The organism is Streptomyces sp. NPDC054796, from assembly GCF_053611545.1.
On sequence record NZ_JBSHAO010000011.1, the window covers coordinates 55,727 to 110,377 of the forward strand.

The 54,651-nt window shown below is 73.1% G+C and carries 57 protein-coding genes and 1 pseudogene (2 of these 58 only partly in view); 30 read left to right on the forward strand and 28 right to left on the reverse strand.

Translation table 11 applies throughout. The features are described 5' to 3' along the window. The 3 genes from scpA to ACWGJ2_RS11960 all read left to right on the forward strand — a co-directional run. Nucleotides 1–526: the 3' end of a methylmalonyl-CoA mutase gene (gene scpA / locus ACWGJ2_RS11950; RefSeq protein WP_453345911.1), read on the forward strand. Its footprint begins 1,742 nt before the window's first position; 526 of the gene's 2,268 nt are visible here — the last part of the coding sequence; the start codon falls outside the window, past its left edge; the stop codon is at nt 524–526. A 4-nt stretch (nt 527–530) separates the two neighbouring features. After that, a complete protein-coding gene (gene meaB, locus ACWGJ2_RS11955; protein ID WP_453345912.1) occupies nt 531–1,523 on the forward strand; it encodes a methylmalonyl Co-A mutase-associated GTPase MeaB in 993 nt (330 codons plus the stop codon). A 152-nt stretch (nt 1,524–1,675) separates the two neighbouring features. Continuing rightward, on the forward strand, nt 1,676–2,770 hold the full coding sequence (locus tag ACWGJ2_RS11960; RefSeq protein ID WP_453345913.1) for an enoyl-CoA hydratase/isomerase family protein: 1,095 nt from the start codon (nt 1,676–1,678) through the stop codon (nt 2,768–2,770). A 60-nt stretch (nt 2,771–2,830) separates the two neighbouring features. Here ACWGJ2_RS11960 and ACWGJ2_RS11965 read toward each other — a convergent pair whose 3' ends face one another. From ACWGJ2_RS11965 to ACWGJ2_RS11985, 5 genes are all read right to left on the reverse strand, one after another. Next, nucleotides 2,831–4,756, reverse strand: a complete 1,926-nt coding sequence (locus ACWGJ2_RS11965) for an ABC transporter ATP-binding protein (RefSeq protein WP_453345914.1) — start codon at nt 4,754–4,756, stop codon at nt 2,831–2,833. Then, the gene (locus ACWGJ2_RS11970) at nt 4,753–6,486 is read right to left on the reverse strand and encodes an ABC transporter ATP-binding protein (RefSeq protein WP_453345915.1); all 1,734 of its coding nucleotides are present in this window, start codon (nt 6,484–6,486) and stop codon (nt 4,753–4,755) included. The genes ACWGJ2_RS11965 and ACWGJ2_RS11970 overlap by 4 nt, the downstream gene beginning before the upstream one ends. Before the next feature lie 191 nt (nt 6,487–6,677). Beyond that, nucleotides 6,678–7,076: an Asp23/Gls24 family envelope stress response protein gene (locus ACWGJ2_RS11975; RefSeq protein WP_453345916.1), complete on the reverse strand. Its 399-nt coding sequence runs from the start codon at nt 7,074–7,076 to the stop codon at nt 6,678–6,680. Continuing rightward, nucleotides 7,076–7,846: a hypothetical protein gene (locus ACWGJ2_RS11980; protein ID WP_453345917.1), complete on the reverse strand. Its 771-nt coding sequence runs from the start codon at nt 7,844–7,846 to the stop codon at nt 7,076–7,078. The genes ACWGJ2_RS11975 and ACWGJ2_RS11980 overlap by 1 nt, the downstream gene beginning before the upstream one ends. Next, nucleotides 7,837–8,430, reverse strand: a complete 594-nt coding sequence (locus ACWGJ2_RS11985) for an RNA polymerase sigma factor (protein WP_453346031.1) — start codon at nt 8,428–8,430, stop codon at nt 7,837–7,839. Before ACWGJ2_RS11985 ends, ACWGJ2_RS11980 begins: the two co-directional genes overlap by 10 nt. A 374-nt stretch (nt 8,431–8,804) precedes the next feature. On the opposite strand from ACWGJ2_RS11985, the pseudogene ACWGJ2_RS11990 reads away from it, so the two are divergent. Continuing rightward, nucleotides 8,805–9,491 (forward strand): annotated as a pseudogene (locus ACWGJ2_RS11990) (lysophospholipid acyltransferase family protein); the annotation flags it as partial. A 271-nt stretch (nt 9,492–9,762) separates the two neighbouring features. Here the strand turns inward: ACWGJ2_RS11990 and ACWGJ2_RS11995 are convergent. The 8 genes from ACWGJ2_RS11995 to ACWGJ2_RS12030 all read right to left on the reverse strand — a co-directional run bounded on the left by ACWGJ2_RS11995 (nt 9,763) and on the right by ACWGJ2_RS12030 (nt 17,195). Further along, nucleotides 9,763–11,481, reverse strand: a complete 1,719-nt coding sequence (locus ACWGJ2_RS11995; RefSeq protein WP_453345918.1) for an alpha/beta hydrolase — start codon at nt 11,479–11,481, stop codon at nt 9,763–9,765. Between the two features lie 128 nt (nt 11,482–11,609). Continuing rightward, nucleotides 11,610–12,467: an urease accessory protein UreD gene (locus tag ACWGJ2_RS12000; protein WP_453345919.1), complete on the reverse strand. Its 858-nt coding sequence runs from the start codon at nt 12,465–12,467 to the stop codon at nt 11,610–11,612. Beyond that, nucleotides 12,464–13,162, reverse strand: a complete 699-nt coding sequence (gene ureG, locus ACWGJ2_RS12005) for an urease accessory protein UreG (protein WP_453345920.1) — start codon at nt 13,160–13,162, stop codon at nt 12,464–12,466. Before ureG ends, ACWGJ2_RS12000 begins: the two co-directional genes overlap by 4 nt. A 122-nt stretch (nt 13,163–13,284) precedes the next feature. Further along, nucleotides 13,285–13,953, reverse strand: coding sequence for an urease accessory protein UreF (locus ACWGJ2_RS12010; protein ID WP_453345921.1), 669 nt, complete (start codon nt 13,951–13,953; stop codon nt 13,285–13,287). 85 nt (nt 13,954–14,038) lie between these two features. Next, nucleotides 14,039–15,760, reverse strand: a complete 1,722-nt coding sequence (locus tag ACWGJ2_RS12015; protein ID WP_453345922.1) for an urease subunit alpha — start codon at nt 15,758–15,760, stop codon at nt 14,039–14,041. Then, nucleotides 15,753–16,064: an urease subunit beta gene (locus ACWGJ2_RS12020; protein ID WP_453345923.1), complete on the reverse strand. Its 312-nt coding sequence runs from the start codon at nt 16,062–16,064 to the stop codon at nt 15,753–15,755. Before ACWGJ2_RS12020 ends, ACWGJ2_RS12015 begins: the two co-directional genes overlap by 8 nt. A gap of 29 nt (nt 16,065–16,093) precedes the next feature. Continuing rightward, nucleotides 16,094–16,396: an urease subunit gamma gene (locus tag ACWGJ2_RS12025; RefSeq protein ID WP_453345924.1), complete on the reverse strand. Its 303-nt coding sequence runs from the start codon at nt 16,394–16,396 to the stop codon at nt 16,094–16,096. A 175-nt stretch (nt 16,397–16,571) separates the two neighbouring features. Next, complete coding sequence (locus tag ACWGJ2_RS12030) at nt 16,572–17,195, reverse strand: TetR/AcrR family transcriptional regulator (RefSeq protein ID WP_453345925.1); 624 nt, start codon at nt 17,193–17,195, stop codon at nt 16,572–16,574. A gap of 171 nt (nt 17,196–17,366) precedes the next feature. Here ACWGJ2_RS12030 and ACWGJ2_RS12035 point away from each other — a divergent pair, with 171 nt between their 5' ends. Then, complete coding sequence (locus tag ACWGJ2_RS12035; protein ID WP_453346032.1) at nt 17,367–18,386, forward strand: ABC transporter permease; 1,020 nt, start codon at nt 17,367–17,369, stop codon at nt 18,384–18,386. Nucleotides 18,387–18,438: 52 nt separating this feature from the next. Here ACWGJ2_RS12035 and ACWGJ2_RS12040 read toward each other — a convergent pair whose 3' ends face one another. Further along, nucleotides 18,439–19,302, reverse strand: coding sequence for a DUF1963 domain-containing protein (locus ACWGJ2_RS12040; protein WP_453345926.1), 864 nt, complete (start codon nt 19,300–19,302; stop codon nt 18,439–18,441). 143 nt (nt 19,303–19,445) lie between these two features. Then, nucleotides 19,446–19,748 (reverse strand): type II toxin-antitoxin system Phd/YefM family antitoxin, encoded by a 303-nt coding sequence (locus ACWGJ2_RS12045; RefSeq protein ID WP_453345927.1) that lies wholly within the window; start codon nt 19,746–19,748, stop codon nt 19,446–19,448. A 79-nt stretch (nt 19,749–19,827) separates the two neighbouring features. Between ACWGJ2_RS12045 and ACWGJ2_RS12050 the strand changes: the two genes are divergently transcribed. The 3 genes from ACWGJ2_RS12050 to ACWGJ2_RS12060 all read left to right on the forward strand — a co-directional run bounded on the left by ACWGJ2_RS12050 (nt 19,828) and on the right by ACWGJ2_RS12060 (nt 21,399). Then, nucleotides 19,828–20,466, forward strand: a complete 639-nt coding sequence (locus tag ACWGJ2_RS12050; RefSeq protein ID WP_453345928.1) for an ATP-dependent Clp protease proteolytic subunit — start codon at nt 19,828–19,830, stop codon at nt 20,464–20,466. Nucleotides 20,467–20,472: 6 nt separating this feature from the next. Next, the gene (locus ACWGJ2_RS12055) at nt 20,473–20,829 is read left to right on the forward strand and encodes a hypothetical protein (protein ID WP_453345929.1); all 357 of its coding nucleotides are present in this window, start codon (nt 20,473–20,475) and stop codon (nt 20,827–20,829) included. A 69-nt stretch (nt 20,830–20,898) separates the two neighbouring features. Beyond that, nucleotides 20,899–21,399, forward strand: coding sequence for a DUF6328 family protein (locus tag ACWGJ2_RS12060; protein WP_453345930.1), 501 nt, complete (start codon nt 20,899–20,901; stop codon nt 21,397–21,399). 31 nt (nt 21,400–21,430) lie between these two features. On the opposite strand, the gene ACWGJ2_RS12065 is transcribed toward ACWGJ2_RS12060, so the two are convergent. After that, a complete protein-coding gene (locus ACWGJ2_RS12065; RefSeq protein WP_453345931.1) occupies nt 21,431–22,084 on the reverse strand; it encodes a LysE family translocator in 654 nt (217 codons plus the stop codon). 114 nt (nt 22,085–22,198) lie between these two features. On the opposite strand from ACWGJ2_RS12065, the gene ACWGJ2_RS12070 reads away from it, so the two are divergent. After that, nucleotides 22,199–23,107, forward strand: a complete 909-nt coding sequence (locus tag ACWGJ2_RS12070; protein WP_453345932.1) for a LysR family transcriptional regulator — start codon at nt 22,199–22,201, stop codon at nt 23,105–23,107. A gap of 69 nt (nt 23,108–23,176) precedes the next feature. Here ACWGJ2_RS12070 and ACWGJ2_RS12075 read toward each other — a convergent pair whose 3' ends face one another. Further along, on the reverse strand, nt 23,177–23,608 hold the full coding sequence (locus ACWGJ2_RS12075) for an ATP-binding protein (protein WP_453345933.1): 432 nt from the start codon (nt 23,606–23,608) through the stop codon (nt 23,177–23,179). Between the two features lie 313 nt (nt 23,609–23,921). On the opposite strand from ACWGJ2_RS12075, the gene ACWGJ2_RS12080 reads away from it, so the two are divergent. Then, nucleotides 23,922–24,821 (forward strand): helix-turn-helix domain-containing protein, encoded by a 900-nt coding sequence (locus ACWGJ2_RS12080; protein WP_453345934.1) that lies wholly within the window; start codon nt 23,922–23,924, stop codon nt 24,819–24,821. Nucleotides 24,822–24,846: 25 nt separating this feature from the next. Continuing rightward, a complete protein-coding gene (locus ACWGJ2_RS12085; RefSeq protein ID WP_453345935.1) occupies nt 24,847–25,083 on the forward strand; it encodes a DUF397 domain-containing protein in 237 nt (78 codons plus the stop codon). Between the two features lie 4 nt (nt 25,084–25,087). On the opposite strand, the gene ACWGJ2_RS12090 is transcribed toward ACWGJ2_RS12085, so the two are convergent. Then, nucleotides 25,088–26,290 (reverse strand): 8-amino-7-oxononanoate synthase, encoded by a 1,203-nt coding sequence (locus ACWGJ2_RS12090; RefSeq protein WP_453346033.1) that lies wholly within the window; start codon nt 26,288–26,290, stop codon nt 25,088–25,090. Nucleotides 26,291–26,453: 163 nt separating this feature from the next. Between ACWGJ2_RS12090 and bioB the strand changes: the two genes are divergently transcribed. From bioB to ACWGJ2_RS12115, 5 genes are all read left to right on the forward strand, one after another. Next, nucleotides 26,454–27,518 carry a biotin synthase BioB gene (gene bioB, locus ACWGJ2_RS12095; RefSeq protein ID WP_453345936.1) on the forward strand — a complete coding sequence of 355 codons (1,065 nt, stop codon included), beginning with the start codon at nt 26,454–26,456 and terminating at the stop codon, nt 27,516–27,518. Further along, entirely contained in the window at nt 27,511–28,902 is a 1,392-nt protein-coding gene (locus tag ACWGJ2_RS12100) for an adenosylmethionine--8-amino-7-oxononanoate transaminase (protein ID WP_453345937.1), read from the forward strand. The genes bioB and ACWGJ2_RS12100 overlap by 8 nt, the downstream gene beginning before the upstream one ends. Before the next feature lie 47 nt (nt 28,903–28,949). Beyond that, on the forward strand, nt 28,950–29,693 hold the full coding sequence (bioD, locus tag ACWGJ2_RS12105; protein WP_453345938.1) for a dethiobiotin synthase: 744 nt from the start codon (nt 28,950–28,952) through the stop codon (nt 29,691–29,693). A 159-nt stretch (nt 29,694–29,852) separates the two neighbouring features. Beyond that, entirely contained in the window at nt 29,853–30,527 is a 675-nt protein-coding gene (locus tag ACWGJ2_RS12110; protein WP_453345939.1) for a class I SAM-dependent methyltransferase, read from the forward strand. Nucleotides 30,528–30,578: 51 nt separating this feature from the next. Then, nucleotides 30,579–30,947, forward strand: a complete 369-nt coding sequence (locus tag ACWGJ2_RS12115) for a VOC family protein (protein WP_453345940.1) — start codon at nt 30,579–30,581, stop codon at nt 30,945–30,947. Nucleotides 30,948–30,996: 49 nt separating this feature from the next. Here the strand turns inward: ACWGJ2_RS12115 and ACWGJ2_RS12120 are convergent, their stop codons facing one another. Further along, nucleotides 30,997–31,368 carry a fic family toxin-antitoxin system, toxin component gene (locus tag ACWGJ2_RS12120; protein WP_453345941.1) on the reverse strand — a complete coding sequence of 124 codons (372 nt, stop codon included), beginning with the start codon at nt 31,366–31,368 and terminating at the stop codon, nt 30,997–30,999. Further along, a complete protein-coding gene (locus ACWGJ2_RS12125) occupies nt 31,365–31,607 on the reverse strand; it encodes an antitoxin (protein WP_453345942.1) in 243 nt (80 codons plus the stop codon). Before ACWGJ2_RS12125 ends, ACWGJ2_RS12120 begins: the two co-directional genes overlap by 4 nt. Nucleotides 31,608–31,823: 216 nt before the next feature. On the opposite strand from ACWGJ2_RS12125, the gene ACWGJ2_RS12130 reads away from it, so the two are divergent. From ACWGJ2_RS12130 to ACWGJ2_RS12170, 9 genes are all read left to right on the forward strand, one after another. Further along, complete coding sequence (locus ACWGJ2_RS12130) at nt 31,824–32,621, forward strand: ABC transporter ATP-binding protein (protein WP_453345943.1); 798 nt, start codon at nt 31,824–31,826, stop codon at nt 32,619–32,621. Next, nucleotides 32,618–33,505, forward strand: a complete 888-nt coding sequence (locus ACWGJ2_RS12135; protein ID WP_453345944.1) for an LLM class F420-dependent oxidoreductase — start codon at nt 32,618–32,620, stop codon at nt 33,503–33,505. Before ACWGJ2_RS12130 ends, ACWGJ2_RS12135 begins: the two co-directional genes overlap by 4 nt. 109 nt (nt 33,506–33,614) lie before the next feature. Then, entirely contained in the window at nt 33,615–34,037 is a 423-nt protein-coding gene (locus tag ACWGJ2_RS12140; protein ID WP_453345945.1) for a GNAT family N-acetyltransferase, read from the forward strand. A gap of 222 nt (nt 34,038–34,259) precedes the next feature. Continuing rightward, nucleotides 34,260–35,654 (forward strand): hemolysin family protein, encoded by a 1,395-nt coding sequence (locus tag ACWGJ2_RS12145; protein WP_453345946.1) that lies wholly within the window; start codon nt 34,260–34,262, stop codon nt 35,652–35,654. Then, on the forward strand, nt 35,651–36,670 hold the full coding sequence (locus tag ACWGJ2_RS12150) for a hemolysin family protein (RefSeq protein ID WP_453345947.1): 1,020 nt from the start codon (nt 35,651–35,653) through the stop codon (nt 36,668–36,670). The genes ACWGJ2_RS12145 and ACWGJ2_RS12150 overlap by 4 nt, the downstream gene beginning before the upstream one ends. Before the next feature lie 226 nt (nt 36,671–36,896). Continuing rightward, nucleotides 36,897–37,694, forward strand: a complete 798-nt coding sequence (locus ACWGJ2_RS12155) for an SGNH/GDSL hydrolase family protein (RefSeq protein WP_453345948.1) — start codon at nt 36,897–36,899, stop codon at nt 37,692–37,694. 11 nt (nt 37,695–37,705) lie between these two features. Next, nucleotides 37,706–39,136, forward strand: coding sequence for an adenylosuccinate lyase (purB, locus tag ACWGJ2_RS12160; RefSeq protein WP_453345949.1), 1,431 nt, complete (start codon nt 37,706–37,708; stop codon nt 39,134–39,136). Nucleotides 39,137–39,201: 65 nt separating this feature from the next. Beyond that, nucleotides 39,202–39,696, forward strand: a complete 495-nt coding sequence (gene mug / locus ACWGJ2_RS12165) for a G/U mismatch-specific DNA glycosylase (protein WP_453345950.1) — start codon at nt 39,202–39,204, stop codon at nt 39,694–39,696. Nucleotides 39,697–39,902: 206 nt separating this feature from the next. Next, nucleotides 39,903–41,072 (forward strand): ROK family protein, encoded by a 1,170-nt coding sequence (locus ACWGJ2_RS12170; protein ID WP_453345951.1) that lies wholly within the window; start codon nt 39,903–39,905, stop codon nt 41,070–41,072. 11 nt (nt 41,073–41,083) lie between these two features. On the opposite strand, the gene ACWGJ2_RS12175 is transcribed toward ACWGJ2_RS12170, so the two are convergent. Beyond that, nucleotides 41,084–41,548, reverse strand: a complete 465-nt coding sequence (locus tag ACWGJ2_RS12175; RefSeq protein ID WP_453345952.1) for a DUF6194 family protein — start codon at nt 41,546–41,548, stop codon at nt 41,084–41,086. 86 nt (nt 41,549–41,634) lie between these two features. On the opposite strand from ACWGJ2_RS12175, the gene ACWGJ2_RS12180 reads away from it, so the two are divergent. After that, entirely contained in the window at nt 41,635–42,336 is a 702-nt protein-coding gene (locus ACWGJ2_RS12180; protein WP_453345953.1) for a MerR family transcriptional regulator, read from the forward strand. 367 nt (nt 42,337–42,703) lie between these two features. Here the strand turns inward: ACWGJ2_RS12180 and ACWGJ2_RS12185 are convergent, their stop codons facing one another. After that, on the reverse strand, nt 42,704–43,474 hold the full coding sequence (locus ACWGJ2_RS12185) for a GntR family transcriptional regulator (protein ID WP_453345954.1): 771 nt from the start codon (nt 43,472–43,474) through the stop codon (nt 42,704–42,706). 202 nt (nt 43,475–43,676) lie between these two features. Between ACWGJ2_RS12185 and ACWGJ2_RS12190 the strand changes: the two genes are divergently transcribed. After that, on the forward strand, nt 43,677–44,432 hold the full coding sequence (locus ACWGJ2_RS12190; protein WP_453345955.1) for an SDR family oxidoreductase: 756 nt from the start codon (nt 43,677–43,679) through the stop codon (nt 44,430–44,432). 136 nt (nt 44,433–44,568) lie between these two features. Here the strand turns inward: ACWGJ2_RS12190 and ACWGJ2_RS12195 are convergent, their stop codons facing one another. Together ACWGJ2_RS12195 and ACWGJ2_RS12200 are read right to left on the reverse strand one after the other, a co-directional pair. Continuing rightward, nucleotides 44,569–45,558 carry an aldo/keto reductase gene (locus ACWGJ2_RS12195; RefSeq protein ID WP_453345956.1) on the reverse strand — a complete coding sequence of 330 codons (990 nt, stop codon included), beginning with the start codon at nt 45,556–45,558 and terminating at the stop codon, nt 44,569–44,571. Nucleotides 45,559–45,624: 66 nt separating this feature from the next. Continuing rightward, nucleotides 45,625–46,212, reverse strand: a complete 588-nt coding sequence (locus ACWGJ2_RS12200; protein WP_453345957.1) for a flavodoxin family protein — start codon at nt 46,210–46,212, stop codon at nt 45,625–45,627. Between the two features lie 160 nt (nt 46,213–46,372). On the opposite strand from ACWGJ2_RS12200, the gene ACWGJ2_RS12205 reads away from it, so the two are divergent. Continuing rightward, the gene (locus tag ACWGJ2_RS12205; RefSeq protein WP_453345958.1) at nt 46,373–47,101 is read left to right on the forward strand and encodes a TetR/AcrR family transcriptional regulator; all 729 of its coding nucleotides are present in this window, start codon (nt 46,373–46,375) and stop codon (nt 47,099–47,101) included. A gap of 104 nt (nt 47,102–47,205) precedes the next feature. Here ACWGJ2_RS12205 and sigJ read toward each other — a convergent pair whose 3' ends face one another. After that, entirely contained in the window at nt 47,206–48,129 is a 924-nt protein-coding gene (gene sigJ, locus ACWGJ2_RS12210; RefSeq protein WP_453345959.1) for an RNA polymerase sigma factor SigJ, read from the reverse strand. 179 nt (nt 48,130–48,308) lie between these two features. Between sigJ and ACWGJ2_RS12215 the strand changes: the two genes are divergently transcribed. Then, nucleotides 48,309–49,181 carry an alpha/beta fold hydrolase gene (locus ACWGJ2_RS12215; protein ID WP_453346034.1) on the forward strand — a complete coding sequence of 291 codons (873 nt, stop codon included), beginning with the start codon at nt 48,309–48,311 and terminating at the stop codon, nt 49,179–49,181. A 204-nt stretch (nt 49,182–49,385) separates the two neighbouring features. Continuing rightward, the gene (locus ACWGJ2_RS12220; protein ID WP_453345960.1) at nt 49,386–50,219 is read left to right on the forward strand and encodes a class I SAM-dependent methyltransferase; all 834 of its coding nucleotides are present in this window, start codon (nt 49,386–49,388) and stop codon (nt 50,217–50,219) included. A gap of 39 nt (nt 50,220–50,258) precedes the next feature. Here ACWGJ2_RS12220 and ACWGJ2_RS12225 read toward each other — a convergent pair whose 3' ends face one another. The 3 genes from ACWGJ2_RS12225 to ACWGJ2_RS12235 form a co-directional block, all read right to left on the reverse strand. After that, entirely contained in the window at nt 50,259–50,687 is a 429-nt protein-coding gene (locus ACWGJ2_RS12225) for a VOC family protein (protein ID WP_453345961.1), read from the reverse strand. 245 nt (nt 50,688–50,932) lie between these two features. After that, a complete protein-coding gene (locus ACWGJ2_RS12230) occupies nt 50,933–54,064 on the reverse strand; it encodes a tetratricopeptide repeat protein (RefSeq protein WP_453345962.1) in 3,132 nt (1,043 codons plus the stop codon). Continuing rightward, nucleotides 54,061–54,651, reverse strand: partial view of an HSP90 family protein gene (locus ACWGJ2_RS12235; protein WP_453345963.1) — the end only. 1,329 nt of this gene lie beyond the right edge of the window; only the last 591 of its 1,920 coding nucleotides appear in the window; its start codon lies beyond the right edge, outside the window; the stop codon is at nt 54,061–54,063. Before ACWGJ2_RS12235 ends, ACWGJ2_RS12230 begins: the two co-directional genes overlap by 4 nt.

The window sequence follows — 54,651 nt, forward strand, 5'->3', positions numbered from 1 at the left end:
CGGAAGGCACGCGGGCCAGATCCGTACCATCTCCGGTGTGTACAGGAACGAGGCCGGGACGTCGCCCGGAGTGGAGCGCACCCGCGCGCTGGTGGAGGCGTTCGAGGAGGCGGAGGGACGGCGTCCCCGGCTGCTGGTGGCGAAGATGGGCCAGGACGGCCACGACCGGGGCCAGAAGGTGATCGCCACGGCGTTCGCCGACCTCGGCTTCGACGTGGACGTCGGCCCGCTGTTCCAGACCCCGGCCGAGGTGGCGCGGCAGGCCGTGGAGGCGGACGTGCACATCGTGGGCGTCTCCTCGCTCGCCGCAGGACACCTCACGCTCGTGCCCGCGCTGCGGGAGCAACTGGCCGAGGCCGGGCGGGAGGACATCATGATCGTCGTCGGCGGGGTGATCCCACCGCAGGACGTGGACGCGCTGCACGAGGCCGGGGCCGCCGCGGTCTTCCCGCCCGGCACGGTCATCCCGGACGCCGCGCACGACCTGGTGAACAAGCTGGCCGCCGCGCTCGGCCACGAGTGGTGAGGCCATGCCGCCGACGATCGACATCGACCGTTACGCCGAGGGCGTCCTCGCCGGTTCGCGGGCGCACGTCGCGCGCGCCATCACCCTCGTCGAGTCCACCCGCGCCGACCACCGCGCCCTCGCCCAGAAGCTGCTGACGGAGCTGCTGCCGCACGCGGGCACCGCGCGCCGGGTGGGCATCAGCGGCGTGCCCGGCGTGGGCAAGTCCACGTTCATCGACGCGCTGGGCACGCTGCTGACCGGGCGCGGGCACCGGGTCGCGGTGCTCGCCGTCGATCCGTCGTCCAGCCGTACGGGCGGCTCCATCCTGGGCGACAAGACCCGGATGGAGCGGCTGGCGGTCAACCCGGACGCGTTCGTCCGCCCCTCCCCCACCTCGGGCACGCTGGGCGGGGTCGCGAAGGCGACCCGCGAGACCATGATCGTCATGGAGGCGGCCGGCTACGACGTGGTGCTCGTGGAGACCGTGGGCGTCGGGCAGTCCGAGACGGCCGTCGCGCAGATGGTGGACTCCTTCCTGCTGCTGACCCTCGCGCGTACGGGCGACCAGCTCCAGGGCATCAAGAAGGGCGTGCTGGAACTGGCGGACGTGATCGCCGTGAACAAGGCGGACGGCCCCCACGAGCGCGACGCGCGCTCAGCCGCGCGTGAACTCGCGGGCGCGCTACGGCTGATGCAGTCCGCCGACGCGGCCTGGACGCCGCCCGTGCTCAGTTGCAGCGCCAGGGAGAGTGCGGGGCTCGACACGGTGTGGGAGCGCCTGGAGCAGCACCGGGGCGTGCTGGACTCCTCGGGGAAGCTCGCGCGCAAGCGGCGCGACCAGCAGGTGGACTGGGCATGGGCGATGGTGCGCGACCAGTTGCTGAGCCGTCTCCAGGAGCACCCGGAGGTGCGCAGGCTGGCGCCCGGGCTGGAGGAGCGGGTGCGGGAGGGGTCGCTGACGGCGACGCTGGCGGCCGAGCGCATCGTGGAGGCGTTCGGGCTGCCGCGTGCGTGAACGCGCGTGGGCGCGCGGGCCGCGCCGTGCTGCCCCGTGAGTGACGACAAAGACGAGACGACAGCCTGGGCGGACCGTAGGTCTGCCGGGCCGGAAGGGACGAAGGAGCACATGCGCCTGACCGTCAGCCGCCACCCGTCCGGGGCCGCCCGGTGAACCGCGAGACCCTCAGCGCTTCCGGTGTGCCCGCCGACGACGCGCCCGGCGCGCCCGTGCTGTGCCACAGGGACGGCCGCACGGGCCGCATCAGGCTCAACCGGCCCCGCGCCCTCAACGCCCTCGACCACACCATGGTGCGCCGTATCGACGCGGCGCTCACCGCGTGGGAGCGGGACGAGGACGTGTCGGCCGTCGTCCTCACCGGCGAGGGCGGGCGCGGGCTGTGCGCGGGCGGCGACATCCGCGGCATCCACGCGGACGTGAGCGGCGGCGGAGGTGAGGCGTCGGCCGCTTTCTGGCGCGACGAGTACCGGCTCAACGCGCGCATCGCCCACTACCCCAAGCCGTATGTCGCCGTCATGGACGGCATCGTCATGGGCGGCGGCGTGGGTGTGTCAGCGCACGGCGATGTGCGGGTGGTCACCGAGCGGTCGGCCGTCGCGATGCCCGAGACCGGGATCGGTTTCGTGCCCGACGTGGGCGGCACCTGGCTGCTCTCCCGCGCCCCCGGCGAGCTGGGCACCCATCTCGCCCTCACAGCGGGGCCCGTCGGCGCGGGCGACGCGCTGTTGTGCGGGCTCGCCGACCACTTCGTGCCCTCGGACCGGCTCGGAGCGTTCACCTCGGCGCTCGCCGAGGTGGATGTGACGGAGGCGCTGCGCCTGCACGCGGGGACGGCCCCGGCCGCCGGGCTGGCGGAACACCGCGAGTGGATCGACTCCTGCTACGCGGCCGACAGCGTCGAAGAGATCCTGCGGCGGCTGCGCGACCACGGCGCGACGGAGGCCAAGGAGGCGGCCGAGCGCGTCGAGTCCAAGTCGCCCACGGCGCTCAAGGTCACCCTGGCCGCGCTGCGCAGGGCCCGGGAGGCGGGGACGCTGGAGGAGGTGCTCGACCAGGAGTACCGCGTCTCGTGCGCCGCACTGCGCGACCCCGACTTCCTGGAGGGCGTCCGCGCCCAGGTCATCGACAAGGACCGGGCGCCGCGCTGGGCGCCCGCGCGGCTCGACGAGGTGAGCGAGGCGGAGGTGGAGCGCCACTTCGCCCCGCTCGGCGACGGCGAGCTGGGGCTCGCGCCCGTACGCTGACCGCGCCGGGCGGTCACGGTGGGGGGCGGGCCCCTTCGGGACCCGCCCCCCCGCGCCGTCTCAGTCGATCTCCGAGACCGCCTCGGCGAACTGCGCCTTGTAGAGCCGCGCGTAGGCGCCGCCCGCTTCCAGCAGCTCGGTGTGGGTGCCCTGTTCCACGATGGACCCGTTCTCCATCACCAGGATCACGTCGGCGTCGCGGATCGTGGACAGCCGGTGGGCGATGACGAAGCTGGTGCGGCCGTGCGCCAGCCGTGCCATCGCCCGCTGGATCAGCACCTCCGTACGGGTGTCGACGGAGCTGGTCGCCTCGTCGAGCACCAGGATCACGGGGTCGGCGAGGAAGGCACGCGCGATGGTGATGAGCTGCTTCTCGCCCGCGCTGACTCCGGTGCCCTCGTCGTCCAGCACCGTGTCGTAGCCGTCGGGCAGGGTGCGGATGAACCGGTCGGCGTGCGCCGTGCGCGCGGCCTCCTCGACCTGCTCGCGGGTGGCGTCCTGCTTGCCGTAGGCGATGTTCTCCGCGATCGTCCCGTGGAAGAGCCAGGTGTCCTGGAGCACCATCCCGATCCCGGAGCGCAGTTCCTCGCGGTTCATGGCCGCGACATCTGTGCCGTCCAGCAGGATGCGTCCGCCCCGCACCTCGTAGAACCGCAGCAGCAGGTTGACCAGCGTGGTCTTGCCCGCCCCCGTCGGGCCGACGATGGCCACCGTCTGGCCTGGCTCGACGGACAGCGACAGGTCCTCGATGAGCGGGCGTTCGGGGTCGTAGCGGAAGGAGACATGTTCCAGCGCGACGCGCCCGTCGAGCCGCTCCGGGCGTGCCGCCTCCTTCTCCGACGGCTCGGGCGACTGCTCCTCGGCGTCGAGCAGTTCGAAGACCCGCTCGGCCGAGGCCACCCCGGACTGCACGAGGTTGGCCATGGAGGCGACCTGGGTCAGCGGCTGGCTGAACTGGCGCGAATACTGCACGAACGCCTGCACGTCCCCGATCGACAGGGCCCCGGAGGCGACGCGGAGTCCGCCTACGACGGCGACGAGCACATAGTTGAGGTTGCCGACGAACATCATGGCGGGCTGCATGATCCCGCTGATGAACTGGGCCTTGAAGCCCGCCCGGTACAGCGCCTCGTTCTGCTCGCGGAACGCGGCGGCCGACTCCTTCTGGCGCCCGAAGACCTTCACCAGCGCGTGGCCCGTGTACATCTCCTCGATGTGCGCGTTCAGCTTCCCCGTGGACTTCCACTGCTGCACGAACTGGGGCTGCGCGCGCTTGCCGACGCGCGTGGCCACCAGGACCGACAGCGGCACCGTCAGCAGCGCCACGAGCGCCAGCAGCGGCGAGATCCACAGCATCATCACCAGCACGCCCACGATCGTCAGCGCCGAGTTGACGAGCTGGCCCATGGTCTGCTGGAGCGTCTGGCCGAGGTTGTCGATGTCGTTGGTGACCCGGCTCAGCACCTCGCCCCTGGTCTGCTTGTCGAAGTACGACAGCGGCAGCCGGGACAGCTTCTCCTCGACCTGCTCGCGCAGCCGGAAGACGGTGCCGTTGATGGCCCGTACGGACAGCCGGGTGGAGATCAGCATCAGCACGCCCGCCACCGCGAAGGCGGCGAGCGCGGTCAGCAGCACGGTGCCGACGGCCGTGAAGTCGATGCCCTTGCCCGGGGTGAAGTCCATCCCGGAGAGCATGTCGGCGACATCGCCCTCGCCCTTCGCGCGCATCCCCTCCAGCACCTGTTCGCGGCTCACGCCCCCGGGCATCGAGCGGCCGACGAAGCCCGAGAAGATCAGGTCCGTCGCGCGGCCGAGGATCTTCGGGCCGAGCACGCTCAGCCCGACGCTGGCCACCCCGGCCAGCAGCATCCCCCACAGCGCCGCGCGCTCGGGCCTGAACTGCCGCAGCAGCCGCTTGCCCGAGCCCTTGAAGTCCATCGAACGCTGGACGGGCCCGCCGCCCATCATGCGCGCCGGGCCACTCATGCCGCCTCCTGCTCGGTGAGCTGGGAGAGCACGATCTCCCGGTAGGTCTCGCTCGAAGCCATCAGTTCGTGGTGCCTGCCCTCGCCCGCCACCCGGCCCTCGTCCAGGACGAGGATGCGGTCCGCTTCACGTATCGTCGCCACCCGCTGGGCGACGATGAGGACGGTCGCCTCTGCGGTCTCCCTGGCCAGCGCGGCGCGCAGCGCGGCGTCCGTCGCGTAGTCGAGCGCGGAGAAGGAGTCGTCGAAGAGGTAGATCTCGGGCCGGTGCACCAGCACCCGCGCGATGGCCAGGCGCTGGCGCTGGCCGCCCGACACATTGCTGCCGCCCTGCGCGATCGGCGCGTCGAGTCCGCCCTCCATGCTCGCGACGAACTCGCGGGCCTGCGCCACCTCCAGCGCGTGCCACAGTTCCTCGTCCGTGGCGTCGGGCCGCCCGTAGCGCAGGTTCGACGCGACGGTCCCCGAGAACAGGTAAGGGCGCTGGGGCACCAGGCCCACCGTCCCGGCCAGCAGCTCGGGGTCCAGCGCGCGCACGTCCTCGCCGTCGACGAGCACGCTGCCCTCGGTGGCGTCGAACAGGCGCGGTACGAGCCCGAGCAGCGTCGACTTGCCGCTGCCCGTCGAACCGATCACCGCCGTCGTCTCGCCGGGGCGCGCCAGCAGGTCGATGCCCTGGAGGACGGGCGCTTCGGCGCCCGGGTAGCGGAACCCGGCGCCGCGCAGCTCCAGTTGGCCGTGCCTGCGCAGGGTGCGTACGGGTGCTGAGGGCGGGACCACGCTCGACGCGGTGCCCAGTACCTCCTCGATCCGCTCGGCGCAGACCTCGGCGCGGGGCATCATCATGAACATGAAGGTGGCCATCATCACGGACATGACGATCTGCATCAGATAGGCCAGGAACGCGGTCAGGGCGCCGATCTCCATGCCGCCGCTGTCGATGCGGTGCGCGCCGAACCAGACGACGGCGACGCCGGAGACGTTCACGACCGTCATGACCGTGGGGAACATCAGCGCCATCAGCCGGCCGGTGCGTATCTGGACGTCGGTCAGTGCGGTGTTGCCCTCGTGGAAGCGGCGCTGCTCGTAGTCGTCCTTGACGAAGGCGCGGATGACGCGGATGCCGGTGATCTGCTCGCGCAGCACGCGGTTCACCCCGTCGAGGCGCTCCTGCATGGTGCGGAACAGCGGGCGCATCCGGCGCACGATCATCATGACCGCCACCCCGAGCACCGGCACCACGGCCAGCAGCACGGAGGAGAGCGGCACGTCCTGGCCGAGGGCCATGAAGATGCCGCCGAAGCACATGATGGGCGCCGCGACCACGAGCGTGAACGCCATCAGGGTCAGCATCTGGACCTGCTGGACGTCGTTGGTCGTGCGGGTGATGAGGGAGGGGGCGCCGAAGTGCCCGACCTCGCGCGAGGAGAAGGACTGCACCCGGTCGAAGATGCCCGCGCGGATGTCCCTGCCGAGCGCCGCGGCGGTGCGGGCACCGTAGAAGACGGCGCCGATGTTGCAGACGACCTGGACGACGGAGACCGCGAGCATGAGGCCGCCGAAGCGGAGGATGTAGCCCGTGTCCCCGAGGACGACACCGTTGTCGATGATGTCGGCGTTGAGAGTGGGCAGATAGAGCATCGCCGACGTCTGGACGAGCTGGAGCAGGACGAGCAGAACGATGGGACGTTTGTACGGGATGAGATGAGAACGGAGCAGGCGTATCAGCACACCAATTACCTCAAAGAGGACGAGACCGGAGAAGAGCGGCCCCCATTTTCGGTGATGACCGCTCTCAGCACGCCCAACTCCGGGCAAAGAGCCCGGAGATCGCTGTTGGCTGAACCTCGTGGGGCGCTCAACCTTTTCGGTGTGTGGTGCGTCCGGGTGTCCTCCGAGGCGGGTGGGCTGGCGGGCGGGGCTCAGGCGGTGTCGGTGACAGTGACGCTGACCGCTGCCGCCGGGGCGGCGCCCGTATCCGTGCCCGTACCCGCCCTCGCCGTCTCGCGCACCGCCGCCTCCACGGCCGTGCGCACCGCGCGTGCCACGTCCACCGCGCGGTGGCCTCGGCGCACCGCGAGGTGCACCCGTACCCGCCAGCTTCCGTCGCCCTGCCGGTGCGCCTTGACGCCTGGCGCTCCGCGGTCGCCGAGGGCGCCGCGCGGGGCCAGGGTGCCCCGGCCGCCGCGCAGCAGCTCGGCGAAGCCGGGGCGCAGATAGGCCACGCCCGGAACCGCGTTCGCCGCACGCGCCGCGGCCTGCGCCACCTCAGCGTCGCCGCGCTCCCCTGAACCGGCGGCGGCCGGTACGTCGCCCGCCATCAGCGCTCGCCTCCCTCGCGCGTCGCGGCTCCGGGATCGGGGTCGGGATCGGGATCGGGATCGATGGGTGCGTCGTAGTCGTAGAGGTCCACGACGCGCACGTCCACCGCGCTGACGTCCATGCCCAGTTCCTCGTCCGCCGCGCCGAGGACGCGTGCGCGCACAGCCTCCGCCAGCTCGGGCACCGTCCAGGAGAAGGCGGCTGCGACCTCCAGCCTGACCCGTACCGGACCGCGCCGGGGACCGGCCTCCCCCGTCGCACCCTCCTCCGCCGGGGCCCAGGGCTCGACGCGGCAACTGCCCGCGCGGACGCCGGGCAGCGCCTCGGCGGCGCTCCGGAAGGTCCTGGCCGCGGCGGTCTCGATCATCCAGATGTCCTCCTCGTCCGTACCCAGCGGGAGGGTGCGCCCTGGGCGCAGCTCCGCGCGCACCATGTCCATCACCCGCGCGGTCACCGAGGCGGCGACGTCCGTGCCCCGCGCCTCCTCCTCCGCGTCCGCCGTCCGCAGCCTGCTCACATAGCCGTTCAGGAGCAGCAGCCGTTCGCGGGCAGCCTGGCAGTAGGGGCAGTCGCGCGGGTGCGGCGCCTCCGCCGGAGCGGAGGGGTCCGCCGCAGCCCCGCCGTCCCCGTCGTCCCCGCTCTCCTCTGCGTCCCACTCCGCCCAGACGCTGCTGAGGGGACGTCCACAGGCCAGCACCTCTTCGCTCCCGTCGCCCTCACCCCAGGGCCCCTCGTCGTCCGGCCCGCCCGGGTCCGCGTTCATCGCCATGCGCCCATCGCCTCCGTCAGATAGCGGCGTGCCCGGAAGATCCGGCCTCTCACGGACTGCGGGCTGACGCCGACGGCCTCCGCGATGTCCGCGTACGACAGTCCGTGCAGTTCCCTCAGCACCCAGCACGCGCGGGTCCGCGGGGTCAGCTCCCCCAGCGCACGGGACAGTTCCTCGACCGCGGCGGCGCCCTCGGCCGCCCGCGTGGGCGAGGACGCGTGGTCCGGGGCCACCGGTTCGGCGACCGCGTCCAGCGGGGCGCTGGGACGGTGCGAACGCAGCGCGCTGAGGCACTTGTTGGTGACGATCCGGTACATCCACGTCCGGAACGCGGCATCGCCACGGAACTCCGGCAGCCTGCGCCAGGCGTTCACGAACGCCTCCTGCACGGCGTCCTCCGCGTCCCCCTTGCCGCCCAGCAGACGGTGCGCCATCTGGACGAGCACCGGGGCATGGCGTCTGACGAGCACCTCGAACGCCTCCTCGTCCCCCTCACCCGCGCGCACGGCCAGCAGCGAGTCGTCGGCCTCGTCCAGCCGGGAGGGTGGCGGTGCCTCCCCGCGCGCCGGGGGCTGGTCCTCCACGGACACTCGGCGGCTCCCTTCCCGCTTTCCGCTTTCCGCTTCCTGTGCACTCGCCCTCGAACATGGGGGGGTGCACGCGCGGCCTCGGACTCATGTGCCGGCACGCGGCAACTTCTCATGGGATGGCAGGAAAAGGCGGCTGACACCCCGTATGCACCCCTATTGCCACGGTTGGCACCACGGTCGTGCCATGCCCCCGTCGGGTGTGAGAACGGTCGGCCGAGGAACACGGCTCGCGGGTACGGCGAAGGGCCGCCGCCGATCGTGAACGGTTACACGGGTCGGTGCTTGCACATACACTGCGTCCCCGGAGACGCCCAATGACCTGGTACGACGCGGCCCCGGAGCCGAGACAGTAGAGCGAGGAGCTCCCCGTGTTCTATTACCTGCTGAAGTACGTCGTCCTGGGACCGCTTCTGAGGCTGTGTTTCCGCCCCCGCATCGAAGGACTTGAGCACATCCCGGAGGAGGGCGCCGCCATCGTCGCCGGGAACCATCTGTCCTTCTCCGACCACTTCCTGATGCCCGCCATGCTCCGGCGCCGCATCACCTTCCTCGCGAAGTCCGAGTACTTCACGGGCCCTGGCATCAAGGGCAGGCTCACCGCCGCGTTCTTCCGCAGCATCGGCCAGATCCCCGTGGACCGCTCGGGGAAGGGCGCCGGGCAGGCGGCCATCAAGGAGGGGCTGGGCGTGCTGCGCAAGGACGAACTCCTCGGCATCTACCCGGAGGGCACCCGCTCGCACGACGGGCGGCTCTACAAGGGGCGGGTGGGCGTCGCGGCGATGGCGCTCAAGGCGGGGGTCCCCGTGATCCCCTGCGCCATGGTCGGCACCTTCGAACTCCAGCCGCCCGGGCGGCGGTTCCCGCGTCTCGGCCAGGTGACGATCCGGTTCGGGAAGCCGCTGGACTTCTCGCGCTACGACGGCATGGACGAGGAACGCGTGGCGCTGCGCGCGGTCACCGACGAGATCATGAGCGAGATCCTACGGCTGTCGGGCCAGGAGTACGTGGACCTGTACGCGCCCGACGCCAAGGCCCAGCAGGCGAAGGAACGCGAGCTGGAGAAGGAGCGCGAGAAGGAGCGGGACCGGGAGAAGGGCCTCGGCCGGGGTTGGGGGCGGCCGGGTCCTCGCTGGGCGTGCTGCCCGGCCGGCCCGCGGGTTTTCGGGTCTCGCCCCCCCGCGCGGGGGCCCCGGGGACCACCCCCGCGTGGGGGGCGGCGGGTTCCCCCGGCCCCCCCTCCGTCACGCCGACTCTTCTGTCACGCCGACGCGCCCTTCACACCGACGCGTCCATCGCACCGACGCGTCCGTCACACCGAATCCCGCGCTACGGGCGCGCGGCAACCCCTGGCAGCTCGGCGGCCTTCGCCGCCGCGGCCGTGCCCGCCTTCTTCGCGCTCGCCTTCTCCGGCTCGGGCGTGGCGTGCGGTGCGCAGGTCACGTCCTGCGCGTCGACGGTGCCCTTGAGGAGGTAGGCGTCGACCCGCTCGTTGATGCAGGCGTTCTCGACGTTGGTGATGCCGTGCGAGCCGGCGTCGCGCTCGGTGATCAGGCGCGAGCCCTTGAACCGCTTGTGCAGCTCGACCCCGCCCGCGTACGGCGTCGCCGCGTCACGCGTGGCCTGCGCGATGAGGACGGGCGGCAGCCCCTTGCCCGTGCCGACCTCTACCGGCGTCCGCTGCTTCTCGGGCCAGGTGGCACACGGCAGGTTCATCCACGCGTTGGACCAGGTGAGGAAGGGGTACTTCTCGTGCAGCCTGGAGTTGTCCCGGTCCCACTTGCGCCAACTGGTGGGCCACTTGGCGTCGGTGCACTCGACGGCCGTGTAGACGGCGTTGCCGTTCTCCGAGGACTTGTTGCCCTCGGTGTCTGACATGTCGGGGCCCGCCGCGTCGACGAGTGCCTGCTCGTCGCCCTTGAGGTAGGCGGACCACACGGAGGCGACCTCCGCCCACATCTGGTCGTAGTACGGCGCGTTCTGGAAGAAGCCGGTCAGCTCGGCCGGGCCGACGACGCCGCCGACGGGCTGCTTCTTGGCCGTCGCGCGCAGCTTCTCCCACTGCCGCTGGACCTTCGCGGGGGTGTCGCCGATGCCGTAGACGTCATCGTGCTGGGCGACCCACTTCGTCCAGTCCTGCCAGCGCGTCTCGAAGGCGACGTCCTGGTCGAGGTTGGCCTCGTACCAGATCTTCTCGCGGGAGGGGTTGACCACGCTGTCCACGACCATGCGGCGGACGTGGTCGGGGAAGAGGGTGCCGTAGACGGCGCCCAGGTAGGTGCCGTAGGAGACACCGAGGTAGTTGAGCTTCTTGTCGCCCAGTGCCGCGCGGATGACGTCCAGGTCGCGGGCCGTGTTCGGCGTCGTCATGTGCGGCAGCAGATCACCGCTGCGCTCGGCGCAGCCCTCCGCGTACTCGCGGGCCAGCTTGCGCTGCGCGCGCTTGTCGGCCTCGTCGTCGGGGACGGTGTCCATCTTCGGCGCCTTCACGAACTCCTGCGGGTCCATGCAGGAGATGGGGGCCGAGTGGCCGACGCCGCGCGGGTCGAAGCCGACGAAGTCGTACGCCTTGGCCGTCTTGGTCCACAGCGGGCTCTTGCTGGTTATTCGCGCGGGGAACCGCATGCCGGAACCGCCGGGTCCGCCCGGGTTGTAGACGAGGGAGCCCTGCCGCTCGTCCTTGCTGCCCGTGCTGCGGGCGCGGTCGACGGCGATGTCGATCGTCTTGCCGTCGGGCTTGGCGTAGTCGACCGGTACGGTGACGTAGCCGCACTGGATGGGCTTCGCCAGGCCCCAGTCGGCGGGGCAGTCCTTCCAGTCGACGCCCTTCTTCGCCGCGCGCGCGGCGGCCTTCGCGACGCCCTTGGCCTCGGCCGTGCCGCCGGCGTGCCGCGCCTGCTCCCGCGCGCTCGCGGCGCCCTCGGCCGCTGTCGTCGCGGCCGTCCCCGTCGTACCGGCGAAGGCCGACGGCGCGGCCACGGCGCCCGCGAGGAGCGCCCCGACCGCGAGGGTCCCGGCGACCCCGGCCGCTGCTTTCCGTCTGTTCACGGTGTGTCCCCCCTGGGGCTGACGCCGCTGGTGGCGGCGGTGAACGGCGATCACTGCGTGATCACATTGGCTGTTGGACGGATCCTTCCGCCTCAGGGGCAGCGCGGGACAGTGCGTACAGATGTTCTTTACCAAGAAGTGACGGTGCCCGCACTCTCCAGCAGCCGCCGCACCCGCAGCGCGTCCGGTGCGACGGCCGTCACCAGGACCGCGGGACCGGCCAGCGGGGTGACGGCGGCGCCGGGGCCCAGGACGCGGGCCTCGGGCGGGTCGTCCTCGAAGTCCGGGTCGACGACGAGGAGCTGGCCCACGGCCCGGTTGCCGCCGAGGACGGCCGCGCTGTCCCAGCCGGGGGTGCCGGGGCCGAAGGAGAGCTGCTGGTCGAGCAGCGCTCGGCCGTTCCGGTGAACGGTGAGGCGGGTGACGAGCCGTCCGGGCTCCTCGTTGCTGCGGCCCAGCACCTGCTCGTCGCGCAGCACGAGGCGCGCCGTGCGGGCGAGGTCGACGCGGAGGGTCTGGCGCAGGTCGCTCCCGGCAGCCGAGATCAGCGGCTCGGGCAGCCAGTGCGCGCACGCACCCTCGCCGACGCTCAGCCGGGTGTCGTACGTGGCCTGCTCGCCGCCCCTGCCGGGGAGCGCGATGGTGGCCGCGCTCCCGTCGAAGCGCAGCCGCGCCCCGTCCGCCACGCGGGCCTCGATGGCGAGCCGGTCGCCGCCGAGGGGCGCGCTCATGGCGCCGACGAGAGTGACGCGGGCCTCGGGCCCGGCCGCGCGGGTGCGGCGGGGCGCGAGGGGGCCCTCACCGCTGAGCAGCGGCAGGCGGGTGCCGCCGCGCCCGTCGGGCTCGGCGGTGATCCGCGCGGTGGCCCGCACACCGGCACCGGCGGCACCGGAAGCGGCGGCACCCGGTGCCGGGACCGGCCCGCCCGTCGGTCCGGTCCGGCGGCCGGGAGCCTGGGCCTGTGCCTCGGCCTGCGGGACGCTCATGCCGGGACGGGTGCCTGCGACCAGGCGGCGAGCCTCTCGCGTACCCAGTCGGCGACGGGCCCGACCCCGTTCTCCGAGGTCAGCGAGGTGAAGGCGACGGGCAGTTCGCCGCGCTGCGCCTTGGCGTCGCGGGCCATGCCCGCCAGGTCGGAGCCGACGTAGGGGGCGAGGTCGGTCTTGTTGACGACGAGGAGGTCGGCCGTGGAGACGCCGGGGCCGCCCTTGCGGGGGATGTCGTCGCCGCCCGCGACGTCGATGACGAAGATCTGCGCGTCGACGAGGCCCTTGGAGAAGGTGGCGGTCAGGTTGTCGCCGCCGGACTCGACGAGGATGAGGTCGAGGGGACCCGTGGCGTCCTCCAGGTCCTCGACCGCTTCGAGGTTGGCGGAGATGTCGTCGCGGATCGCGGTGTGCGGGCAGGCGCCGGTCTCGACCGCCGTGATGCGCTCGGGCGGCAGCACGGCCTCGCGCAGCAGGTATTCGGCGTCCTCGCGGGTGTAGATGTCGTTGGTGACGACCGCGAGGGAGTACCGCTCGCGCAGCGTGCGGCACAGCGCCGCGACGGTGGCGGTCTTGCCGGAGCCGACGGGCCCGCCCAGGCCGATGCGCAGCGCGCGGCGGCTGCCGTCGGCGCGGGTGGGCGCGGCGCTGTGGGTGTGCCGTTCGGGGAAGTCCGTGGTGTGGTCGAGGTGCATGGGGTCCTCCGGTGTGGTGCGGGTCGGGAGGGTCGGTTCGGTGAGCGGGGCGGAGCGGAACGGGGCGCGCCGGGCCGGGTGCCGCAGGGGCGGGACGGGGCGCGCCGGGCCGCCGCCCGCTCTCAGGACGCGAACAGGCGCATGTGCCAGGTCGCGTGGTCTTCTGCCGCGATGTCGAGCAGGGGCGCGGAGGCGGCGGGGAGGGTGTCCGCGTCGTCGGTGCGGGCCGTCGCCGCCGCCTGCCCGGCCACCTCGTCCAGCTCGGGCGCGAGCCGGGCCAGTACGCCCGTCGCGTCGAACGGGTCGAGGCTGAGGAGGCGCACGGCCGCCGTCGCGGGCCCCGAGACGCTCTCGTACGCGGCGGCGTACGCCGCGTCCAGGGGCCGCAGCCCCGCGGCCCGCGCGGCGAGGCCGAGCACGACGGGCTGGTGGGCGCCGCGTGGGCGCGCCGCCGCGAGCGCTTCCAGCTCGGGGCTGGGCCAGGCGGCGCGGGCAGCGCGCGTCATCTGGCGGCCGAGCTTGCGCGCGGTGGCGCGCAGCGCCGGGGAGGGCGTGCGTGCGTCGGCTGCCTCGTCGAGCGTCAGCGGGTCGAGCACGCCCGCGCAGGACGCGGCGGCGAGGGCCGCCGCGACGAGCCCCGAGGTGTGCAGCCGCCCCCGGCAGAAGGTGCCGAGGTCGGCGGCGCCGGTGATGCGGCCCGCCTTGACGGCGGCCTCCGCGCCGCCGGAGTGCGCGTGCCCCCCGGCGGGGAAGCGGCCGTCGGCGAGGACGAGCAGTGCGGCGGCGCTCACCGCTCGCCCCTTTCCGCCGCGCCGGGCACCCCCGTCGTCCCGGGCGTCCTCTTCCCGGGCGTTCTGTGAGCTGTCCAGTGACCCATCAGAAGAGGAAGTACCGCTGGGCCATGGGCAGTTCGGCGACCGGTGCCGGTGCCACGCTCTCGCCGTCGATGGTGACGGTGAAGGTGTCGGGGTCGACCTTGACGTCCGGGAGGGCGTCGTTCTCGCGCATGTCGGCCTTGGTCACCGGGCGGGTGTCGCGGATCGCGGCGAACCGCTTGCCGAGGCCGAGGCGCTCCGGCAGCCCGTCCTCCAGAGCCGTGCCGGTGACGAAGTTGAGGGAGTTCGCCTGCGGGGCGCTGCCGGTGGAGCCGAACATGGGGCGGGGCAGGATGGGCTGGGGGGTGGGGATGGAGGCGTTGGCGTCGCCCATCTGCGCCCAGGCGATCTGGCCGCCCTTGATGACGAGTTGGGGCTTCACCCCGAAGAACTTGGGGTCCCACAGCACGAGGTCGGCGAGCTTGCCCGCCTCGACGGAGCCCACCTCGTCGTCCATGCCCTGCGCCACGGCCGGGTTGATCGTGTACTTGGCGACGTAGCGCCGCGCCCTGAGGTTGTCGGCGCGGCCGTCCCCCGGGAGTGCGCCGCGGCGCCTCTTCATCGCGTGCGCGGTCTGCCAGGTGCGCATCACGACCTCGCCGATGCGGCCCATGGCCTGCGAGTCCGAGGAGATGATCGAGATGGCGCCCAGGTCGTGCAGGACGTCCTCGGCGGCGATGGTGGAGGGCCGGATGCGGGACTCGGCGAAGGCGAGGTCCTCGGGCACGGCGGGGTTGAGGTGGTGACAGACCATCAGCATGTCGAGGTGTTCCTCGATCGTGTTGACGGTGTGCGGCCTGGTCGGGTTGGTCGACGAGGGCAGCACGTGCGGCTGCGAGACGACCGTGATGATGTCCGGCGCGTGCCCGCCGCCCGCGCCCTCCGTGTGGTACGCGTGGATGCCGCGTCCCGCGATGGCGGCGAGGGTGTCCTCGACGAAGCCCGCCTCGTTGAGGGTGTCCGTGTGGATGGCGAGCTGCGCTCCGCTCTCCGCGCAGACACCGAGGCAGGCATCGATGACGGCCGGGGTCGCGCCCCAGTCCTCATGGATCTTGAACCCGACGGCGCCGCCCCGGAGCTGACTGTGCATCGCCTCGCGCGACATGGTGTTGCCCTTGCCGAGCAGCCCGATGTTGACGGGGTAGCCCTCCAGCGCGGCGAACATCCGCTCCAGGTGCCAGGGGCCAGGGGTGACCGTGGTCGCCTTGCTGCCCTCGGCCGGTCCCGTGCCACCGCCGACCAGCGTGGTGACGCCGGTGGCCAGGCCCTGCTCGACGGTCGTCGGGGAGATGAAGTGGACGTGCGCGTCGATGGCGCCGGCGGTGAGTATCTTGCCGTTGCCCGCGATGATCTCGGTCTCTGGGCCGATGACCAGATCGGGGTGCACCCCGTCCATGGTGTCCGGGTTACCGGCCTTGCCCAGCGCCGTGATGCGCCCGTCGCGCAGGCCGACGTCGGCCTTGACGATGCCCCAGTGGTCGAGGACGAGCGCGCCGGTGATCACCGTGTCGGGCGTGCCTTCGGCCCGTGTGGTGCGGGCCTGGCCCATGGACTCGCGGATGACCTTGCCGCCGCCGAACACGGCCTCGTCGCCCGCGTGTCCGGGGCCGCCGGACAGGTCGCGCTCGATCTCGACGACGAGGTCCGTGTCGGCGAGCCGTACGCGGTCCCCCGTGGTGGGGCCGAACAGGTCGGCGTAGGTGGGACGGGACAGCTCAGTCATCCAGGGCTCCTGCGATCTGGCCGCGGAGTCCGGCGACGACGCGCTTGCCGCGGAGGGGGACGAGGGCGACCTCGACCGGGATACCGGGCTCGAAGCGGACGGCGGTTCCTGCGGCCACGGCGAGCCGCTTGCCGCGGGCGGCGGCGCGGTCGAAGTCGAGGCCGGGGTTGGCCTCGGCGAAGTGGTAGTGGGAGCCGACCTGGACGGGCCGGTCGGCGGCGTTGAGAACGGTGAGCCTGGTGACGTCCGCGCCCTCGTTCAGGCGTACGGGCTCGTCGGCGTACAGGATCTCTCCGGGGATCATCGGGGGCACGCTCCAGTCACGAGTGCGGGTCAGGCGATGGGTTCGTGGACGGTGACCAGCTTGGTGCCGTCCGGGAAGGTGGCCTCGACCTGTACGTCGTGGATCATCTCGGGCACGCCCTCCATGACCTCGTCTCTGGTGAGCACGGTGCGCCCGGACTCCATCAGCTCGGCGACGCCGCGCCCGTCGCGGGCGCCCTCCAGCACGTGCGAGGTGATCAGCGCGACCGCCTCGGGGTGGTTGAGCCGTACGCCGCGCTCTCGGCGCTTGGCCGCCACGTCCGCGGCGACATGGATGAGCAGGCGCTCCTGCTCATGCGGAGTCAGATGCATGGTCTCCCACTTCACACTCGTCGCGTCGGCGCGGGACGCGCGGTCACCAACGGCGACGCACTCACGAAGTAGATGTATCACACATGAGTTTTCCGCGGGCCCGCCCGGTACTCCCCTGGGGCCCGCAGATTAGTTCGGCGGCGTTTCGGCGCGGTTCTGGGAGGTTTCCCCCCTGTTAACGCGCGCCCGGCACCGACATGCGCACCAGCGCGCGCAGCCCCTCCTGGAACTCGTCGGGCCGTACGCCACCGAAGAGCGCCTGCTGGACGAAGTAGCCCTGGACCGTCCCGATCAGCGCGCGGGAGAGTGCCTCGGCGTCGGCATCCGGGTCCACCCACCCGAGCCGCCGGTACTCCTCGACGACTTTCACCCACTCCCCGCGCAGCCCCTCGTACCCCTCCCTCAGCGTCTGCGCGAGCTGCGGACTGCGCAGGGTCTCGCCCCACACCTGCACCAGCAGTTGCGGCAGCTCACGGTCGCCGTCGCCCGGCTCCCCCATCACCTCCCGCAGGTGGCCCAGGACCGAGCCGAACAGCTCGTCAGGGGTGGGCGGCGGATCGGTGGCGGCGGCCGACGCGTAGGAGACCCGGATCATCTCCAGCACCTCGGCCGCGATGGCCGCGACGATCTCGTCCTTGCTGCGGAAGTACCGGTACACGGCCCCCGCCGACAGGTCCGCCTCCCGGAACACGTCCTGCATGGAGGTGGCGTGGAAGCCGTTGCGGGTGAAGCAGCGACGGGCGCCGTCGAGGATCTGACGGCGGCGCGCTTCGAGATGTTCCTGGGATACGCGGGCCATGGCCAGAGCGTAAAACGAACGTTCATTCTTGACAAGGAAGCACGACGGCGGGACCGTGGCCCCACGAAAAACGAACGATCCTTCTCTGTGAACCGGGGGCTCACCATGTCTGCTCCGCCGTACACCGCGCCGCCCGCTCCGCCCACTCCGCCCGCGCCGTCCGGGCCACGAATCGCGCCGTCGCCCGCGCGCGGCCTCCTCGCCGTGCTGGTCCTGGTGCCGGTGATCGTCGCCCTCGCGCTATGGGCCTTCGCCTGGCCCGCGGCGCGCACCGCACCCCGCGACCTGCCCATCGGGGTCGCCGGGCCTTCGGCCGCCGCCGCACCGGTCCAGCAGCAACTGGAAAAGCGCGACGGCGCCTTCGAGATCCACCGCTACGACGGCGCGGCCTCCGCCCGCACCGCCATCGAGAAGCGCGAGATCTACGGCGCCGTCGTCGTCACCCCGGAGGGGCCGCACGCGCTGACCGCGAGCGCGGCGAGCCCCGTCGTCGCCCAACTGCTGGAGCAGGCCGTCGCGCAGCAGGCGGCGGCGCGCCAGGGCGGGGACGCGACGGACCCGGACAAGGCTGCCCCGGTGGCGACGGACGTGGTCGCGGCACCCGAGGACGACCCGCGGGGCGCGGCGCTCAACTCCAGCGTGCTCCCGCTGGCGATCGGCGGAGTGGCGGCTGGCGCGCTGGTCACCGCGTTCGGACTGCGCGGCAGCCGCGCCGTGTTCGCGCTGCTGGGCGCCGCCGCGCTCACCGGCGTGGTGGCGGGCGCCCTCGCGGGGAGCTGGCTCGGCGTGCTGACGGGCGACTGGTGGGGGCAGGCGGGCGCCATCGGTCTGACGGCACTGGCCGTGAGCGCGAGCGTGGCCGGGCTCGCGGCGGTGCTGGGCAACGCGGGCATCGGCGTCGGGGCGCTGCTCTCGGTGCTGCTGGGCAATCCGTTCTCCGGGGTGACCTCGGCGCCCGAGATGCTGCCGGGGCCCGTGGGCGCGATCGGCCAGTGGCTGCCCCCTGGCGCGGGCGGCACCCTGCTCAGGTCGGTGTCCTTCTTCGACGGGCACGGCGCGGACACCCCCGTGCTGGTGCTGACGGTCTGGGCCGTCGCCGGGCTCACCCTGGTGACCGTCGGCGGGCTGCGCGGCCGGGCTCCCGTGGCGGAGCGGCCCGAGAGGGCGCGCGAGCCCATGGCCGCCGGCTGAGCGGGCCGGGCCCGCCCACTCGCGCGGGCGGCGGGAGGGCGGGCCTGTCCGCTCAGGGGTTCCAGTACACGTCGGTGAACGTGCGCTCGAAGCGCCCCGCTTCCAGGTCCTTGCGCTGGATCGCCCAGTGGACGCTCGACCCGGCCTCCACATCCCCGAGGCCGGGCGTCCAGCTCGCGAGCAGCACCCAGTCCCCGACGTTCTCCGACACCGGTTCCCCGCCGCCCCATCTGCCCTCCGCCGCCTGTTCCACGGCGCAGTCCACCAGACCCTCCAGCGGATCGAGGTCCACCATCTCCTCGTCGGCGTACCCGCCTATGTGCAAGGGGCCCCGGAGGTCGAGATAGCGGCAGGCCATCTCCCACTCGTCGGCCAGTTCCTCGGCGTCGGGGAAACCGGGCAGCGGTTCCAGATCGCCGTCGGGCAGTTCGACCGCGTAGTGGTAGGGCAGCGACGGCTCGGTCCGCACCCGCAGCTCGCCCCGCGGGAAGGCGTCGGCTATCTCCCGCTCCTCCGGGATGCCGCTCGGATCCCAGGCGTACCTGTCCCGCTCCTCCACGGGCATCCCCGCGGGGACGTGCACGGCCGCGCCGTGGCTGGTGAGGTCGCCCCTGTCACGCGGCCAGGCGAAGAGGAGCAGGTTGCCGTCCGACGGCAGGGGCAGGTCCGTCGAGCCCGGCGGCAGCGCCGCGAGGTCGACGGAGGCGACGTACGGGAACGGAGGGTGCGGGACGCCCGCAGGCAGCAGCGCGGGGCCGCCGAACCTGGCCGCGACGGGGCCGTCCTCGCGCTCCGACAGGACCGCGCAGGGCCGCACCATGCCGATCCACCGATCGACCTCTTCGGCCGGGATCTCTCGCTCAACCGCCTCGTCGCGGAAGCGGGTCAGTCGCTCACGTAGCTCTTCGAATGTCACGCGGACAAGGTAGGCCCGGGCACTGACAGTTGGCGCCGGAACCCGGAAGCCGGGACGCGGGACCGGGGACGCGGAACCGATGGCCGTGCCCGGTGCCGTGCCGCGCCCTTCGTATACGCGGCTCGTATACGGCGGCGGCGCGCTCAGCCGTCCCGGTCGGGGCGGCGGTCGCCCGGCGCGTGGTCGCGGTACTCCGCGGCGATCCCGAAGCGGCGGCGTTCGCCCGCAGCGGACGGGAGCTGGCGCACGGAGGACACCGTGCTGATCACCTCGTCGTCGGCCGGACCGCTCGCGCCCTCGAGTCGCTCCAGGTCAGCGGCGGAGACGAGCGCCACCAGGGGCTTCCCGTGGCGCGTGACGACCACGCGCTCGCCGCCGTACACGACACGGTTGATCAGATCGGCAAGCTCGGCACGGGCTTGCGTCACCGGAATCTCGTAAGCCATGCTCCCCAGCATAACGTCATGTACGTCCTGTACGTTTTTGACAGAGACAACAAGAGACAGCAGTGGGAGTGGTGGAGAGATGCTGTACGAGCCGGCCGCCCGTTACGTCCTGCCAGAGTTCACCGAGCGCACCAGCTCGGGGACCCGCTCCATGGACCCCTACTCCAAGCTCCTCGACGAGCGGATCATCTTCCTCGGCACCCAGATCGACGACACCTCGGCCAACGATGTGATGGCGCAGCTCATCCACCTCGAACACGCCGCGCCCGACCAGCCGCTCTCGCTCTACATCAACTCCCCCGGCGGCTCCTTCACCGCCATGACCGCCATCTACGACACGATGGCCTTCGTGACCTGCGAGGTGGAGACGGTCTGCCTGGGCCAGGCGGCCTCCGCCGCCTCGGTGCTGCTCGCGGCCGGGACGCCAGGCAGGCGCATGGCACTGCCGGGCGCCCGTGTGCTCATCCACCAGCCGTCGCTCGAAGAGCCCGTGCGGGGCCAGGCGGACGATCTGGAGATCCACGCGAAGGAGATGCTGCGCACCCGGGACATGCTGGAGGAGCTGTACGTGCGCCACACGGGCCAGTCGCGCGAGCGGGTCCACGCCGACATCGAGCGGGACAAGATCCTCGACGCGGAGGGGGCCGTCGCCTACGGGCTCATCGACCGCGTCACCGTGAGCCGCAAGCGGCCCGGCGCGCCCCGCCTCGCGGGGTGAGGCACGGTGCCGACCCCCGATCTTCCGCCGCTGCCCGCGCTCACCCGCGCCGAGGGAGAGTTCGTCGACCGGTATCTGGAGGTGCTCGATCTCCTCGGCCGGATCAACCCGGCACGCGGGCAGGACACCTACCGCGGACTGCGGGCCGCCCAGGCGCTCGTCGGCAGGGCCACCGCGCTGCGGGACGCGCTGACCCTGATGCACGAGCGCGGCGAGAACGAGGTGCACGCGCCCACCCTCGCCCGCGCGCTGCGCGTCCTGGACGGGGAACGCCGCGCCTCCCTCGTCACGCTGCCCCCGGGCGCCACTCCCCCGAGCGGACGGGAGGGCCCCGCGCAGCGGCCCGGCCCAGAGACCCCGTAGCCGCGGCGCGTGGCAACGGCCGACGGGAACACGTGACTGAGGCGTAAGAACCGGGCAACCTGCGTAACCATGAATGACCGGAACGAGACGCCTCTTGAGCGCGATGATCGCAATTTCTCCGAGCTGTTGCAGGAGCTGCGCGTCATCCAGACCGGGGTGCAGATCCTCTTCGCCTTCCTGCTGACCCTCGCGTTCACGCCGCGGTTCCCCGGCCTGGACGCGATGCAGCGCGGCACCTACATGGCCACGCTGCTGCTGGCCGTGCTCGCCGCCGTGCTGTTCACCGCACCGGCTGCGCTGCACAGAGCGCTGTTCCGGCGCGGGGCCAAGCGGAAGATCGTGGAGGTGTCGTCACGGCTGGCAGCGGCCGGACTCGCGGTGCTCGCGCTGGCGCTGACAGGCGCGGTGCTGCTGGTGGCGGACGTGGTGCTGGGGCGCGGCGCGGGGGTGGCCATCGGGGCCGGGACGCTGCTCGTGTGCGCGGCCACCTGGCTGGGGCTGCCCTGGCTGCTGCGTCGGCGCGGCGCGATCGGCCAGGCCGACGCACCACGCGGTACGGACGGCCGGTGACCCTCGGCCGAGCCCCCTCCGTCGACGCCCCTCAGCCGACCAGTGATTCCACCAGCAGCGCGCAGCCGAGCCCCAGCAGCAGCCCCCCGGTGAGGGCTTCGAGGATCCGTGCCGTGCGGGGGCGGCGCAGCCACACCCCGAGGCGGTCGACGAGCAGCGCCACGGCCGGGAACCAGATGAGCGCCATCACCACGACCATCGCGGCCAGCAGCGCGGTCCGGGGCAGGGCCGGTGCGCCGTCGGGCACGAACTGCGGGAGGAGGGCGAGGAAGAGGACCGGTGCCTTGGGGTTGAGCGCGTTGGTGAGGAACCCCTGCCGCAGCCCGCGCACCGCCCGCTCGGGCGCCGCCGCCCCGGCTTCGGTGACCTCCTCGGCGCTTCCGGCACCCCCTGCGCGCCAGACCCGTACGACCCCGGCGAGGGCGCGGGCGCCGAGGTAGAGGAGATAGCCGCCGCCCACGAGCTGCACGGCGCGGAAGAGGCCGGGGACGGCGACGAGCACGGCGGCGAGTCCGGCGACGGCGAGCGCGGTGTGGATGAGCAGCCCGCCCGCCACGCCGACGGCCGTGGCGACCCCGGAGCGGCGCGAGTCGAGCGCGTTGCGTACGACCACGGCGAAGTCGGCGCCCGGCATGGCCACCATGCCCGCGGCGACGCCGGTGAAGGCGAGCAGTTGTCCGTCCATGCCCCCAGCCTGGACCAGGAGAGCCTTTCGTGGGTATTGGGTATCTTGAGGGTCTGCGTAAAGCATTGCTTAAAGCTGAACAGAACCGGCCGGAACCGTGGAGGGCGGTGCGGGATGTACGACCCGACGCGGCTGGCCGCGCTGGTGGCCGTCGCCGAGGCGGGCTCGATCACGCGGGCCGCCGAACGGCTCGGTTACACGCCGCCCGCGCTGTCCCAGCAGTTGGCGAAGCTGGAGCGGGAGGCGGGAGCGGCCCTGCTGGTGCGCCACCACAGGGGCACGCGGCTGACGGCGGCCGGAGAGCTGCTGGTGGCCAGGGCGCGGCGGGTGCTGGACGAACTGGAGCGGGCCCGGCACGAGCTGGCCTCCCTGGGCGGCCTCTCGGGCGGCAGGCTGCGCGTCGGCACGTTCATGACGGCGGGCACCCAGTTGCTGCCCCCGGTGCTGAGCGCCTTCCGCCGCGCCCATCCGGATGTGGAGCTGGTCGTCGCGGAGTACGAGCCTCCGCACGGGGTCGCCGCCGTGGCGCGCGGCGAGACGGACCTCGCGCTGACGCACACCTACGAGCCGGGGCCCGTCGTCGACCCGCCCGCCGGGGTGGCGCTGGAGCCGCTGATGACGGAGGAGCTGGTGCTGGTGACGGCGCCGGGGCACGCGCTGTCGGCGGGTGCGGGACGGCTGCCGCGCGCCGAGCTGGCGGGCCAGCCGCTGGTGAGCAGCGCGCCCGACAACGCGAACCGGCGCCAGGTGGAGGCCGTGCTCGCCGGTGAGGGGGCGAGCGTGGCGGTGCGCTGTGAGACGCCGGGCTATGTGCTGGTGTGCGCGCTGGTGAGCGCGGGGCTCGGGGTGGCCGTGGTCCCGGAGATGGTGGCCAGGGTGGCGGTGACCCCGCTCGGGGTGCGGCGGCTGGATCCGGCGGGGCTGCGCCGTACGATCTCCGTCGCGTACCGGGCGGAGGAGGCGGCTCCGGCCGCGGAGACGCTCAGGGCGCTGCTGCGCGGCGGTTTCGGGCGCCCGTCCTGACGGCCGCCGTATGAAACGCCGTATGAAACACCGTATGAAAGGCCTCCGACGACGGCGCGTCGCATCGCGTCAAGGGGCCAGAACGGGTGACCAGGGCAGGGCCACCCAGATGGTCTTGCCGCCGCTGTCGGTGGGGGTGACGGTCAGGCTGCCGCCGGACTCGGCGGCGAGCGTGCGGATGATGACCAGGCCGCGCCCGTTGTCCTGCTGCACGGCGGCCGGGAGGCGGCGCGGCATGCGGGGATGGCTGTCGGTGACGCCGAGACACAGCTCCTCGCCGCGCTCCAGGCGGACGTCGATGGTGAACGTCGGGGACTGGCCCCTGGTGTGCTGGACCGCGTTGGTCGCCAGCTCCGAGATGATCAGCCGGACGGTGTCCACCGCGTCGGCACCGTCCGGCATGCCCCAGTCCAGGAGGACGCTGGTCACATATCTGCGCGCCGCGGCGACCGAAGCGGGGACGCTCGGCAGGGTGACGGACGTTTCCTGTTGGTCTGCCATGGCGACGCTGTCCCTTTCAGCGGGGCTGGCGCTCCGTCGCGTTGCGTGATGCGTTGCGGGTCGCGTGACGTGTGTGGGGATTACGGGTGGAGCCGTCCATGAGCGGAGGCTTCGCGCCAGAGTGCCATCATGCTGGCCGCAATGCGGCCGAACCCCCAGCATGTGCATATATCTGTCCCTCAAAGCGGTGAACTCTGCGGCGACAGACCGCATTTGCACGCCCTACTGGCGTATCGCTTCGGGAGCCCGTGTCAGCAGAGCGAGAGCACCCCGCCGGGACGGCCGGGGCGGCAGTGAACGGAGGGAACCAGCCATGCACCACGCTCCGGCGGTACGGCGCAAGAAGCTCGGCTCCGAACTGCGCAGGCTGCGCGACGCCGCGGGCGTCACCAGCGGCGAGGCGGCGCGGCTCGTGGGATGGCACCAGTCGAAGGTGAGCCGCATCGAGACGGGCCGCAGCGGAATCAAGCCGACCGACCTGACGCTCCTGCTCGACGCCTACGGCGTCCGCGATCCGGGGCTGCGCGCCCTCCTCTCGGCGCTCTCGGGCGCGGACGCCGCGGACTACGACGCGGGGGAGACCGAGGGCGCGGGCAGCGGCGTACGGCGCGGCTGGTGGAACGCCTACCGCGATCTGCTGCCGCCCGCCTACCGGGACTTCATCTCGCTGGAGGCGGAGGCCGTGCGGGCCAGGACCCTGGAGACGACGGTGGTGCCCGGGCTGCTCCAGACCGAGGCGTACGCGCGGGAGGTCACCCGCACCACCCTGGGCGGGCGGGTGTCCCCCGAGCGCATCGAGGAACTGATCGAGGTGCGCGTCGCCCGGCAGCGCGTGCTGCGGGCCGGGGCGCCGATGGAGCTGGACGTGGTGCTCGACGAGGCCGTGCTGCGGCGCGAGGTCGGCGGGCCCAAGGTCATGCGGGAGCAGTTGCGGCGGCTGGCGGAGGAGGGACGGCAGCCGCACGTGCGGCTGCAAGTCCTGCCTTTTGCCAGCGGAGTGCACATTGGTGTTACGGGTCCTTTCGTAATCTTTTCATTTCCGCGCATTGCTGACCTAGATGTGGTGGTTCTTGACCACCTGACGAGTAGCCTCTATCTGGAGGGGCAGGACGAACTGCGGGTGTACAGCGCCGCGTTCGACACTCTGCGGGCTCACGCCCTGTCGTATGAGGAATCGCTGGCCTTCATCGCCACCGCGGGTGAAGGCGGGTGAGCCGCTCACGTGAGGAGAGACCACCATGTCGGCAATGTCTGAGGAGGCGCCGTGCAGTGAGCTGCCGGGGGACCCGTTATGGGTCCGCAGCAGCTACAGCACGGGCATGAACAACTGTGTGGAAACGGCACGGCTCGGCGCTGGACGTCTGGCCGTACGTGACTCGAAGGACACGGGTGGAGCCGCGCTGCTGTTCGCAGACGCAGCGTGGGAGTCCTTCCTCACCTCGGTCCAGGGGCAAGCCCCCAACGGATCGTACTGATCGGTCATTCGGCGGCGGCCGGCGCGGTCCTGGTGACCGTACCGGCCGCCGTCTCGATCTGCGCGTCGCTCAGGTCGCCCCTGGCCGTCAGGCGTAGCCGGGAGATCCCGTCGGGTACCGACGGCGGCCTGAAGCACCCCACGTGGAGTCCCGCCGCACGGCAGTCGGCCGCCCAGCGCACGGCCGCCGAGGGCGAGGGCGCCCGCACCGAGACCACCGAGGCATCCGGCGCGACCGCCTCCAGCCCGGCGCCCGCCAGCAGCCCGTGCAGCCTGGCGGCCACGGCGCGGGCCCGCGCCGCGCGTTCCGGTTCCCGGCGCAGCAGGCCCAGCGCGGCCAGCGCGGCGCCGGTGGCAGCGGGCGCGAGGCCGGTGTCGAAGATGAAGGTGCGGGCCGTGTTGACCAGGTGCTCGATGACGCGGGCCGGGCCGAGGACCGCACCGCCCTGGCTGCCCAGCGACTTGGACAGCGTCACCGTGGCCACCGTGTCGGCCGCCCCGGCCAGACCCGCCGCGTGCGGCGCTCCCCTGCCGCCCTCGCCCAGCACGCCGAGCCCGTGCGCGTCGTCGACCAGCAGCGCGGCCCCCGCCTCACGGCAGGCGGCGGAGAGCGCGGCCAGCGGCGCGGCGTCGCCGTCGACGGAGAACACCGAGTCGGTGACGGCCACCGCGCGCCCCCTGTGCCCGTCGAACGCCTTGCGCACGGCCTCGGGGTCCGCGTGCGGGACGACCACAGTGCCCGCCCTGGAGAGGCGGCAGCCGTCGATGAGCGAGGCGTGGTTGTACGCGTCGGAGGCGATGAGGGTGCCCTCTCCGGTGAGCGCGGTGACGGCGGCGAGGTTGGCCGCGTAGCCGGAGGAGAGGACGAGGGCTGCCTCGAAACCGCAGAAGTCGGCGAGTTCCGCTTCCAGTTCGGCGTGCAGCCGTGTGGAGCCCGTGACCAGCCGCGAGCCCGTGGAGCCCGCGCCCCAGCGGCGCGCGGCCCGCGCCGCGGCTTCGGTGATCAGGGGGTGGCGCGCGAGACCGAGGTAGTCGTTGCTCGCCAGGTCCAGGAGCGGGGCCGCGGCGGGCCGGGGGCGCAGCGCGCGTACGAGTCCCGCCCTGACGCGCGTCGCACGGGCCTCGTCGATCCAGGAGAAACAGGAGGAGGGGCCTCCGGGGTGCTCGGGCACCGGGTCGGGCGTGGGCTCGGACAGGGGTTCGGGCATGGGCTCGGACATCGGTGCGCCGTCCCTCGTGATCTGTAGGGTTTGCATAGAAGGTAGTGCCTGACGGAGCCGGGCAGGATGTGGCAATACCCACACCCTTCGCGGCCCGTCTTGTCGGTTCCCTCCTTTACCGAAAACGCAGGCATAGGCAAGGATCGGCGCCATGGACCTGCTGAACACGCTGGTGGACAAGGGACTTCGGCGCGAGCTTCCGACGCGCGAGGAAGCACTCGCCGTATTGGAGACCTCCGACGACGAACTGCTCGACGTGGTGGCCGCGGCCGGAAAGGTGCGCCGCCAGTGGTTCGGGCGACGCGTGAAGCTCAACTACCTGGTCAATCTCAAGTCGGGGCTGTGCCCCGAGGACTGCTCGTACTGCTCGCAGCGCCTCGGCTCCGACGCCGGGATCCTCAAGTACACGTGGCTGAAGAAGGACGAGGCCGTCCAGGCGGCGGAGGCGGGCGTCCGGGGCGGCGCCAAGCGCGTGTGCCTGGTCGCCAGCGGGCGCGGGCCGACCGACCGTGACATCACCCGCGTCTCCGAGACCATCTCGGCCATCAAGGAGCACAGCGGCGACGTCGAGGTGTGCGCCTGCCTCGGGCTGCTCTCGGACGGGCAGGCGGAGAGGCTGCGCGAGGCGGGGGCCGACGCGTACAACCACAACCTCAACACCTCCGAGGCCACCTACGGGGACATCTGCACCACCCACGGCTACGAGGACCGCGTGGAGACGGTGCGCCAGGCGCGGGGAGCCGGCCTCTCGGCCTGCTCGGGGCTGATCGCGGGCATGGGCGAGAGCCACGAGGACCTGGTCGACGTGGCCTTCGCGCTGCGCGAGCTGAACCCCGACTCCGTGCCCGTCAACTTCCTCATCCCCTTCGAGGGGACGCCGCTGGAGAAGGAGTGGAACCTGACGCCGCAGCACGCGCTGCGCATCCTGGCGATGGTCCGCTTCGTGTGCCCCGACGCGGAGGTACGGCTCGCGGGCGGCCGTGAGGTGCATCTGCGCTCGCTCCAGCCGCTCGCCCTGCACCTGGCCAACTCCATCTTCCTGGGCGACTACCTCACCAGCGAGGGCCAGGCGGGCAAGGCCGACCTCGACATGATCGCGGACGCGGGCTTCGAGGTGGAGGGCACGGACACCACCACGCTGCCGGAGCACCGCGTCGACGAACTGGTCTCGGTGCGGCGCAGGGGCGCGGGTACGGAGCTGCCGCCCAATGCCTGAGCGCACCCTGCCACCGGCACCCCCACCGGCACCCCCACCAGCGCCCCCACCGGCACCACCGACCGCGTGCGCGCTCCCCCCGGACGGGCCGCTGGCCCCCGGCGAACTGCTCGCCCTCGACCGGCAGCACGTGTGGCACCCGTACGGGCCCATGCCGGGCCGGGAAGCGCCCCTCGTCGTGGAGTCGGCCTCCGGGGTGCGGCTGCGGCTGGCCGAGGAGGCGCAGGGCAGGCGCGAGCTGATCGACGGCATGTCGTCGTGGTGGTCGGCCGTCCACGGCTACAACCACCCCGTGCTGAACGAGGCCGTGCGGGAACAGCTCGGACGGATGAGCCATGTGATGTTCGGCGGGCTCACCCACGAGCCCGCCGTCCGGCTCGCGAAGCGACTCGTGGACATCACACCCGAGGGCCTGGAGCACGTCTTCCTCGCCGACTCGGGCTCGGTCTCCGTCGAGGTCGCGCTCAAGATGTGCCTCCAGTACTGGCGTTCCGTGGGCAGGCCCGGGAAGCACCGGCTGCTGACCTGGCGCGGCGGCTACCACGGGGACACCTGGCAGCCCATGTCCGTGTGCGATCCCGACGGCGGGATGCACGACCTGTGGTCGGGGGTGCTCCCCCGGCAGATCTTCGCGGACGCGCCCCCGGCGGGATTCGAGGCCGAGCCGGACGAGAACTACGTCGGCCATCTGCGCGAGCTGATCGCGCGGCACGCTGACGAGCTGGCCGCCGTGATCGTCGAACCTGTGGTGCAGGGCGCGGGCGGGATGCGCTTCCACTCCCCCGCGTACGTCCGCGCGCTGCGCGAGGCGTGCGACGAGCACGGGGTGCTGCTGGTACTGGACGAGATCGCCACCGGCTTCGGGCGCACCGGCGCGCTCTTCGCCGCCGAGCACGCCGGGATCACACCGGACGTGCTGTGCCTGGGCAAGGCCCTCACCGGCGGCTATCTGACGATGGCGGCGACGCTGTGCACCGCGCGGGTGGCCGAGGGGATCTCCCAGGGCCCGGTCCCGGTGCTGGCACACGGGCCGACCTTCATGGGCAACCCCCTCGCCGCCGCCGTCGCCGACGCCTCCGTCGGGCTGCTGCTCACCCAGGACTGGGCCGGTGAGGTCGCCCGGATCGAGCGGGGGCTGTGGGAGGGGCTGGCGGAGACCGCGTCGCTGCCCGGGGTGCGGGAGGTCCGGGTGCTGGGCGCGATCGGGGTCGTCCAGCTGGAGCGCCCCGTCGACATGGCGGCCGCGACCCGGGCCGCCGTGGGCGAGGGCGTGTGGCTGCGGCCCTTCCGCGACATGGTGTACGCGATGCCGCCCTTCGTCACGGGGGACGAGGACCTGGCCCGGATCTGCGCGGCGATGCACGCCGCGGCGGCGCGGGGGTGAGGGCCGTGGACGGGAGCGTGGGGGCCGTGGGCGGAAGCGCCGGAACCATGGACGGGAGCCGGAAGGCCATGGACGGGATCGTGCTGGTGACGGGCACGTGCACCGGGATCGGCAAGACGGTGACCACGGCCGCGCTCGCGGCGACCGCGCTGGCACACGGCCGTACGGTGGCCGTGCTCAAGCCCGCGCAGACCGGGGTCGCCGAGGGCGATCCTGGCGACGTGGCCGAGGTGCGCGCACTCGCGGGCGGCGAGGTGACCGGCGCCGAACTGGCCCGGTACCCCGAGCCGCTGGCACCCGCCACCGCCGCGCTGCGGGCCGGGCTGCCCTGTGTACGGGCTGAGGACGTCGCCGAGCGCGCCGGGAAGCTCGCCGCCGGGCACGATCTGGTGCTCGTCGAGGGCGCCGGCGGGCTGCTGGTGCGGTTCGACGCCGAGGGCGGGACCCTCGCCGACGTGGCGAAGCTGCTGGACGCGCCGGTGCTGGTGGTCGCGGCGGCCGGTCTTGGCACGCTCAACGCCACCGCGCTGACGGCCGAGGCCCTGCGCACGCGTGGGCTGCGGTGCGCGGGCGTGGTGGTGGGGAGCTGGCCCACGGCACCCGACCTGGCGTCGCGCTGCAACCTCACCGACCTCCCGCGGGCGGCCGGGGCGCCGCTGCTGGGCGTGCTGCCGGAGGGCGCCGGAGCCATGGAGCCCGCCGCGTTCCGGGCCGCGGCGAGGAGGTGGCTGGCGCCCGAGCTGGGCGGGGTCAGGGGCGCGGCGGGGGCCGAACCCGAGCCCGTGGTCTGAGCGCTGAGGGGGTACGGACGCTGCCGGGGCTCGTCGGGCGGGGCAGGCAGGGCGGGCGTGGGCGGCTCCGTAACGGCGACCGCCGCGCGTCGGAGGTGGGCTACAGGGCGCGGCGGGGAAGAATCGGGGCGACCGCCCGTGCTCCGGGGAGGGGTTCCCATGTCCGCACCGCGCGGCAGACCGCAGCGGGACGCCGTACGGCACCCGCTCTTCGCACGCTTCTACGCGCGCCTCAGCGTGGCGGGCGACGCCCGCGCGGGAGTGGCGACCCACCGCGAGGAGCTGGTCGCGGGGCTGTCGGGCCGCGTCATCGAGATCGGCGCGGGCAACGGCCTGAACTTCGCGCGCTATCCGGGCGCCGTGTCGGAGGTCGTGGCCATCGAGCCCGAGCCGCACATGCGGCGGCTGGCCGCGCGGAGCGCGCTGCGCGCCGAGGTTCCGGTGGACGTCGTGCCGGGCATGGCCGACGCGCTCCCGGTCAAGAGCGAGTCCTTCGACGCGGCCGTCTTCTCCCTGGTGCTGTGCTCACTGGCACGACCGCTCGACGTGCGGCGCGCGCTGGCCGAGGCCCGCAGGGTGCTGCGCCCCGGCGGGGAACTGCGCTTCTACGAACACGGGCGCGCCGAGGGCCGCGCGATGGCGACGGTGCAGCGGGCGCTGGACGGCACCGTGTGGCCGCTGCTGTTCGGCGGCTGCCACACAGCGCGCCGCCCGGTGGCGGCCGTCGAGGCGGCGGGCTTCACGGACGTCGCCTTCCGCCGGGTGCGCGTCCCGGAGGGCGGGCCCGCGCTCCCGGCGTCGTTCCACGTGCTGGGAAGCGCGCGCCGCCCGTAGCGCCGTACACGGTGAGGGCGCCGTCGGCCCCGTCGAGTGGGAGGAAGAGCGATGCTGAGCATCGGATCCGTCGTGCTGGGGGTGTCCGACGTGCCGCGTGCCGCGCGGTTCTGGTGTGCGGCCCTGGGATACGTCCCCCGCGAGGAGATGGAGGACGACTGGGTGGTGCTGGTGCCCGCCGAGGGGGCCGCCGGGGCGCAGCTCTCTCTCGGCCGCAGCGGGACACCGGTGCAGGAGCGTCCGCGGGTGCATCTGGACCTGTACGCCGGGAACGCGGCCGACCAGGCGGCCGAGGTCGAGCGGCTGGTGTCCCTCGGCGCCCGGCACGTCGACTGGGACTATCCGCGGGACGCGGATTTCCTCGTACTCGCCGACCCCGAAGGCAACAGGTTCTGCGTCATCGACACCGGACGGAACTGACGCCAGGGGACGGCCACATCGGCCCGTCGAAGCCCCTGCGGCACACCGCTCAGAGCGTCCAGGTGCGCAGCTCGTCCGCGATGGCGCGGACGCTCGTCGTGCCGTCCTTGACGAGACGGGCGAGATCGCGGATCTGCTCGGGTGACGTGGCCACCTTGAGCCCGCTCGCGACGAGATAGGCGTAGGCGACGGCGGAGGCGAAGAGCGCGTTGGAGCGCTCCAGCGCGGGCACGTGCAGCAGCAGTTGGAGCAGCGCGGCGGCGCGGTCGTGGGGTTCGGCGTATACGGGCCGGTCGAAGATGGCCGCCTCGTGGCGGCTGACGGCGGCGACGAGCGCGCCGTAATCCGTGACCCGGGGATCTCCAGGGGTGTTCTCGTCGGCGACGATGAGCAGCCAGGCGAGGTCGATGCGGAGTGTCACGTACGCGGACGGCCCTCGCTCTCCAGGGTCCCGGTGCCGAACTCCTCGGCGAACACCGATTCGTAACTCTTCATGAAGTCCGCCGCGGCTTCGACGAAGGTGTGACCGACCTCGCCCGCGTCGCGCTGGACGAGTTCCTCGATATACCGGTTCACACTCATGCCCCTCTGGAGAGCCCGCTCCCTGGCGGTCTCCGCTGTCGTCTCGTCCACGCGGACGTTCAACTGGGTCTTCGGCACACCTTCACGCTAGCACTCGCCCGCTAGCATGGCCAGCGTGCCACTGTACGGGCGCACGGGCCGGGCAGATCCTCCGCCGCGCCCCGGCTCCCCTGCTCCCCCGCGTCATCCCCAGGTACGAGACCGGCCGCCGGGATGGCCCCCCGGGCGGATGCCACGACGCGTCCCCGCCCCTACCCTCGGCCACCTCACGGCACCAGAGCCCGGGGAGGCACCGTGTCCATACCGGCGACGGAGACGACGAACGGCATGGCGGAGGGCGGCGCTCCGGCCGCCCGCGCCCGAGCGCTGACCAAGGCATACGGCGCGGGCGAGACCGCCGTGCTCGCGCTCGACAGAGTGGACGTGGAGATCCCGCGCGGCCGGTTCACGGCCGTGATGGGGCCCTCGGGCTCCGGGAAGTCCACGCTGATGCACTGCCTGGCCGGGCTCGACTCGGTCACCTCCGGCGAGGTGTGGCTGGGCGGCACGGAGATCACCAAGCTGAACGAACGACAGCTCACGCGGCTGCGCCGCGACCAGGTCGGCTTCGTCTTCCAGTCCTTCAACCTGCTGCCCACCCTGACGGCCGCCGAGAACATCACGCTGCCCATGGACATCGCGGGCCGCGGCGCCGACCGGGCCTGGGTCGACCGGGTCGTCGCGACCCTCCGCCTGGAGGACAGGCTGGGGCACCGGCCCGCGCAGCTCTCCGGCGGCCAGCAGCAGCGCGTGGCGTGCGCCCGCGCGCTCGCCTCCCGGCCCGAGCTGATCTTCGCGGACGAGCCGACGGGCAACCTGGACTCCCGCTCAGGCGCCGAGCTGCTCGGCTTCCTGCGCGAGGCCGTCGACAGGCTGGACCAGACGGTCGTCATGGTCACCCACGACCCGGGCGCCGCGGCCCACTCGGACAACGTGCTCTTCCTCGGCGACGGACGCATCGTGGACGAGATGGCGCGGCCGACGGCCGACGGCGTGCTGGAGCGCATGAAGCAGTTCGACCTCGTACGGCACACGGAGGAGACCAGCCGATGACCCGTCCCTTCCGCTTCGGCGTCAACATGGTCACGTTCAGCACGGGCGAGGAGTGGCGGCAGCGCTGCCGCCGCGCCGAGGAACTGGGCTACGACACCCTGCACGTCGCCGACCACCTGGGCATGCCCGCGCCCTTCACGGCGCTGGCCTCGGCCGCTGAGACGACCTCGCGGGTACGGCTGGGCACGTTCGTGCTCAACGTGGGCTTCTGGAACCCCGCGCTGCTGGCACGCGAGGTCGCGACCTGCGACCAGATCTCGGGCGGACGGCTGGAGCTGGGGCTCGGCACGGGCTATGTGAAGGCGGAACACGACCGCGCCGGGCTGCCGTGGGACGCGCCCCGGGAGCGGGTGGACCGCCTCCGGCACACGGTGGAGGAGCTGAACCGGCTGCTGGCCGACGAGGAACACGTACCGCGGCCCGCGCAGCGCCCCGTGCCGCTGCTGATCGGCGGCAACGGCAACCGCGTCCTGCGGCTGGCGGCCGAGCACGCCCAGGTCGCCGCTTTCACCGGGGGCGGGCAGGTGCCGGGCAAGCCGGAGGGGACGCTCGCGCTGCTCTCCCCGGACGCGCTGGAGGAGCGGGTGACGGCCTACCGGGGGTTCGCCACGGCACGCCCCGAGCCCGCCGAGCTGAACATCCTCGTCCAGCAGGTCGTCGTCACGGACGACCGCCGCGCCACAGCCCGCGACTGGGGCGCCTACGGAACCGCCATGACCGAGGACGACCTGCTGCACCACCCGGCCCTGCTGGCGGGCACGGTGAAGGAGATCGCCGAACAGCTCCGGTCCCACCGCGAGCGGTACGGCTTCTCCTACGTCACGGTCCTCGACCCGGCCATGGAGACCTTCGCACCGGTCATCGAGGAGCTTCGCGGGACATAGGGAGTGCGGTGGGTGGCGCCGCACCGACCCGACGAGGGGCACGGGCCCGGCATGGACCTGTGCGGAAAACTTCCTGGCGCCGCCCCGTCCGCCCTGCTGGGATACCGGCATGAACGATCTTCGCATCCGTACCGCCTCCCCCGCCGACGCCGAGCACGTGCTCGCCTTCTGGAAGGAGGCGGCCGAGGGCACGAGCATCAGCGACGACTCCGAGGGTGTCGCCCGGCTGATCGCGCGGGACGCCGAGGCGCTGCTGCTCGCGGAGCGGGACGGGGAGCTGGCCGGGACGGTGATCGCGGGCTTCGACGGCTGGCGCTGCCATCTGTACCGGCTCGCGGTGCACCCGGAGCAGCGTCGCCGCGGCGTGGCCACGGCGCTGCTGCGCGCGGCCGAGGAGCGGTTCGCCTCGCTGGGCGGGCGCCGCGCCGACGCCATGGTGCTGGACGACAACGCGCTGGGCAGGCACGCGTGGGAAGCGGCCGACTACGCTCCCGAGCCGCAGTGGAGCCGCTGGGTCAAGCACCTGGTGTGAGGGACCCGGTTGAGGCGGCGCGCACGGCGTATGAGGGGCCCTCGCCTGGGAACACGGAGCGGACCGTGTCCGTTTACGATGAACATTCCGCTTCCCGCCACCGGCCCCCACGCCGGGGCGCTCCGACGAAAGGTGTGAGCGTCCGCCCATGGGCGACCCTCCCAGTAGCAGACATCGAGCGAACCTCCCCTCTCTCCCCGACCATGGGACGGAGGTGAACCGATGACCGAAGTGCTTCTGCTGCTCGTGGCCCTCCTGCTCGCTCTGGCGTGCGGCGCCTTCGTCGCGGCCGAATTCTCGCTGACGACGGTGGAGCGCGCCGATCTGGAGCGTGCCGTCCAGCGCGGCGAGCGCGGCGCGGACAGCGCCATGAAGGCCGTCCGCTCCCTCACCTTCCAGCTCTCGGGTGCCCAGCTCGGCATCACCGTGACCAATCTGGTCGTCGGCATGCTCGCCGAGCCGTCCATCTCCAAGCTGATCGCGGGTCCGCTGGAGGACGTGGGCATCCCCGCGTCCGCCTCGTCCTCGGTCGCCCTCGTGCTCGGTACGGCCATCTCCACCGTCGTGCTGATGGTCGTCGGCGAGCTGGTCCCCAAGAACTGGGCGATCTCCAAGCCGCTGCCCATCGCGCGGCACGTGGCCACCCCGCAGCGCGCCTTCTCGGCGCTTTTCCGCCCGCTGATCCGGCACCTCAACAACACCGCGAACCGCATACTGCGCAGGATGGGCCTGGAGCCCACAGAGGAGCTGGCCTCGGCCCGCTCCCCGCAGGAGCTGGTCGCGCTGGCCAGGCACTCCGCCAAGGAGGGGTCGCTGGAGGCGGACACCGCCGATCTCTTCGTGCGCACCCTGCACCTGGCCGAGCTGACGGCCGAGAACGTGATGACGCCGCGCGTGCAGGTCACGGCGCTGGAGGTGCAGACCACGGCGGAGGACGTCGCGAACGCGACCCGCGCCACGGGCCTGTCGCGCTTCCCCGTCTACCGCGGCAGCCTGGACACCGTCGTCGGCATCGTACGGATCAAGGACGTGCTGGCGGTCCCCGCCGAGCAGCGCCCCCGCTATCCGGTGACCGAGCTGATGCGCGAGGCGCTCCTCGTACCGGAGTCGCTGACGGTCGACAGGCTGCTGGACCGGATGCCGGGCGGTGACCGCAGCATCGCGGTCGTCATCGACGAGTACGGAGGCACGGCCGGGGTGGTCACCCTGGAGGACATCATCGAGGAGGTCGTGGGCGAGGTCCGCGACGAGCACGACCCGCTGGAGACGCCCGATCTGGCCCCGGCCGGTGAGGACCCGGACGGCCGGAAGATCTACGACGCGGACGGCGCGGCCCGCACGGACCAACTGGAGTCCATCGGCCTGCGCGCCCCCGAGGGCCCGTACGAGACGCTGGCCGGGCTCATCGCCACCGAGCTGGGCCGTATCCCGGCCGAGGGCGACACCGTCGAGGTGGCGGAGTGGCGCCTGGACGTCGTGGACGCGACGGGCCGCCGGGCAGCCCAGGTCCGGCTGACGGCGCCTCTTGAGGAGCCGCCGGACGAGGAGGGGCCCACGGGCTCCACCAAGGCGCACGCGGACAAGGCGCACGCCGACGCCGGGGAGGCGCACCGATGACCGCCGTGCAGTTGTTCATCGGCCTGCTGACGCTGGTCGTCAACGCGTTCTTCGTCGGCGCCGAGTTCGCCCTGATCTCGGTCCGGCGCAGCCAGATCGAGCCGCGCGTCGAGGCGGGCGACCGCAGGGCGCGCAGCGTCCTGTGGGGCCTGGAGCACGTGTCGGCGCTGCTGGCCGCCGCGCAGCTCGGCATCACCCTGTGCACCCTGGTGCTGGGTGTGGTCGCGGAGCCCGCGATCGCGCATCTGCTGGAGCCGGTCTTCCACGCGGTCGGCGTGCCCGACGGGCTGACGCACCCGATCTCCTTCGTGATCGCGCTGACGCTGGCCACGTATCTGCACATGCTGCTGGGCGAGATGGTCCCGAAGAACATCGCGCTGGCCGAGCCCGAGCGCACCGCGCTGTGGCTGGGCCCCCCGCTGGTCGCGCTCTCGCGTGCCCTGCGCCCGGTGATCTTCACGATCAACGCCTTCGCCAACAGCCTGCTGAAGCTGCTCAAGGTGGAGCCGAAGAACGAGGTCGAGTCGGCGTTCTCGGACGACGAGCTGGCCCAGATGGTCGCCGACTCCAGTGAGGCGGGACTGCTCGACGACCGCTCGACGGAGCGGCTGCGCGACGCGCTGGAGCTGGGCCGCCGCCCGGTCGGCGACGTGGCGCGGCCGACGGACCGGGTCGTCGCCGCCCGGCTCGGGGTGACCCCCGAGGAGCTGGAGCGGCTGTCGGCCAGCTCGGGCTTCTCCCGCTTCCCCGTGGTCGACGGCGACGGGCGCGCGATGGGCTATCTGCACGTGAAGGACGCACTGGACGCGTCCCCGCGCGAGGCGCCCTTCCCCTCCACGGCGATGCGGCCGATCGCGCTGGTGCGGGCCACGATGCCGCTGGACGACGTGCTGGGCGCGATGCGCTCCAGCGGCACCCACCTCGCCGCGGTGATCGGCGAGGACGGGCGCGCCGCGGGCGTCGTCACGATGGAGGACGTCCTGCGCGAGCTGGTGGGCCGCCAGCCCGCCGCGTAGCCGCCCGGTGAGCGGGCTGAGCAGCAGCTCGTCACCGCTCACCCGGCCGCTTTTCCGGCGCCCCCTCCCCCGGGTCTCCCCGGCGGGCGGGGGCGCCGTCGTCTTCCGCGCTGACGCCGGTGGCCGCCGGGCGGGGCCCGGCCGCTCCCCGCCCGGACCAGGGAACGCTCCTGGTCAGCCCAGGGCGACGACCAGTTGCCCCGGGCAACGGTTAGAATCGCTGGACGTGACCACCACGACCAGCATCCGCAGTTTCGTCGCCCTGGGCGACTCCTTCACCGAGGGCATGTCGGACCTACTCCCGGACGGCACGTACCGCGGCTGGGCCGATCTGCTGGCGGGCCGCCTCGCCGCCCGCACCGAGGACTTCCGCTACGCGAACCTCGCCGTGCGCGGCAAGCTCATCGGCCAGATCGCCGCCGACCAGGTGGACACCGCGGCGTCCATGGGCGCGGACCTGGTGACCCTGGTGGGCGGCCTGAACGACACCCTGCGGCCCAAGTGCGACATGCGCAGGGTGTGCGGGCTGCTGGAGGAGTCGGTGGCGAAGCTGGCGCCGAACTGCGGGCAGCTCGTCCTGATGCGCAGCCCCGGCAGGAACGGGCCCGTCATGGAGCGCTACCGGCCGCGCATCGAGCAGCTCTTCGACTTCGTCGACGAGCTGGCCGAGCGGCACGGCGCCCTCGTGGTGGACCTCTACGGCGGCGGCACCGCCTCGCTGGGCGACCCCCGCCTGTGGGCCGACGACCGCCTGCACCTGACGTACGAGGGACACCAGCGGGTGGCCGAGGCCGTATGGCAGAAGCTGGGCCTTCCGCCGGAGTCGGACTGGCAGGCGGCGCTCCCCGCTGCCGTACCCCCGTCGTGGCCCGCGCGGCGCCTCGCCGACGCCCGCTTCGCACGCGTCCACCTGCTGCCCTGGATCGGCAGGCGGCTGACGGGCCGCTCCACCGGCGACGGACGGCTTCCCAAGCGCCCCGACCTGGCACCCCTGGCCTGCGAGGACACCCCGCAGAACCCGTAGAATCTCCAGGCGTGACTGACAAGCCGCGCATCCCGAACGTCCTCGCAGGCCGCTACGCCTCCCTCGACCTGACCCGTCTGTGGTCCCCCGAGCACAAGGTGGTGCTGGAGCGGAGGCTGTGGCTCGCCGTGCTGAAGGCGCAGCGGGACCTGGGCATCGAGGTGCCGGACGAGGCCGTCGCCGACTACGAGCGGGTGCTGGAGCAGGTCGATCTGGCCTCCATCGCGGAGCGCGAGAAGGTCACGCGGCACGACGTGAAGGCCCGCATCGAGGAGTTCAACGCGCTCGCGGGGCACGAGCACGTCCACAAGGGCATGACCTCCCGTGACCTGACGGAGAACGTCGAGCAGCTCCAGATCCGGCTGTCCCTGGAGCTGGTGCGCGACCGCACGGTGGCCCTCCTCGCCCGGCTCGGGAAGCTGGCGGGCGAGCACGCCGAGCTGGTGATGGCGGGCCGCTCGCACAACGTCGCGGCGCAGGCCACCACCCTCGGCAAGCGCTTCGCGACCGGCGCCGACGAGCTGCTCGTCGCCTACGGCCGCCTTGAGGACCTGCTCTCGCGCTACCCGCTGCGCGGCGTGAAGGGCCCGGTCGGCACAGCGCAGGACATGCTGGACCTGCTCGGCGGCGACGAGGAGAAGCTGGCCGCGCTGGAGGAGCGCATCGCGCACCACCTCGGATTCGCGCACGTCTTCACCTCCGTCGGCCAGGTCTACCCGCGCTCCCTGGACTACGACGTGGTCAGCGGCCTCGTGCAGCTCGCCGGGGCGCCCTCGTCACTGGCGAAGACGATCCGGCTGATGGCGGGCCAGGAGCTGGTGACCGAGGGCTTCAAGGAGGGCCAGGTCGGCTCGTCCGCGATGCCGCACAAGATGAACACCCGCTCCTGCGAGCGCGTCAACGGCCTGATGGTCATCCTGCGCGGCTACGCCTCGATGACGGGCGAGCTTGCGGGCGACCAGTGGAACGAGGGCGACGTGTCCTGCTCGGTCGTGCGCCGCGTCGCGCTCCCGGACGCGTTCTTCGCGTTCGACGGCCTGGTGGAGACCTTCCTGACGGTGCTGGACGAGTTCGGCGCCTTCCCCGCCGTGGTGGCGCGCGAGCTGGACCGCTACCTCCCGTTCCTGGCCACGACGAAGGTGCTGATGGCCGCGGTGCGCGCCGGGGTCGGCAGGGAGACAGCGCACGAGGTCATCAAGGAGCACGCGGTCGCCTCGGCGCTCGCGATGCGCGGGGGCGCCGAGCGCAACGAACTGCTGGAGCGGCTCGCGGCCGACGAGCGGATGCCGCTCGGCCGGTCCGAACTGGAGGCCCTGATGGCCGACCGGCTCTCCTTCACCGGAGCCGCGTCCGCGCAGGTCGGTGCGGTGCTCGCCCGTATCGAGGAGATCGCGAAGCGGCACCCGGAAGCCGCCGCCTACGTACCGGGGTCGATCCTCTGACCCCGCCGGGCGCCCGTCCCAGCCGAGAGGAGCTGGAAGCGGCCCGCGACCGCCTCGTACCCGACGTGGCCGCGGAGGGTCTGCGCGTCCTGTTCTGCGGCATCAACCCCGGGCTGATGTCGGCCGCAACAGGTCACCACTTCGCCCGACCGGGCAACCGCTTCTGGCCGGTGCTGCACGCCTCGGGCTTCACCCCGAGGCGGCTGCGCCCCGACGAGGAGCGGGAGCTGCTGTCGTACGGGCTGGGCATCACCAACGTCGTGGCCCGGGCCAGCGCCAGGGCGGACGAGCTGAGCGACGAGGAGTACCGCGAGGGCGGGCGCATCCTCACCGCGAAGGTGGAGAGGCTGCGGCCACGCTGGCTCGCGGTCGTCGGCGTCACCGCCTACCGCACCGCCTTCGGCGACCGGCACGCTCGAATCGGCCCGCAGGAGCGCGTGATCGGCGACACCCGGGTGTGGGCCCTGCCCAACCCCAGCGGGCTGAACGCCCACTGGACGCTGGAGACGATGGCCGAGGAGTACGGGCGGCTGCGGGAGGCGGCCGACGCGGAGGGGTAGCCCTGCCGGGATGGGACTGGATGGGGCAGGGCCGCGCCCCGTGCGGGCTGAGGCATCGCGGACCGGGCGCGTCGGGCCCGCCGACGCACCGCGCACGGCCCGGACCTCCCCCGGACCTCCCCGCGCCGGACCAGGCGCCGGGCACTCGCCGTGACCGAACACACCAGCTACGATCCGCCACACACGCACCAGCAGGGAGGCGGACGTTGGAGAGGCTCACCGGCAGGGATCCGTCCCTGCTGCGACGGATCAACTCCACCGTCGTCCTGCGCGCGCTGCGAGCGGAGGCCAGGGGTGCGGCGCCGACGCTGACGGACCTCGTCCGCGCCACCGAACTGTCCAGGCCGACCGTCGAGGGCGTGGTCGAGCAGCTCATCGGCGCGGGGCTCGTCGAGGAGGCCGAGGAGGAGCCGGGCGGCGAGGGCGGCGGGGCGCGCAGGGGGCGTCCGGCGCGCCGGTTCCGCTTCCGCGCCGAGGCCGGTCATCTGCTCGGCATCGAGATCGGACCGCACCGCATCGCCGCCGTCCTCGCGGACCTGACGGGCCGGTTCACCGGCACGGTCTCGCACGAGGTCGACGAGAAGGCCACCGCCGACGAGCGCCTGGAACGGGCCAGGGGCACCGTCGCCGAGCTGCTGCGCAGGACCGAGGTGCCGCGGAGCAATCTGCGGGCCGTGGGCGTCGGCACGCCGGGCATCGTGGAGGCGGACGGGACCGTACGGCTCGGCACCGCGCTCCCGGGGTGGACGGGGCTGCCGCTCGGCGAGCGGCTGCGGCGCTCGTTCCGCTGCCCGGTGCTGGTGGAGAACGACGCCAACGCGGGAGTGCTCGCCGAGCGCTGGAAGGGCGCGGCGACCGGCTCCCAGGACGTGGTGATGGTGCTGGTCGGGCTGAGCCCGGGCGCCGGTTCGCTGATCGGCGGGCGGCTGCACCGGGGGTTCGGGGGCGCGGCCGGTGAGATCGGCGCCCTGCACCTGCTGGGGCGCGAGGCCACTCCCGAGCATCTGCTGTCGACCACGGACGAGCCGCTGCACCCGCTGGACGAGGCGGCGGTCGCCCGGGTCTTCAGCCTCGCGCGGCAGGGGGACGCGCGGGCGCGGGCGGCCATGGACCGCTTCATGCAGCGGCTGGTCCACGACGTGGCCGCGCTGGTACTGGCCCTGGACCCCGAACTCGTCGTGGTCGGCGGCTGGGCGTCGGGCCTGGACGACGTGCTGGAACCGCTGCGCCAGGAACTGGAACGCTACTGCCTGCGCCCGCCGCGCGTGGCGCTCTCCGTCCTGGGCGAGGCGGCGGTGGCGACGGGCGCGCTGCGGCTCGCGCTGGACCACGTCGAGAACGAGCTGGGCCTCGGGGAGCAACAGGTCAGCCAGTGACGCCGCGTCGTTCATTCGGCGCGTCGCTCATGGCGTGAGCGCGCCAGGTGGTGGGCCGCGCGCAGCAGTTCACGTGTCGGCGCCTCGGTGCGCTCGCCCGGGTTCACCACTGCCAGCCAGCCGACGGTGCCGTAGACGGGGTGCGCGAGCACGGTGTCGGTGGCGCCGGGATCGGCCTCGGCGGAGGCCGGTTCGCGTGGTGCGTGACCGGTCCACCGGATGAACGCTTCCTTTCCGGCGGCGATGTTCACGCGGAAGGTGTCAGGGCGGTCCAGGCGCGATGCCTCGTCGCCGGGGTAGTTCTTGGTCACGACGGTGGCGAACGGCTGGGCCGTCGCCGGAGCGGCGCCGTCGGGCGCGTAGTAGAAGAACGTGTCGCCCCAGCTCAGCTCCGGCGTGCCGTCGCCGGGTGCGGGCCTGATGGTCAGGACGCCGTCGAGGCCGCCCACGAAGCCGATGATCTCGTCGATGGTCATGTGCTCTAGCGTTGCATTGAAGTGCTTGTGGAGACTTCGAGGCCGAGATGGGAGGTGGCGGGATGCCAGGTCTCAATTCAGGGGGTATGCGCACCGCTGATGTCGCGCGCCGCGCCGGGTACTCCGTCCAGCAGGTTCGCAATCTTGAGCGCGACGGAGTGCTTCCGCCCGCGACGCGCACGGCCACGGGCTACCGGGTCTACGGGGAGGTGCATCTCCAGTCCGTGCTGGCCTACCGGGCGCTCGCCGCGGGCGTGGGGCCGGTCGAGGCCAAGAAGATCGTTCGGGCCTTCCACCAGTCCCCCGTCTCGCAGGCGCTCGCCCTGCTCGACGCGGCACACGCCCGACTCGCCACAGAGCGCGCGGAGTTGAGGCAGGCGAGGGAGGCCGCCCACGCGATCTCCGGCGAGCCGGTCGACGATGTGCGCACGTCGGACTCGATGAGCATCTCCGAACTCGCCGCCGCCCTCGGGGTGCGCCCTTCGACGTTGCGGCACTGGCATGCGGAGGCTCTCGTCGTCCCGGACCGCGACCCCGTGCGCGGAACGCGGCGGTACACACCGGCTCAGGTGCGGGACGCGCGGATCGTCCACCAACTGCGCAGGGCCGGATACCGCATCACGCCCCTGCGGGCCCTCATGCCGGAGTTGCGACGCGGCCACCGACCGGAAAATGTCCTTTCGGCGCTGGCCGCCAGGGACGTCGGCATCACGGCCCGGTCCGAGGCCCTTCTCGACGGTGCCGGCGCGCTCAGTGCCGTGCTCGCCTTCCACCGGCGAACAGCCTGAACGGAACGCCCGCCGCGCGGCGGGCGGTTGGCCCTCGCCCCGTGGGGGTTCAGCGACCGGGCCTGCCCAGGCGGGCCGCCCAGCGGCTCAGGGCCCGCCGCGACCGGCGAGTACGGGACGGGCCCGGCCGACGGCCTTCCGCTTCCGCTTCGGCCCGAACGGCTCCTGCTCCGGTTCCCCCGGGGCTTCGCCCCCAGCGCCCGTCGGGCGACAGTACCGGCGCCTTGCGTTCCGCCTGGGCGCGGATCTCCACGTGGGGGCGCTGGACGGCCGCGGAGGGAGGCGGGAGGTGGCCGCTGAATCGCGTCAACAGCGCTACGGGCCGCTGCTCCCGCCCCGGTACCGCTCCCCGGTACGGCTCGCTCGCCTAGCTCGCCAGCACGGGCTCCGCTCCGCTGTCCGCGAAGGTGAGGCGGCAGGTGTCGGCGCGGTAGGTGGAGACCGCGACCGCCGCGGTGCGTCCCCGCGCGACATAGCGGGTGGTGACGACCAGCACGGGTGCGCCCGGGAGCCGGTCGAGCTGGCGCGCGTCGTCCGCGCGCGCGGAGCCCAGTTCCACCGTCCGCTCCTGGCCCTCCAGTTCGAGCCGGTGCAGCTCACGCAGGACCGCGCCCCCGTCGGAGGCTCCCGCGGCCGCCTCCTCGTCGGAGGAACCGGAAGCACCGGCAGCACTGGAGGCGCCCGGAACGGACGCGTCCGGCACATACAGCAGCTCGGCGGCGACCGGCTGCCCATTGGTCATACGGGTGCGCCGCAGCACGTGGACCGGGGAGCCTTCGGGGAGGTCGAGCAGCCGCGCGACGGGCACGGGCGGCGCGGTGTGCTCCGCGTCGTCCGTCCGCCAGGCGTCACCCGGCGCGCCCGGCCAAGCGTGCTCGGCGCGACCGACGTCCACCCCGACGCGGGGCGGTGCCACCGTGGTGCCCACACCACGGCGGCGCTGGAGGCGGCCCTCCAGCTCAAGCTGTTCGAGCGCCTGCCGGAGCGTGGCACGAGCGACGCCGAAACGAGCCGCCAGATCGCGCTCGTTCGGCAGGATCTCGCCGACCGTGAACTCCGAGTCGAGCGCGTCGGACAGCACGGTCTTCAAGTGCCAGTACTTCGGCTCCGGCACCGTTTCCAGCTGCGTGGTCCCCACCCTTGCCTCCGCAATCGCCGCGTACCCACCGGGTTTATGCGTGCTTGTTTTTTAAAGGTTGTTGCGTATGCCCGACCATAGGGCGGGCCTCACCCTTGGTCAAGACCAATCAGCGATCCGCCGGAGCCGCCGAAGGCTGTCCCGCGCGGCTCCACCGTGCCATGATCGATCATCGATCACCTAACGGCGGAAGGAAGCAGCGATGGCGACACCACGACAGGTCACCGTCGTCACCGGCGGGGGCCGCGGCATCGGCGCTGCCGTAGCGGTGCGGCTGGCACGCGCCGGGCACCGCGTCGGCATCGGCTACGAGCGCGCGCGGGAGAGCGCCGAGCGCACGGCCGACGCCGTGCGCGCCGAGGGGGGCGAGGCGCTGACCGTACGGCTGGACACCAGCGTCGAGGAGCAGGTCGACGCCCTCTTCGACCAGGTCACCGAGGCGTTCGGCCCGCTCACCGGGCTCGTCAACAACGCGGGGATCTCCGGCCCGCTCGGCCGCTTCACCGAGACCTCGCCCGAGGTGATGCGCCGCGTCGTCGACGTCAACGTGACCGGCACGCTGCTGTGCGCGCGGCGGGCGCTGCGCGAGATGTCCACCGCGCGCGGCGGCGCGGGCGGCAGCATCGTCAACATCTCCTCGTCGGCCGCCACCCTGGGCTCCCCCGGCGAGTATGTGCACTACGCCGCCACGAAGGCCGCCGTCGACGCGATGACGGTGGGCCTGGCCAAGGAGTTCGGGCCCGAGGGCGTGCGGGTCAACTCCGTGCAGCCCGGCTCCGTCCTCACGGACATGCACGCCGCCATGGGGGACCCCGACCGGCCCTGGAAGAAGGCCGGGATCACCCCGGCCAGGCGGCCCGGCACCCCCGAGGAGATCGCGAACGCGGTCGCCTGGCTGATCTCCGACGAGGCGTCGTTCACCTCGGGCGCGGTGCTGCGGGTCGCGGGCGGGCTCTGACGGGGCCGACGGAGCGGGGGCGCCGGAGCGGGGGCGCCGGAGCGGGCCCGCTACAACCTCACCGGCCGCGGCACCCCCGCCGCCCTGCGCTGATCTCACCAGAGCCGGCTTGGGTGGCGTCTGTCCGGGGGCGGGCTCAGGTCCAGGTGGGCACGTGTCCGTCGGCGTAGCGGGCGCCGAAGCCGCCCCGGGGCAGGATCTCGCCGATGGCCGCGAGGTCGGCGGCGGTGAGGGTGAGGTCGGCGGCGCCGGTGTTCTCGTCGATGCGCTCCGGGCTGCGGGTGCCGGGGATGGGCACAATGTGCTCGCCCCGGGACAGGAGCCAGGCCAGGGCGAGCTGGGAGACGCTGGCGCCCTTGGCCGCCGCGAGCTCGGCGAGCCGGTCGACGGCTTCGACGTTCTTCTCGAAGTTGCCCGGCCGCCAGCGCGGGTCGCTGTTGCGTATGTCGGTGGCTTCGTACTGGCCTGCGGGCTTGGCGGTGCCGGTGATGAACCCGCGCCCGAGGGGTGAGTAGGCGACGAAGCCGATGCCGAGTTCGTCCAGGACGGGGAAGAGCTGCTCGACGTCCCGTTCGAACAGGGAGTACTCGGTCTGTAGGACGGAGACCGGCCGCACGGCGTGCGCCTTGCGAATCGTCCCGGGCCCGGCCTCGCTGAGACCGAAGTACTTCACCTTGCCCGCGTCGATCAGTTCTCCGACGGTGCCCGCGACCTCCTCGATGGGCACCTCGGGGTCGACCCGGTGCTGATAGAAGACGTCGATTTGATCCACGCCGAGGTAGCGCAGGCTGTTGTCGGCGACCTTGCGGATGTTGTCGGGCCGGCTGTCGAGAGCGCCGCCGATCCGCTCCGGCGGCACCGACATGTCGACTCCGAACTTGGTGGCCAGAACCACGTCGTCACGGAAGTCCCTGACGGCCTTGCCGACCAGGATCTCGTTGGATCCGGTGCCCCAGCCGTACATCTCGGCGGTGTCGAAGAATGTGACGCCCAGGTCGTGGGCGCGGCGGAGGGCGGCGACGCGGGCCTCCTCGTCGGTGGATCCGTAGGCCATCGTCAGGCCCATCGCGCCGTAGCCGATCGCCGAGACCTCAAGGCCCTGGCTTCCGAGCGTCCGGTACTGCATGGTGCACTCCTCTGAAAGAAATCCCGTGCGGGGCGGGGCCGCCGGGGCGGTTCACGGACCGTTGTGTCAGTGCGCCGCGGCGGTCAGTCCGGCGCGGTGGATCCGGGTGTGCTCGGCGACGCGCCGGCCGAGGTGGCGGGCGGTGTTCAGGTCCGCGTCATGGACCGCGGGCGTGTCGTTGAAGCTTTGTGCGCCTGCGCCGAGGTAGAAGCCGAGGCGGTTGTCGTCCTGGGGGCCGGCCGTGGTGGTGTTCCAGCCCGGCAGGAGGTCCAGGCTCACCCAGAGCATTCCGTGCTGGGCCGCCAGGAGCGAGAGGTACTGAAGGGTGTGCAGCTTGTCGCCGCTCATGGAGCCGGAGTTGGTGAATCCCGCCGCGAGCTTGTCGCTCCAGGCGCGGGTCATCCACCGCTTGCTGGTGGCCTCGGCGAAAGCGTGGAACGCCCCGGACGCGGTGCCCATATAGGTGGGGGTGCCGAAGATGATGGCGTCCGCGGCGTCCATCAGCTCCCAGTCGGCGTCGCCGAGGGAGGCGACGTCCACGCGGTGGACCCGGGCCCCGGTGACGGAGCGTGCGCCGTCCTCGACGGCGGTGGCGATCTGCGCGGTGTGGCCGTAGCCGGAATGCGACGCGATGACGATCGAGATGTCGGACACGGGTGTTCCTCTCCTGCCGCGATGGCGGCGCGTTCCGTAGTGCTGCCGACGGGCGACGAGCCGCGGGCCGGCGCCGAGCACCAGCAGCGTGAATCGTCGTTCCGCTTTAAACCGTAGCACTGATAAGGCGCCGCTACGCAAAATGCGATATCGTCGTTCCATGAACGAGGGACGACGCACCGCGCGGCGCCAGGTGCTCCAGGTGGCCGCCGAGCTTTTGGAGGAGGGCGGCAGTGAAGCGGTCTCCACGCGCGCCGTCGCCGCGGCCGCGGGCATCACAGCCCCCGCGCTCTACCGGATGTTCGACGACAAGGACGGGCTCCTGGCCGAGCTGGCCACCTACGGATTCGACATGTACCTGGCCGAGAAACGGGAGGCACTGGCGCTGACCCCCGACGACCCGGTGGCGGACCTCTACCGGGGCTGGGACCTGCACGTCGACTTCGGACTGCGGCACCCCGCGTTCTACATGCTCATGTACGGCACGGTGCAGCCCGGACGGCGGCCCCCGGCCGCGGACGAGGCGCACGCCCTGCTGGTGAGTCTGCTGCGTCAGGCGGCCGACGCCGGGCGCCTACGGGTTCCGGTGGAGCAGGCGACCCGCGTCATCCACGCGGCGACCACGGGTGCCACGCTGGCGCTGATCGGCGAAGAGCCCGCGGAGCGGGACCTGGCCCCTTCGGTACGGCTGCGGGACACCGTCATCGCCTCCGTCACCACGGACTCGCCCGCCCCGCCCGGGTCGGACCTGGCCTCGCGCGCACTCGCCCTCGACGCCGCACTGGAAACCGCGCTCACCACCGGGCCCCCGGCCGCGGGCGCCGGGGTGCCGCTGCGGGACACGGAGACGGCTCTGCTGCGCGACTGGCTGCGGCAGCTCGCAGGCTGAACCGGCCGCCCCGCTCTGCCGGGTCCGCGCCGAAGCCGACGAGTACGGCGCCGGGCAGACGGACCCCGGCAGGATCAATCGCGCCGGGGTCCCCCGTGCCTCACCTACTCACGCCCGGTCACCGGCAAGTGCGCGATCTTGTCGGGGTTCGCGAGCAGATAGACGCTGTGGACCATCCCGTCCACCACGTCGAGCACGAAGACCGCGTAGGGCCGCCCGTCCTGGTGGAGGAGCAGCGCCGGACCGCCGTTGACCTCGATGAAGACGGAGACGTACTCCCCGCCCTCCGGACCGATCGCGGCCAGGAAGCGCCCGACCTTGTCCGCCGAGGTGATGATCCGCACCGGGGCCTTCGCCTTGCCGCCCGCGTCGCTCACGAGGCGCACGTCGGGGGCGAGGAGGGCCAACAGCCCGTCGAGGTCTCCCCCGGTGGCCGCCGCGAGGAAGCGCTCGGTGACGTCGCGCTGCTGGGCGGGGTCCACCTCGAAGCGCGGCCTGCGCTCCTCCACGTGCTGACGGGCCCGCGTCGCGAGCTGACGCACGGCGGGCTCGCCCCGGTCCAGCGCGGCGGCGATCTCGGCGAACGGGAAGCCGAACGCCTCGCGCAGCACGAACACCGCGCGCTCCAGCGGCGTCAGCGACTCCAGCACCACCAGCATGGCGAGCGAGACGGACTCGGTGAGCACCGCGCGCGAGGCGCCCTCGGGTGCGGTGCGCGCGGCGAAGGAACTGGTGTCGGTGGGCAGCGGCTCGGGCAGCCAGGGCCCCACATACGTCTCGCGGCGCGCCTGGACCTGGCGCAGCCTGTCGATGGCGAGCCGCGTCGTGACGCGGACGAGGTAGGCGCGCGGTTCCCGCACGGCCGAGCGGTCCGCGGCCGACCAGCGCAGCCACGCCTCCTGGACCACGTCCTCGGCGTCGGCCACGCGCCCCAGCATGCGGTAGGCCACACCTTCGAGCACGGCCCTGTGCTCCTCGAAGAGATCGACCGCGGCGACGGTGTCCGCGTCGGCGTCGTCTGCTGTCACCTGGTCATCATGACACCCCCGCGAAAAGGGCACAGGTGACCCCCCGGACATGTGCGCGAACAGGGTTCCGCGCCGGACGACTTGCTGACATCGTGTCTACGAACATCTGCCAGCCAGCCGCTCAGCCCGTCCGGCAGTCCGGCCGCGCCACGGCGCCCGACCTCCACGAGGAGTGGACCATGCCCGCCATCGCCTCTCCGCACCCTCCCGTCCGCGTCTCCGAGTCCGTGGTGCGCGTGTCGCCCGTGGGGCGTCCGGCCTTCGACGTCGCGTACGAGCGCCGGGGCAGCGGCGAGCCCGTCGTCCTGCTCCACGGCATCGGCCACCACTGGCAGGCGTGGGAGCCGGTGCTGAGTGTCCTGGCGGCCTCGCACGAGGTCGTGGCGCTCGACCTGCCGGGGTTCGGGACCTCGCCCGCGCTGGCCGAGGGGCAGCCGTACGACGCGGCGGGCGTCGTTCCGCTGCTCGCCGAGACCTTCCGGGCGCTCGGCCTGGAACGCCCGCACGTGGTGGGGAACTCGCTGGGCGGGCTGCTCGCGCTGGAACTCGCGCTGCACGGCCAGGCGCGCTCGGTGACGGCGCTCTCCCCTGCCGGGTTCTGGGCCGAGTGGGAGCGCCGTTGGGCGTTCGGGGTGCTGCTCGGGATGCGCGCGGGCGCCCGCGCCATGCCGGACGCGCTGGTGCGGCAGCTCGCGCGCACGGCCGCCGGACGCTTCGCGCTCACCAGCTCGATATACGCCCGGCCGGGGCGGCGTTCGCCGGAGGCCGTCGTGGCGGAGACGCGGGCGCTGCGGGAGGCCACGGCCTTCACTGCGACGCTGGAGGCCGGGAAGCTGCCGGAGTCGCGGTTCACGCACGACATACCGGATGTGCCGGTGACCATCGGCTGGGGTGACAAGGACCGGCTGCTGCTGCGCCGTCAGGGCGTACGGGCCAAGAAGGTGATACCCGGCGCGCGCCTGGTCCGGCTGCGCGGCTGCGGCCACGTGCCGATGAACGACGACCCCGCCGTCGTGGCCCGGGTCATCGCGGACACGGTGAAGTCCGCCTGACGGCTGACGGCTGACGGCTGACGGCTGACGGCTGACGGCTGACAAGTAACAGATAACAGATGACGACTAACAGCTCACCGCAGGCCGTCGGCGCGCGACGGTTGACGTCCACGGGCCGCCTGACGGAGCCTCACCACGCGGGCCCGCGAACCGGGCCGGAACCGGGACCTGGCACGGGCGAGCGCACGGGAGAGCGGCACGGGGATGACGGAAACGGAAGCGGACGCTGACGGTGAACGGCGGGAGCACCCCGTACCGGAGGAGCGCACGCGGCAGCACGCGCTGACCCTGCGGGAGTTCGCGCGGCAGTCGGAGACCTTCGAGAACAGCGCGCTCAACGGGGCCTTCACCCGGCATCTGGAACGGCTGGTGGACTTCACCGGCGCCGGTCCCGAGGACGTCTGCCTGGACTCGGCGTGCGGCACGGGCATCGTCGCCAGGGCGCTGGCGGCCCGTGCCCGGCACGTCACGGCGCTCGACCTCACGCCCGAGATGCTGGCCTCCGGCAAGGCGGAGGCGGACGGCATCGGGCTGCGCAACCTCGTCTTCCAGCGCGGCGAAGCGGAACGGCTGCCCTTCCTGGACGGCTCGTTCACCCTCGTCGTCTCCCGCTACGCGCTGCACCACGTCCCCGAGCCGGGCCGGGTGGCGGCCGAGCTGGTGCGGGTGTGCCGACGGGGCAGCCGGGTCGTGGTCGCTGACATGGTCGTCGATCCGACCGCGCCTGGCGAGCCCGACCTGTGGGAGCGGCTGCGCGACCCCTCGCACGGCACGCTCCTGACGGCCGACAGGATCGAGGAACTGCTCGCCGCCGCCGGCGGCACGCCAGAGCGGCGCGAGGTCTTCGACATGCCACGGCCACTGCGCCCCTGGCTGGAACAGGCCCGTACGCCGTCCGCCGCCGCGGAACGGATCACGCGCGCGCTGGAGGCGGAGCTGGCGGGCGACGGCGAGGCCACGGGACTGCGGCCCCTGCGCGTCGAGGGCGCGCTGTGGTTCACCCAGACGCTGGCCCATGTGGCGGTGACGGTGGCGTGAGGCCACTGGGCCGGGGCCGGGGCCGGGTCTCCGGGCGCCTCACTCCCCGGCGTTGGACCACTGGCGGGTGCAGAGCACCAGCCGGTAGCCGTCGGGGTCCTCTACGGTGACGCCCCAGGTGTCCCAGTAGGCGTTGCGCGCCGCCACGCGCTTGCCGCCGTTCTCCTCCAGCGCGCGCAGGAGTTCCGGTGGCACGGGCCCGTCGAGGTAGACGACGAGCAGGTCCTCGTCCGTGGGGCTGGGCCGCACGGGGTCACCTGGGCAGTCGGCCAGTTCCAGATGCCATCCCGCGTCGCGCCAGCCCAGCATCAGCAGCCCGTACTCGGCGCCCGGCCCGTCCTCGGCGGCCGCCGCCTCCTTGCGGAACAGCACCTCCAGTCCGAGCCCCCGGGTCCAGAACCGCTCGGCCGCCGCGAGGTCGCGGGAGGGGCGGGCGATACGGACCGGGGCGCTGCCGTTCAGGGGCATGAGGTCTCCTCGTCTGCGGGAGTCGGGAGTCGGGAGCACGGAGGGGGTGGGCGGATGCGTGGTCCGGGGCGCCGCACCAGGCAGGCGGCCCGCGCGGCGGGCCAGTGCCCCGTACCAGGACCGTACGCCGGGCCTGCGCACCGCGGCATCGGCCCGCTGCCCGACCCTGCCTCGGTCCCGGTACCTAGACCCCTCGTCGCAACAGGGGCGTGCGCGCGCCCCGGACCCGCCCCGCCAGGCCCCCGCTACGCCCCCTCGCCCTCCACTCGCGCATGGCTGAGGACCGCCCGCGCCTCGCGGCGCCGGGCGGCGGGCGTGGGGTCCCCGCCCCCGTCCCCGTCGGTGTCCCGCGTGCCGTCGGCGGCGGGCCGCTCCGGGTACGCGTCCAGCACGTCGCGGGCGCGGGAGGCCGCCGCCTCGACGCGGCCGAGGTCGGTCTCCAGCCAGGCGGCCATGAGTTCGGCCCCCGTACGGTCCGCGAGCCCCGTCTCGCCGCAGGAACGGAAGACGGCGATGGCGTGGTCCGTGTAGACCACGGCCTCACGGTAGGCGGCGAGGTTCATCGCGTACTGCTCGGGCGTGTCCCCGTCCTCGTCGGGCGGCCCTTCGGTGGTCTGGAGCAGCAGCTCGGCCGTCTGCCGGTAGGTCTGGCCCAGTTCCAGTTGGAGGCGCGTCCTGGCCCGCTGGTCCTGCTCGCTCTGCAACCCCCGCTCGACCTCGCCCAGCGCCTGTGCCATCAGCTCGATGGCCTTGGTGACCGCGGTGGTCTCCACGTCCCCGTCGTCGCCGAGGGCGATCCAGGCGCGGGAGCGCAGCGACCGTACGACGGCGTAGGTCTCGCCGAGCGGGCGCCACAGTTCCTCGGCGCGCTCGTAGGCGCGGGTGGCCTCCGCGCGCAGGTCGGCGTTCTTGAGCGCGTCGGCGGCGAGGTGCGCGAGCATCGCGTGGTCGCGCTGGTCCTCCCACTCCTTGGCGGTGTCGGCCGCGAGCAGGAACTGCTCGGCCGCCTCGCGGGACTCGCCCATCCGGGAGTGCGCCTGGCCCAGCCACCAGCGTGCCTGCACCACGTCGCCCTCGGCGTGCTCGGCGAGCAGGTCGGGCAGTACGGCCTCCAGCACCGTCGCCGCCTCCTCCCAGCGGTCGAGCGCGAGGTAGGTGCCGCCCAGGCGCAGCCGTGCGTGGCCGCCGAGTCCGGCGCTGTCGCCCGCCGCGTCGGCCCAGTGGGCGGCTTCGAGCAGGTGCAGCGATTCCTCACCGGCACGGTCCTGGAAGGCCAGGACGTCGGCGAGCGCGAGGTGGACGCGTGCCGTCTCCTCGGGGGCCAGCAGGGCCGCGCGCTCCACGTCGTCGAGGGCGCCGCGCAGCACACCCTCCGCCTCGTCGGCCTCCGCCAGACCCAGGAGTGCCTGCGCGAGGGCCAGTTCGGAGCCCGTCGCCTGCCAGGGGCGCCCGGCGGAGTGGTACAGCGCGGCGGCCTCGGCGAAGAGCCCGGCGGCACCCCGCGCGTCGCCGGTCTGGCCCGCGAGCCGGCCCCGCGACTCGGTGGCGTCGGCGATACGGGCCAGGACGGCGGGTTCGGCGCGGTCGGGCTCCGCCAGGGCGATCAGGCCGGCCAGCTCGGCGTCCAGCTCTGCCGCGGCCCGGTGCGGGTCCTCGGCCTCGCCGAGCAGCCCGCCCCGTATCCGCGCGCGGGAGAGAAGGACGGCCGTGGCGTGCTGGGTGCTGGCCCGGCCGTCGGAGTGGGCGGCGAGTGCTTCGGCGCACAGCGGTTCCAGGAGGTCCAGCGCCTCGTCCGGGCGGCCCGCGAAGGCGGTGGCCAGCGCGGCGCGGGCCCGGCACGCCAGCGCGTGGCCCTCCTCGCCCTCGGCGGCGAAGACGTCGGCGGCCTCCTGGAAGCGCGCTGCGCCCTCGGACGGGTCCGTACGGGCCAGCTCCATGGCGCGGTGGTCGAGCAGTTCGGCGCGTTCGACGGGGCTGAGCGGGGCGCCGCCGTCCGCGGCGCCATCGTCCGCGACGCGTCGCTCCAGCCGCCGCCAGGCGTCGAGGGCCGAGGGGTGGCCCGCGCCGCTGAGGCGGCGTGCCTCGGCGAGCAGGGCGCGGGGGTCGTCGGCCGCGGCTGCGGTCGCGGGCGCGGCGTCGGCCGGTGTGCGGGTGCCGGACGCCTCCGTACCGTCGCCCCTGCCATCGCCCGGAGCCCCCTCGTCGGACCCCGTCGACGGGACGTGCCCGGACGCCACAGGCCCAGCGCCCAGCGCGGCGCCGCGCACCCCCAGCGGCAGCCGCTCCACCAGCGGTTGGCCCGCCATGCGGGCGCGTGCCTCGTCGCTGACCACCGTCGTGCCGTTGCGCTTGTCGAAGCGGGCCGCAACCGACAGGGCCTCGTCCGACGCGTACGCGTGCAGGGACTCGGCGGTCCACTCGCGCCCCGGAGGCCCGGGGACGGGCTGCCGTGCGTGGCCGAGGTCCACCAGGCGCCGCGTCAGCAGCGCTGCCGAGACGGTCCAGTCGAGGTAGGTGTCGGGGTCGCCCGAGGGGTCCCAGTGGCCGGGCTGCTCGGCGAGGATCTCCAGTCCGCGCGGCTCGTTTCCCGTACGGGCGCAGAACGCGAGGTGTTCGGCCACGGCGTCCCGCATGCTCTCCAGGTTCCGCACCATGCGGTAGCCGCGCACGTGGTGGGAGCGTGCCTCTTCCAGGCGGCCGAGGCGCACGAGGGGCAGCAGGGAGGAGGCGAGGACGCCGTGCGGCTCGTGCAGACAGGTGTGGGTGCGGTCCAGTACGGGCCGCCACAGCCGCAGGGCCTCCTCGTCGTCCCCGCGCTCCTGGCGCCAGCTTCCCTGCTGGTGCAGCTCGCAGGCGTGGCAGTCGCTCATCTCGTCGCGGTCGGCGGCCAGCCACGCGGCGTACGCGCGCTCGGCGCGGTCCGTGTCGCCGATGTGCCGGGCGATGGTGAAGTCGCCCTGCCGCACGGCGCGTTCGGAGTGGCCCGCGACGCGGTAGCGGTGCTCCATCTCGGACTGCCAGCGCTCGATGGACTCCAGCGGGATGTGCGGCTGGTCGACCATGCCGCTGGAGACCCACTTGAAGATCCAGTGCAGATGGTGGGTGGCCCACTCGCCGAAGTCGCCGGGACGCTCGTCCCACATGCGCAGCAGGCGTGCGAACGGCACGAACGACTTGTCCGACTCGGAGCTGAAGTTGTAGGCGGAGACGAGGTTGAAGAGCGCGTCGATGAGGAGGGGGCGGTCGCCGGTGGCCTCGGCTTCGGCGAGCAGCTTCTCGGCGCGGGCGTTGCGCACGCGCCCCTCCGGCTCCGCGTCGTTCTCGCGCAGCGCGGTGCGGATCTCCTCGATCGACGGGTCGGCGGACGGTGCCGTCATCGGCCCTCCTCGCTCTCGTTGCTCTCGTTGCTCTCGTGGCGCTCGGTGCTCTGGTCGCGCCGGTCGGCGCTCTCGTCGCGCGGGCCGCCCTCGTGCCCCGGCGGCTCCGCCGGGTGGACGGCCCAGTCCAGGAGGCCGAGGAAGGTGCGGTTGAGCAGCGCGGAGTCCGTGGGGCGCAGGGGTCGCTGGGACATGAGCAGCGCCTGCCCGTAGAGCGCCTCCACGGCGGTGCCCGCCAGCCGTTCGTCCGCGACGGAGGCCATCCGGCGCACCAGCGGGTTGAGGTGGTTGAGGACGAGCCGGGCGCGGGGCGCGCTGCCGCGCAGCGAGCCGAGGATGCCCGCCCACAGCCCGTCGGCCGCCTCCTCCTCTTCGGCGCGCGCCGCCTCGTGGCGGCTGCCCCTGTCCTCGAGGTGGAGCGCGGGGACGGTGACGGGGTGGAAGGCGCGCAGCACGGGGTCGCAGCCCAGCGGGTCCAGGGTGGCGCGAGCGACGGCGAGGAACGGCGCGAGGGCCAGTTCCTCGCCCGGGTCCACGGTGTCGAGGTGTGCGGTGACCGTGTCCGTGTCCAGCTCGGCGACGGCGGT

What these genes read in the sequence shown, in the direction of transcription:
- ACWGJ2_RS12115 (WP_453345940.1), top strand. Translation starts at nt 30,579, where the DNA reads ATGCTGAGCATCGGATCCGTCGTGCTGGGGGTGTCCGACGTGCCGCGT.
- ACWGJ2_RS12205 (WP_453345958.1), top strand. Translation starts at nt 46,373, where the DNA reads ATGAACGAGGGACGACGCACCGCGCGGCGCCAGGTGCTCCAGGTGGCC.
- ACWGJ2_RS12075 (WP_453345933.1), bottom strand. Translation starts at nt 23,608, where the DNA reads ATGGCAGACCAACAGGAAACGTCCGTCACCCTGCCGAGCGTCCCCGCT.
- ACWGJ2_RS12135 (WP_453345944.1), top strand. Translation starts at nt 32,618, where the DNA reads ATGACCCGTCCCTTCCGCTTCGGCGTCAACATGGTCACGTTCAGCACG.
- ACWGJ2_RS12190 (WP_453345955.1), top strand. Translation starts at nt 43,677, where the DNA reads ATGGCGACACCACGACAGGTCACCGTCGTCACCGGCGGGGGCCGCGGC.
- ACWGJ2_RS12195 (WP_453345956.1), bottom strand. Translation starts at nt 45,558, where the DNA reads ATGCAGTACCGGACGCTCGGAAGCCAGGGCCTTGAGGTCTCGGCGATC.
- ACWGJ2_RS12225 (WP_453345961.1), bottom strand. Translation starts at nt 50,687, where the DNA reads ATGCCCCTGAACGGCAGCGCCCCGGTCCGTATCGCCCGCCCCTCCCGC.
- ACWGJ2_RS12070 (WP_453345932.1), top strand. Translation starts at nt 22,199, where the DNA reads ATGTACGACCCGACGCGGCTGGCCGCGCTGGTGGCCGTCGCCGAGGCG.
- ACWGJ2_RS12080 (WP_453345934.1), top strand. Translation starts at nt 23,922, where the DNA reads ATGCACCACGCTCCGGCGGTACGGCGCAAGAAGCTCGGCTCCGAACTG.
- ACWGJ2_RS12110 (WP_453345939.1), top strand. Translation starts at nt 29,853, where the DNA reads ATGTCCGCACCGCGCGGCAGACCGCAGCGGGACGCCGTACGGCACCCG.
- bioD (WP_453345938.1), top strand. Translation starts at nt 28,950, where the DNA reads ATGGACGGGAGCCGGAAGGCCATGGACGGGATCGTGCTGGTGACGGGC.
- ACWGJ2_RS12230 (WP_453345962.1), bottom strand. Translation starts at nt 54,064, where the DNA reads ATGACGGCACCGTCCGCCGACCCGTCGATCGAGGAGATCCGCACCGCG.
- ACWGJ2_RS12215 (WP_453346034.1), top strand. Translation starts at nt 48,309, where the DNA reads ATGCCCGCCATCGCCTCTCCGCACCCTCCCGTCCGCGTCTCCGAGTCC.
- ACWGJ2_RS12140 (WP_453345945.1), top strand. Translation starts at nt 33,615, where the DNA reads ATGAACGATCTTCGCATCCGTACCGCCTCCCCCGCCGACGCCGAGCAC.
- ACWGJ2_RS12145 (WP_453345946.1), top strand. Translation starts at nt 34,260, where the DNA reads ATGACCGAAGTGCTTCTGCTGCTCGTGGCCCTCCTGCTCGCTCTGGCG.
- ACWGJ2_RS12085 (WP_453345935.1), top strand. Translation starts at nt 24,847, where the DNA reads ATGTCGGCAATGTCTGAGGAGGCGCCGTGCAGTGAGCTGCCGGGGGAC.
- ACWGJ2_RS11975 (WP_453345916.1), bottom strand. Translation starts at nt 7,076, where the DNA reads ATGGCGGGCGACGTACCGGCCGCCGCCGGTTCAGGGGAGCGCGGCGAC.
- ACWGJ2_RS12060 (WP_453345930.1), top strand. Translation starts at nt 20,899, where the DNA reads ATGAATGACCGGAACGAGACGCCTCTTGAGCGCGATGATCGCAATTTC.
- ACWGJ2_RS12065 (WP_453345931.1), bottom strand. Translation starts at nt 22,084, where the DNA reads ATGGACGGACAACTGCTCGCCTTCACCGGCGTCGCCGCGGGCATGGTG.
- ACWGJ2_RS12045 (WP_453345927.1), bottom strand. Translation starts at nt 19,748, where the DNA reads ATGGCTTACGAGATTCCGGTGACGCAAGCCCGTGCCGAGCTTGCCGAT.
- ACWGJ2_RS12175 (WP_453345952.1), bottom strand. Translation starts at nt 41,548, where the DNA reads ATGACCATCGACGAGATCATCGGCTTCGTGGGCGGCCTCGACGGCGTC.
- ACWGJ2_RS12030 (WP_453345925.1), bottom strand. Translation starts at nt 17,195, where the DNA reads ATGGCCCGCGTATCCCAGGAACATCTCGAAGCGCGCCGCCGTCAGATC.
- ACWGJ2_RS12100 (WP_453345937.1), top strand. Translation starts at nt 27,511, where the DNA reads ATGCCTGAGCGCACCCTGCCACCGGCACCCCCACCGGCACCCCCACCA.
- bioB (WP_453345936.1), top strand. Translation starts at nt 26,454, where the DNA reads ATGGACCTGCTGAACACGCTGGTGGACAAGGGACTTCGGCGCGAGCTT.
- ACWGJ2_RS12050 (WP_453345928.1), top strand. Translation starts at nt 19,828, where the DNA reads ATGCTGTACGAGCCGGCCGCCCGTTACGTCCTGCCAGAGTTCACCGAG.
- ACWGJ2_RS12000 (WP_453345919.1), bottom strand. Translation starts at nt 12,467, where the DNA reads ATGAGCGTCCCGCAGGCCGAGGCACAGGCCCAGGCTCCCGGCCGCCGG.
- ACWGJ2_RS12150 (WP_453345947.1), top strand. Translation starts at nt 35,651, where the DNA reads ATGACCGCCGTGCAGTTGTTCATCGGCCTGCTGACGCTGGTCGTCAAC.
- ACWGJ2_RS12090 (WP_453346033.1), bottom strand. Translation starts at nt 26,290, where the DNA reads ATGCCCGAACCCCTGTCCGAGCCCACGCCCGACCCGGTGCCCGAGCAC.
- ACWGJ2_RS12015 (WP_453345922.1), bottom strand. Translation starts at nt 15,760, where the DNA reads ATGACTGAGCTGTCCCGTCCCACCTACGCCGACCTGTTCGGCCCCACC.
- ACWGJ2_RS11965 (WP_453345914.1), bottom strand. Translation starts at nt 4,756, where the DNA reads ATGAGTGGCCCGGCGCGCATGATGGGCGGCGGGCCCGTCCAGCGTTCG.
- ureG (WP_453345920.1), bottom strand. Translation starts at nt 13,162, where the DNA reads ATGCACCTCGACCACACCACGGACTTCCCCGAACGGCACACCCACAGC.
- ACWGJ2_RS11980 (WP_453345917.1), bottom strand. Translation starts at nt 7,846, where the DNA reads ATGGCGATGAACGCGGACCCGGGCGGGCCGGACGACGAGGGGCCCTGG.
- ACWGJ2_RS12025 (WP_453345924.1), bottom strand. Translation starts at nt 16,396, where the DNA reads ATGCATCTGACTCCGCATGAGCAGGAGCGCCTGCTCATCCATGTCGCC.
- ACWGJ2_RS12220 (WP_453345960.1), top strand. Translation starts at nt 49,386, where the DNA reads ATGACGGAAACGGAAGCGGACGCTGACGGTGAACGGCGGGAGCACCCC.
- ACWGJ2_RS12020 (WP_453345923.1), bottom strand. Translation starts at nt 16,064, where the DNA reads ATGATCCCCGGAGAGATCCTGTACGCCGACGAGCCCGTACGCCTGAAC.
- meaB (WP_453345912.1), top strand. Translation starts at nt 531, where the DNA reads ATGCCGCCGACGATCGACATCGACCGTTACGCCGAGGGCGTCCTCGCC.
- ACWGJ2_RS12180 (WP_453345953.1), top strand. Translation starts at nt 41,635, where the DNA reads ATGCGCACCGCTGATGTCGCGCGCCGCGCCGGGTACTCCGTCCAGCAG.